Origin of the sequence: Eoetvoesiella caeni, assembly GCF_003315175.1 — a bacterium.
GTDB classification, from domain to species: Bacteria; Pseudomonadota; Gammaproteobacteria; order Burkholderiales; family Burkholderiaceae_B; genus Eoetvoesia; species Eoetvoesia caeni.
Map to the genome: position 1 here is coordinate 35,177 of NZ_QNRQ01000012.1, position 57,671 is coordinate 92,847.

At 58.1% G+C, this 57,671-nt stretch carries 51 protein-coding genes (1 of these 51 cut by a window edge); 7 read left to right on the forward strand and 44 right to left on the reverse strand.

What is annotated here, in order from left to right:
• From DFR37_RS23060 to DFR37_RS17800, 16 genes are all read right to left on the reverse strand, one after another.
• Positions 1 to 6,618, reverse strand: a 6,618-nt coding sequence (locus DFR37_RS23060) for a beta strand repeat-containing protein (protein ID WP_113934521.1), incomplete at its 3' end; no start/stop codon positions are given.
• A gap of 258 nt (positions 6,619 to 6,876) precedes the next feature.
• Positions 6,877 to 7,593, reverse strand: coding sequence for an ABC transporter ATP-binding protein (locus DFR37_RS17730; protein ID WP_113934522.1), 717 nt, complete (start codon positions 7,591 to 7,593; stop codon positions 6,877 to 6,879).
• A complete protein-coding gene (locus tag DFR37_RS17735) occupies positions 7,583 to 8,338 on the reverse strand; it encodes an ABC transporter ATP-binding protein (protein ID WP_113934523.1) in 756 nt (251 codons plus the stop codon). The genes DFR37_RS17730 and DFR37_RS17735 overlap by 11 nt, the downstream gene beginning before the upstream one ends.
• Positions 8,335 to 9,363 (reverse strand): branched-chain amino acid ABC transporter permease, encoded by a 1,029-nt coding sequence (locus DFR37_RS17740; protein ID WP_113934524.1) that lies wholly within the window; start codon positions 9,361 to 9,363, stop codon positions 8,335 to 8,337. The genes DFR37_RS17735 and DFR37_RS17740 overlap by 4 nt, the downstream gene beginning before the upstream one ends.
• Positions 9,360 to 10,226, reverse strand: coding sequence for a branched-chain amino acid ABC transporter permease (locus DFR37_RS17745; RefSeq protein WP_113934525.1), 867 nt, complete (start codon positions 10,224 to 10,226; stop codon positions 9,360 to 9,362). The genes DFR37_RS17740 and DFR37_RS17745 overlap by 4 nt, the downstream gene beginning before the upstream one ends.
• 228 nt (positions 10,227 to 10,454) lie before the next feature.
• On the reverse strand, positions 10,455 to 11,639 hold the full coding sequence (locus DFR37_RS17750; protein WP_113934526.1) for an ABC transporter substrate-binding protein: 1,185 nt from the start codon (positions 11,637 to 11,639) through the stop codon (positions 10,455 to 10,457).
• A gap of 104 nt (positions 11,640 to 11,743) precedes the next feature.
• The gene (locus DFR37_RS17755; RefSeq protein ID WP_113934527.1) at positions 11,744 to 12,703 is read right to left on the reverse strand and encodes a PDR/VanB family oxidoreductase; all 960 of its coding nucleotides are present in this window, start codon (positions 12,701 to 12,703) and stop codon (positions 11,744 to 11,746) included.
• Between the two features lie 84 nt (positions 12,704 to 12,787).
• The gene (locus DFR37_RS17760) at positions 12,788 to 13,840 is read right to left on the reverse strand and encodes an aromatic ring-hydroxylating dioxygenase subunit alpha (protein ID WP_113934528.1); all 1,053 of its coding nucleotides are present in this window, start codon (positions 13,838 to 13,840) and stop codon (positions 12,788 to 12,790) included.
• Positions 13,841 to 14,020: 180 nt separating this feature from the next.
• On the reverse strand, positions 14,021 to 14,530 hold the full coding sequence (locus DFR37_RS17765) for a MarR family winged helix-turn-helix transcriptional regulator (protein ID WP_113934529.1): 510 nt from the start codon (positions 14,528 to 14,530) through the stop codon (positions 14,021 to 14,023).
• 165 nt (positions 14,531 to 14,695) lie between these two features.
• Positions 14,696 to 15,628, reverse strand: a complete 933-nt coding sequence (locus DFR37_RS17770) for an AraC family transcriptional regulator (RefSeq protein ID WP_113934530.1) — start codon at positions 15,626 to 15,628, stop codon at positions 14,696 to 14,698.
• A gap of 22 nt (positions 15,629 to 15,650) precedes the next feature.
• Complete coding sequence (locus tag DFR37_RS17775) at positions 15,651 to 17,036, reverse strand: amidase (RefSeq protein WP_113934531.1); 1,386 nt, start codon at positions 17,034 to 17,036, stop codon at positions 15,651 to 15,653.
• A gap of 48 nt (positions 17,037 to 17,084) precedes the next feature.
• Positions 17,085 to 17,816: an ABC transporter ATP-binding protein gene (locus tag DFR37_RS17780; protein WP_180148064.1), complete on the reverse strand. Its 732-nt coding sequence runs from the start codon at positions 17,814 to 17,816 to the stop codon at positions 17,085 to 17,087.
• Positions 17,813 to 18,532, reverse strand: a complete 720-nt coding sequence (locus tag DFR37_RS17785) for an ATP-binding cassette domain-containing protein (protein WP_113934532.1) — start codon at positions 18,530 to 18,532, stop codon at positions 17,813 to 17,815. Before DFR37_RS17785 ends, DFR37_RS17780 begins: the two co-directional genes overlap by 4 nt.
• Positions 18,529 to 19,542: a branched-chain amino acid ABC transporter permease gene (locus tag DFR37_RS17790; protein ID WP_113934533.1), complete on the reverse strand. Its 1,014-nt coding sequence runs from the start codon at positions 19,540 to 19,542 to the stop codon at positions 18,529 to 18,531. Before DFR37_RS17790 ends, DFR37_RS17785 begins: the two co-directional genes overlap by 4 nt.
• Entirely contained in the window at positions 19,542 to 20,408 is an 867-nt protein-coding gene (locus DFR37_RS17795; RefSeq protein ID WP_113934534.1) for a branched-chain amino acid ABC transporter permease, read from the reverse strand. Before DFR37_RS17795 ends, DFR37_RS17790 begins: the two co-directional genes overlap by 1 nt.
• Positions 20,409 to 20,569: 161 nt before the next feature.
• Entirely contained in the window at positions 20,570 to 21,787 is a 1,218-nt protein-coding gene (locus DFR37_RS17800; RefSeq protein WP_113934535.1) for an ABC transporter substrate-binding protein, read from the reverse strand.
• 324 nt (positions 21,788 to 22,111) lie between these two features.
• On the opposite strand from DFR37_RS17800, the gene DFR37_RS17805 reads away from it, so the two are divergent.
• A complete protein-coding gene (locus tag DFR37_RS17805; protein WP_113934601.1) occupies positions 22,112 to 22,564 on the forward strand; it encodes a hemerythrin domain-containing protein in 453 nt (150 codons plus the stop codon).
• A gap of 37 nt (positions 22,565 to 22,601) precedes the next feature.
• On the opposite strand, the gene DFR37_RS17810 is transcribed toward DFR37_RS17805, so the two are convergent.
• The 9 genes from DFR37_RS17810 to DFR37_RS17850 all read right to left on the reverse strand — a co-directional run bounded on the left by DFR37_RS17810 (position 22,602) and on the right by DFR37_RS17850 (position 32,246).
• Positions 22,602 to 23,621 carry an SMP-30/gluconolactonase/LRE family protein gene (locus tag DFR37_RS17810; RefSeq protein ID WP_113934536.1) on the reverse strand — a complete coding sequence of 340 codons (1,020 nt, stop codon included), beginning with the start codon at positions 23,619 to 23,621 and terminating at the stop codon, positions 22,602 to 22,604.
• A gap of 57 nt (positions 23,622 to 23,678) precedes the next feature.
• Positions 23,679 to 24,644, reverse strand: a complete 966-nt coding sequence (gene kce, locus DFR37_RS17815) for a 3,5-dioxohexanoate:acetyl-CoA acetone transferase (protein ID WP_113934537.1) — start codon at positions 24,642 to 24,644, stop codon at positions 23,679 to 23,681.
• Positions 24,645 to 24,663: 19 nt separating this feature from the next.
• Positions 24,664 to 25,440, reverse strand: coding sequence for a cyclase family protein (locus DFR37_RS17820; RefSeq protein WP_113934538.1), 777 nt, complete (start codon positions 25,438 to 25,440; stop codon positions 24,664 to 24,666).
• A 16-nt stretch (positions 25,441 to 25,456) separates the two neighbouring features.
• On the reverse strand, positions 25,457 to 26,767 hold the full coding sequence (locus DFR37_RS17825) for a TRAP transporter large permease (RefSeq protein ID WP_113934539.1): 1,311 nt from the start codon (positions 26,765 to 26,767) through the stop codon (positions 25,457 to 25,459).
• Positions 26,764 to 27,375 (reverse strand): TRAP transporter small permease subunit, encoded by a 612-nt coding sequence (locus tag DFR37_RS17830; protein WP_113934540.1) that lies wholly within the window; start codon positions 27,373 to 27,375, stop codon positions 26,764 to 26,766. Before DFR37_RS17830 ends, DFR37_RS17825 begins: the two co-directional genes overlap by 4 nt.
• Positions 27,376 to 27,396: 21 nt before the next feature.
• The gene (locus tag DFR37_RS17835) at positions 27,397 to 28,455 is read right to left on the reverse strand and encodes a C4-dicarboxylate TRAP transporter substrate-binding protein (RefSeq protein WP_211317273.1); all 1,059 of its coding nucleotides are present in this window, start codon (positions 28,453 to 28,455) and stop codon (positions 27,397 to 27,399) included.
• Between the two features lie 60 nt (positions 28,456 to 28,515).
• Positions 28,516 to 29,214 (reverse strand): TetR/AcrR family transcriptional regulator, encoded by a 699-nt coding sequence (locus tag DFR37_RS17840; RefSeq protein ID WP_113934541.1) that lies wholly within the window; start codon positions 29,212 to 29,214, stop codon positions 28,516 to 28,518.
• Between the two features lie 266 nt (positions 29,215 to 29,480).
• Positions 29,481 to 30,554, reverse strand: coding sequence for an aromatic ring-hydroxylating dioxygenase subunit alpha (locus tag DFR37_RS17845; protein WP_113934542.1), 1,074 nt, complete (start codon positions 30,552 to 30,554; stop codon positions 29,481 to 29,483).
• Positions 30,555 to 30,581: 27 nt separating this feature from the next.
• Positions 30,582 to 32,246, reverse strand: a complete 1,665-nt coding sequence (locus DFR37_RS17850) for an FAD-dependent monooxygenase (RefSeq protein ID WP_113934543.1) — start codon at positions 32,244 to 32,246, stop codon at positions 30,582 to 30,584.
• 185 nt (positions 32,247 to 32,431) lie between these two features.
• On the opposite strand from DFR37_RS17850, the gene DFR37_RS17855 reads away from it, so the two are divergent.
• The 4 genes from DFR37_RS17855 (at position 32,432) to DFR37_RS17870 (ending at position 35,442) form a co-directional block, all read left to right on the forward strand.
• A complete protein-coding gene (locus DFR37_RS17855) occupies positions 32,432 to 33,352 on the forward strand; it encodes a LysR substrate-binding domain-containing protein (RefSeq protein ID WP_113934544.1) in 921 nt (306 codons plus the stop codon).
• 223 nt (positions 33,353 to 33,575) lie between these two features.
• A complete protein-coding gene (locus DFR37_RS17860) occupies positions 33,576 to 34,181 on the forward strand; it encodes a VOC family protein (protein WP_113934545.1) in 606 nt (201 codons plus the stop codon).
• A 33-nt stretch (positions 34,182 to 34,214) separates the two neighbouring features.
• Positions 34,215 to 35,090, forward strand: a complete 876-nt coding sequence (locus DFR37_RS17865) for an SDR family oxidoreductase (RefSeq protein WP_113934546.1) — start codon at positions 34,215 to 34,217, stop codon at positions 35,088 to 35,090.
• A gap of 16 nt (positions 35,091 to 35,106) precedes the next feature.
• A complete protein-coding gene (locus DFR37_RS17870) occupies positions 35,107 to 35,442 on the forward strand; it encodes an EthD domain-containing protein (RefSeq protein WP_147251637.1) in 336 nt (111 codons plus the stop codon).
• Between the two features lie 18 nt (positions 35,443 to 35,460).
• Here DFR37_RS17870 and DFR37_RS17875 read toward each other — a convergent pair whose 3' ends face one another.
• Positions 35,461 to 35,970 carry a MarR family winged helix-turn-helix transcriptional regulator gene (locus DFR37_RS17875; RefSeq protein ID WP_170139948.1) on the reverse strand — a complete coding sequence of 170 codons (510 nt, stop codon included), beginning with the start codon at positions 35,968 to 35,970 and terminating at the stop codon, positions 35,461 to 35,463.
• Positions 35,971 to 36,087: 117 nt separating this feature from the next.
• Entirely contained in the window at positions 36,088 to 37,224 is a 1,137-nt protein-coding gene (locus DFR37_RS17880; RefSeq protein ID WP_244960397.1) for an ABC transporter substrate-binding protein, read from the reverse strand.
• On the opposite strand from DFR37_RS17880, the gene DFR37_RS23350 reads away from it, so the two are divergent.
• Positions 37,109 to 37,531, forward strand: coding sequence for a hypothetical protein (locus DFR37_RS23350; protein WP_244960402.1), 423 nt, complete (start codon positions 37,109 to 37,111; stop codon positions 37,529 to 37,531). The two genes, DFR37_RS17880 and DFR37_RS23350, sit on opposite strands and share 116 nt — an antisense overlap.
• 62 nt (positions 37,532 to 37,593) lie before the next feature.
• Here the strand turns inward: DFR37_RS23350 and DFR37_RS17885 are convergent, their stop codons facing one another.
• Both DFR37_RS17885 and mdeB read right to left on the reverse strand, forming a co-directional pair.
• A complete protein-coding gene (locus tag DFR37_RS17885) occupies positions 37,594 to 39,000 on the reverse strand; it encodes a dihydrolipoyllysine-residue acetyltransferase (RefSeq protein ID WP_113934550.1) in 1,407 nt (468 codons plus the stop codon).
• Between the two features lie 17 nt (positions 39,001 to 39,017).
• Positions 39,018 to 41,696, reverse strand: coding sequence for an alpha-ketoglutarate dehydrogenase (gene mdeB, locus DFR37_RS17890; RefSeq protein ID WP_113934551.1), 2,679 nt, complete (start codon positions 41,694 to 41,696; stop codon positions 39,018 to 39,020).
• Between the two features lie 214 nt (positions 41,697 to 41,910).
• Between mdeB and DFR37_RS17895 the strand changes: the two genes are divergently transcribed.
• The gene (locus tag DFR37_RS17895) at positions 41,911 to 42,390 is read left to right on the forward strand and encodes an Lrp/AsnC family transcriptional regulator (protein ID WP_113934603.1); all 480 of its coding nucleotides are present in this window, start codon (positions 41,911 to 41,913) and stop codon (positions 42,388 to 42,390) included.
• Positions 42,391 to 42,448: 58 nt separating this feature from the next.
• On the opposite strand, the gene DFR37_RS17900 is transcribed toward DFR37_RS17895, so the two are convergent.
• The 15 genes from DFR37_RS17900 to DFR37_RS17970 all read right to left on the reverse strand — a co-directional run.
• On the reverse strand, positions 42,449 to 45,259 hold the full coding sequence (locus tag DFR37_RS17900; RefSeq protein WP_242341907.1) for an autotransporter serine protease: 2,811 nt from the start codon (positions 45,257 to 45,259) through the stop codon (positions 42,449 to 42,451).
• Between the two features lie 202 nt (positions 45,260 to 45,461).
• Positions 45,462 to 46,103 (reverse strand): glutathione S-transferase family protein, encoded by a 642-nt coding sequence (locus DFR37_RS17905; RefSeq protein WP_242341906.1) that lies wholly within the window; start codon positions 46,101 to 46,103, stop codon positions 45,462 to 45,464.
• A gap of 471 nt (positions 46,104 to 46,574) precedes the next feature.
• Positions 46,575 to 47,198, reverse strand: a complete 624-nt coding sequence (locus DFR37_RS17910) for a hypothetical protein (RefSeq protein WP_113934606.1) — start codon at positions 47,196 to 47,198, stop codon at positions 46,575 to 46,577.
• A 249-nt stretch (positions 47,199 to 47,447) separates the two neighbouring features.
• Entirely contained in the window at positions 47,448 to 47,708 is a 261-nt protein-coding gene (locus DFR37_RS17915; RefSeq protein WP_113934552.1) for a DUF2274 domain-containing protein, read from the reverse strand.
• Entirely contained in the window at positions 47,705 to 49,015 is a 1,311-nt protein-coding gene (locus DFR37_RS17920; RefSeq protein WP_113934553.1) for a TraB/TrbI/VirB10 family type IV secretion system protein, read from the reverse strand. The genes DFR37_RS17915 and DFR37_RS17920 overlap by 4 nt, the downstream gene beginning before the upstream one ends.
• A gap of 2 nt (positions 49,016 to 49,017) precedes the next feature.
• On the reverse strand, positions 49,018 to 50,010 hold the full coding sequence (gene trbG / locus DFR37_RS17925) for a P-type conjugative transfer protein TrbG (RefSeq protein WP_113934554.1): 993 nt from the start codon (positions 50,008 to 50,010) through the stop codon (positions 49,018 to 49,020).
• On the reverse strand, positions 50,007 to 50,711 hold the full coding sequence (gene trbF, locus DFR37_RS17930) for a conjugal transfer protein TrbF (protein ID WP_113934555.1): 705 nt from the start codon (positions 50,709 to 50,711) through the stop codon (positions 50,007 to 50,009). The genes trbG and trbF overlap by 4 nt, the downstream gene beginning before the upstream one ends.
• 11 nt (positions 50,712 to 50,722) lie before the next feature.
• A complete protein-coding gene (gene trbL / locus DFR37_RS17935; protein ID WP_113934556.1) occupies positions 50,723 to 51,973 on the reverse strand; it encodes a P-type conjugative transfer protein TrbL in 1,251 nt (416 codons plus the stop codon).
• Positions 51,974 to 51,989: 16 nt separating this feature from the next.
• The gene (trbJ, locus tag DFR37_RS17940; protein ID WP_113934557.1) at positions 51,990 to 52,730 is read right to left on the reverse strand and encodes a P-type conjugative transfer protein TrbJ; all 741 of its coding nucleotides are present in this window, start codon (positions 52,728 to 52,730) and stop codon (positions 51,990 to 51,992) included.
• Positions 52,727 to 55,186: a conjugal transfer protein TrbE gene (gene trbE, locus DFR37_RS17945; RefSeq protein WP_113934558.1), complete on the reverse strand. Its 2,460-nt coding sequence runs from the start codon at positions 55,184 to 55,186 to the stop codon at positions 52,727 to 52,729. The genes trbJ and trbE overlap by 4 nt, the downstream gene beginning before the upstream one ends.
• A 12-nt stretch (positions 55,187 to 55,198) precedes the next feature.
• The gene (locus DFR37_RS17950; RefSeq protein ID WP_113934559.1) at positions 55,199 to 55,483 is read right to left on the reverse strand and encodes a VirB3 family type IV secretion system protein; all 285 of its coding nucleotides are present in this window, start codon (positions 55,481 to 55,483) and stop codon (positions 55,199 to 55,201) included.
• Positions 55,480 to 55,857 (reverse strand): TrbC/VirB2 family type IV secretion system protein, encoded by a 378-nt coding sequence (locus DFR37_RS17955; RefSeq protein ID WP_113934560.1) that lies wholly within the window; start codon positions 55,855 to 55,857, stop codon positions 55,480 to 55,482. Before DFR37_RS17955 ends, DFR37_RS17950 begins: the two co-directional genes overlap by 4 nt.
• On the reverse strand, positions 55,854 to 56,882 hold the full coding sequence (gene trbB / locus DFR37_RS17960; protein ID WP_113934561.1) for a P-type conjugative transfer ATPase TrbB: 1,029 nt from the start codon (positions 56,880 to 56,882) through the stop codon (positions 55,854 to 55,856). The genes DFR37_RS17955 and trbB overlap by 4 nt, the downstream gene beginning before the upstream one ends.
• A complete protein-coding gene (locus DFR37_RS17965) occupies positions 56,879 to 57,343 on the reverse strand; it encodes a ribbon-helix-helix protein, CopG family (protein ID WP_113934562.1) in 465 nt (154 codons plus the stop codon). Before DFR37_RS17965 ends, trbB begins: the two co-directional genes overlap by 4 nt.
• Positions 57,340 to 57,671, reverse strand: partial view of a conjugal transfer protein TraG gene (locus DFR37_RS17970; RefSeq protein WP_113934563.1) — the end only. The gene runs 1,684 nt beyond the window's last position; 332 of the gene's 2,016 nt are visible here — the last part of the coding sequence; its start codon lies beyond the right edge, outside the window; its stop codon occupies positions 57,340 to 57,342. Before DFR37_RS17970 ends, DFR37_RS17965 begins: the two co-directional genes overlap by 4 nt.

The following is a 57,671-nucleotide window of genomic DNA, read 5'->3' on the forward strand; positions in this document are numbered from 1 at the left end:
CGTGTCCACACTGTAGCCATGCGTGGCTGTCGTCGTCGTGCTATTGCCAGCCACATCTGTCGTTGTCACTGAGACACTCAACGAACCAGCCGCAGCCAGATCGGACCCGGCAACCGCTATGCTCCAAACACCATCAATATCCACCGTGCCAGTGTGGTCAACACCATTCACGATCAACTTGACCGTGTCGCCCTCGTTAAATTCTCCCGCAACTTTACCGGTGACATTGATCGATAGACCCGCTTCAGCCGCGTTAATCACGTTATCGCCCGTGATCGAGTCCACAGAGACCGTCAGCTCAGGCGCCTCAATATCCACCGAGTAATTGTGTGTACTTGTGGCAGTCGTGCTATTGCCAGCTGCATCTGTCGAAGTGGCGCTAACCCCCACAGTCGTATCAGCGAGCAAATCGCTTGTTGCAACGTTGGCCGTCCAGGTGCCGTTCGCAGTATCTACCGTGGCAGTGTAGTTCTGACCATTGACGGTAATCGTCACCGCCGTAGCCGCACCGACCTCCGTCGCAATCGCACCGGTCACCGCTGTTGTTGATGCGCCAGACTCACTTAAGTTGATCACGTTATCGCCCGTGATCGAATCCACCGATACCGTCAGCTCCGGAGCTGCCGTGTCCACACTGTAGCCATGCGTAGCAGTCGTAGTCGTGCTGTTTCCAGCGGCATCGGTCGAGGTCGCGCTTACGGCGACAGATGTGCCTGCAACCAGATCGGCCGTTACAACGTCTGCCGTCCACGTGCCGTTCGCAGTATCTACTGTAGCGGTATAGTTCTGACCGTTGACCGTAATGGTTACCGTCGTAGCCGCACCGACCTCCGTCGCAATCGTACCTGTCACCGCTATCGTTGATGCGCCAGACTCACTTAAGTTGATCACGTTATCGCCCGTGATCGAATTCACAGACACCGTCAACTCAGGAGCTACCATATCCACACTGTAGTCATGCGTAGCCGTCGTTGTCGTACTGTTACCTGCCACATCGGTCGAGGTCGTGGTGACCGTGACAGTCGTATCAGCAACCAAATCGCTCGTTGCAACATCCACCGTCCAGGTGCCGTTCGCAGTATCTACCGTGGCAGTGTAGTTCTGACCATTGACCGTAATGGTTACGTTCGTAGACGTACCGGCCTCCGTCGCAATCGTACCGGTCACCGCTATCGTTTCCGCACCCGATTCGTCTGCGTTGATCACGTTATCGCTGGTGATCGAATCCACGGATACCGTCAGCTCAGGCGCAATCATGTCCACACTGTAGCCATGCGTGGCTGTCGTCGTCGTGCTATTGCCAGCCACATCTGTCGTTGTCACTGAGACACTCAACGAACCAGCCGCAGCCAGATCGGACCCGGCAACCGCTATGCTCCAAACACCATCAATATCCACCGTGCCGGTGTGGTCAACACCATTCACGATCAACGTAACCGTATCGCCTTCGTTAAATTCACCGGTAACTTGACCCGTGACAGCGATCGATGTACCCGCTTCCGCCGCATTGATCACGTTATCGCTCGTGATCGAGCCCACAGATACCGTCAGCTCAGGCGCCTCAATATCCACCGAATAATTGTGTGCACTTGTGGCAGTCGTGCTATTGCCGCCTGCATCCGTCGAAGTAGCACTAATCGCTATAGTCGTATCAGCAACCAGATCGCCCGTTGCAACGTTGGCCGTCCAGCTACCATTCTCAACATCTACCGTAGCAACGTAATCCTGGCCGTTGACGGTAATCGTCACCGTCGTGGCCGCACCGGCCTCTGTCGCAATCGTGCCGATCACGGCTATCGTTGGTGCGCCAGACTCGGCCAAGTTAATCACGTTATCGTTGGTGATCGAATCCACTGATACCGTCAGCTCCGGAGCTGCCGTGTCCACACTGTAGCCATGCGTAGCCGTCGTAGTCGTGCTGTTTCCAGCAGCATCGGTCAATGTCGCGCTTACGGCGACAGATGTGCCTGCAACCAAATCGCTCGTTGCAACGTCTGCCGTCCAGGTGCCGTTCGCTGCGTCTACTGTAGCGGTGTAGTTCTGACCATTGACCGTAACGGTTACGCTCGTGGCCGCACCGACTTCAGTGCCAATCGTACCGGTCACCGCTATCGTCTCCGCACCCGATTCGTCTGCGTTGATCACGTTATCGCTGGTGATCGTATCCACGGCTACCGTCAATTCAGGAGCTACCGTGTCCACACTGTAGCCATGCGTAGCCGTCGTTGTCGCGCTGTTCCCTGCCACATCCGTCGATGTCGCGCTTACGGCGACAGATGTGCCCGCAACCAGATCGGCCGTTGCAACGTTGGCCGTCCAGCTACCATTCTCAACATCTACCGTAGCAACGTAATCCTGACCATTGACGGTAATCGTCACCGTCGTAGCCGCACCGGCCTCTGTCGCAATCGTGCCGGTCACGGCTATCGTTGATGCGCCAGACTCGGCCAAGTTAATCACGTTATCGGAGGCAATGTCGTTGACAGATACTGTCAGATCAGGCGCCACTGTGTCTACGCCATAGCCATGCGTAGCCGTTGTAGTCGTACTGTTACCTGCCGCATCGGTCGATGTCGCGCTTACGGCGACAGATTTGCCTGTAACCAGATCAGCCGTTGCAACGTCTGCCGTCCAAGTGCCATTCTCAACATCTACCGTAGCAACGTAATCCTGGCCGTTGACGGTAATCGTCACCGTCGTAGCCGCACCGGCCTCCGTCGCAATCGTGCCGGTCACGGCTGTCGTTGGTGCGCCAGACTCGTTCAAATTGATCACGTTATCGCCCGTGATCGAATCCACCGATACCGTCAGCTCCGGAGAAACCGTGTCCACACTGTAGTTATGTGTGGCTATTGCCGTCGTACCGTTGCCCGCCGTATCGGCTGTCGTCACCGACACCGTCAACGAACCAGCGGCAGCCAGGTCGGATCCGGCAACTTCGATGCTCCACGTGCCATCGGCATTCACAGTGCCAGTATGCTCAGCACCATTCACTATCAGCGTGACCGTGTCGCCCTCGTTAAATTCACCGGCAACTTTACCCGTAACATCAATCGACGTACCGGCTTCAGCCGCATTGACGACGTTGCCATCAGTAATACCGTCAACCGTGATCGACACTTCGGGCGCAACCGTATCCACGCCATAGCCATGCGTAGCTGTCGCGGTCGTGCTATTACCCGCCGCATCGGTCGAAGTCGCGCTTACGGCGACAGATTTGCCTGTAACCAGATCAGCCGTTGCAACGTCTGCCGCCCAGGTGCCGTTCTCAACATCTACCGTAGCAACATAATCCTGACCATTGACTGTGATCGTCACCGTCGTGGCAGCACCGACCTCCGTCGCAATCGTACCGGTCACCGCCGTTGTTGGTACGCTAGACTCGCTTAAGTTGATCACGTTATCGCCCGTGATCGAATTCACAGATACCGTCAACTCTGGAGCTACCGTATCCACGCCATAGCCGTGAGTGACCGTCGTCGTGGTGCTATTCCCTGCCGCGTCGGTCGAGGTCGCGCTTACGGCGACAGATTTGCCTGCAACCAGATCAGCCGTTGCAACGTCTGCCGTCCAGGTGCCGTTCGCAGCGTCTACTGTAGCGGTGTAGTCCTGACCATTGACCGTAATGGTTACTGTCGTGGAGGTAGCTGCTTCAGTACCAAGCGTACCGGTCACGGCAATCGTCAGCGCGCCCGTCTCGGCTGCATTGATGACGTTGTCGCTTGTGATCGAGTCCACCGACGCTGTAAGTTCAGGGGCTACGGTATCTACCGTATACACCTGTGTAGCCGATGGCGTTACTGTGTTGCCGACGTCATCGGAGGCCAATACCGAGGCGCTGACCGATGTGCCAGCGGCCAACAGCGAGCCCGCAACGCTGACCGACCAAGTTGGGGGAAGGCCCGCTGCAACTGGGGGCTGGACGATTGCTGTATAGGTTTGGTCCCCAATGATGATGGTGACGGTATCGCCAGCCTTGGCATCGCCACCTACGGTGCCGCTGATGGTTATGTTACCTAAAGATTCGGCCGCATTCAGCACGTTATCGTTGGTAATCGGGTCGATCGTAATCGTGGCTTCGGCCACCACGTCCAGGGTGTCTGCGCCAATATTCAGGCTGGCGCTGGAAGTGGAGTCGGACCCCGCCAGCCCTTGCTCGGTGGAGGCCGCGCTGGCGGTAATACTGAACGGTTCGGTGCCGTTCGGAACCCGCATCACCAAATGCCCGTCCAGCGTCAGCACGCCCGACGCGTTCGAGACGAACCAATTGCCATTGGACAACAAGGTTGCGCCAACCAGCGTCACCCCCGCGGGAATACCGCTTAAGGTGATGCCCGACAACGATTCACTGCCATCGCGGTCGGTCAGCATGGCCGTGACATTGACCTCGACATCCACATAACCGCCCACTGCCTGCGTCTCCAGCCCGGCGATCGGCGCCGAGTCTTTGCCGCCCACGCTATCGCCGTCTCCAAACAGGATGCCGCGAATATTGTTCAGGGTGATGCTCAAGCCGCTGGCATTGTCCTTGATCGAGGCCGAGATGCTTGGAATGCCATTGTTGACGTTCACCGTCATCCAGTTAACGCTGTACTCGCCTGACGATTTGTTGAAGAAAACGTAGTCGCCCTGCCCGCTGATGCTTTGCAAATTGTCCCAGGGGCGCCCGTCCCGGCCCAGCACCACCTTATCAAAATTGCCGATCACCGCAATGATGTCAGTTGCGGGAGATTGGTCGCCGTAGTTGACGTTGCCGCTGGTTTCCTTCCCAAAGGGCGGCGCAAACACCTGGCCCGGCAAGCCCGAGGCGCTGACCGAACCATCGTTCAAGACCGTCAGCGTAATGCCGGCGAACGTAAATTGCGTGCCCGCGCCGGCTTCGCCACCGCCACCTGGAGTCACGTCGCCCAGCGACAACGTAACGACCGGCGCGTCCACCACCGCCACGATATCGACCTTCAAGACCGCCGTCTCGCCGACGTAATCGCCATCGAAAGGCTTGAAGCTGATCTGCGCGTAATCGGTTTGGCCGTTGCCCACACCGCTGCCATCCAGTCCATTCCAGCCCGACTCATTCAAACCCGGTACAAAGCGCAACTGCCCCGCCTCAAGCTCGGCGCGCGACACGCTAAAACCGCCCTCGGTCAGATCGACCCGCACCCAGACCGCATCGGCGACCCCCGGGTTGCTGGAGTACTCCAGTACGCCAGCGCCCGGCAAACCGGTGATCAGGACACCAAGCTCAGCGGAAGAGCCAGCCACATGGAAGCTATCCCAACCCAGCACCAGCGGCGTGTCCTCAACCCCTTGAACTTCGCCACCCTGCGCCGCAGGCGCCAGGTCAAGAAGATAGGGTTGGGTGAACGAGGCCGTTGTTGTATTGCCTGCCGCATCAGACGCCAGCACCGAAACACTGACAGAAGTATTCGCGGCCAGCAACGAACCGGACACGTTGACCGACCAAACTAGCGCCCCGCCTTCGTTGGTGTGAACAGTCGTTGTAAATGTCTGGTTCCCTACTATTACTGTAACGGCATCGCCCACCTTGGCGTCGCCACCCACCGAACCGGACACGACAACCGAACCACGGGATTCGGCCGCGTCAAGAATGTTGTTGCCCGCGATACTGTTGAGCGTAATTGTGGCGCTTGCTTCAAGGTCGACGGCATAGGCTTGCTGCGCGGTTCCCACCGCGCTTGAATTGGGCCCGTTGCCCGTAACGACTTGCGCTGACACGCTGGCATGGCCGGCCAGCAGTGAACCCGGAACATTGACCGACCATACGCCACTCCCTTGAACCTGGGTAATGTAATCGGTTCCGCCCACAGTTACCCTGACGACATCGCCCGCCTTGACATCGCCGCCAACGCCCCCGGAAATCAGGATGTTGCCGCGAGCCTCTATGGCGTTGATAATGCCGTCGCCAGCTATGGTATTGATGGAAATTTGGGCGGATGCGGGCTGTGCCGGTGTCAAGCTTGAATTACCGCCAGGCAGCGGGTTACTGTCGCCAAAAGATCGGCTATTGTTGAACAACGGACTTGCCCTGTTGCCAAATGAACCTAGATCGGCAACGCCGGAATCGGACTGACCCTGCAAGCCCCTGGTAAACAGGTCGGCCAGGGTTCCAACCAGGGGCGGTGTAGACCCCGTGGTCTGCTCGTTAAGAGGCAACGTGGTATTGGTCAAAGCCAGCAAGCGAACCAGGCCGCTTGCGTGCTCGACGCTACCCGCTTCCCCAAGATTAGACCTATGTATATAAAACGCCCGATCCGAATCGCGCACTGCCGCGGTGGACTCCAGAAGGTCGAAGGGGTCCCGCCCGGCATCCAGCAGGCTTGCCAAGGTATCGACGGCCGGGTCGTCTGCCAGCGCGGCCTCGTCGGAATCGACATCGGCTTGTACCACGTCGGCGCTAAAAACGAATTCCCGGTTGGCCCCTACGACAATGGGCAGCATGCCGTCGATCGCCAACTGTACACTGCCGCCATCCCCCGTAATAATGACCGTATCGAGTGGAATCTGCTGGCCTTTGCTCACCGCGACAAGCGAACCGTCTTCGGCCCGGATCCATGCCTGGCCGGTAACTTGGGTAACAACTGCGAATTCAGCGGCCATGAAAGGCAAACTCCATTATTTATGTCGGTGTGCCGGACGCAGTCCCGCACATTAATGACTCAATAATAAGAGAAGGCTTACCGCTGCGATATTGGCGCCGACGACAGGTTGGGCAAGGAAAATCGGCCCGAATACCGCCGCTCGGGCCCACTGCGACAATATAAAAAAAGCGCCGACTCTCACTTCCAGGGAAGCAGAATCGGCGCGATTTTCATCAGCGCCGGCTTTTGCCGCGCCTATAGCGCGGCATACCGTTGCTTAAGCCACAGCCACCAGACGATCGAGTTTCTCGCCGTCGTCCAGCAAAGCCTGGCTGTCGGAGTCATGCACGATTTGCCCCCGGTCCAGGACAATAGCCCTCTTGGTCAGGCCCAAGGCCATGCGGGCATGCTGCTCGACCACGATTACCGTCATGCCGCTGTCGGTAACCAGGCGCTTGATAACGCCCAAGAGCTCTTGCACGATGATGGGCGCAAGACCTTCCATGGGCTCGTCCAGCAGCAACAGCCGCGGGTTGATCATCAGGGCTCGCGCGATGGCCAGCATTTGCTGTTCGCCGCCCGACAGCTGATTGCCCATGTTGTTGCGCCGCTCTTGCAGCCGCGGAAATACCTCGTATATCTTTTTCAGGTCCCATTCGCCGGGACGCGCCACCACAGTCAAGTGTTCTTCGACCGACAGCGACGGATACATGAGACGCTCTTGGGGAACCCAGCCCAAACCGGCATGCGCGCGCCGATAGGTCGCGACCCGCGTAATGTCCTTGCCGCGCCACCGCACGGAACCTTGATGCTGGCGGGTCAAACCCATCATGGTCAACAACAGCGTGGACTTGCCCACCCCATTGCGCCCAAGCAGCGCCAAGCTGTCGCCTTCGTTCAGTGTCAGCGAAACATTTTCCAGCACGACGGACTCGCCATACCCCGCACTGACTCGTTCGAGCGCCAGCAACTCGTTTGCTCCATTACTCTTCATGCTCGGCCTCGCCCAAATATACTTCCTTGACCCGCTTGTCGGCGGCGATCTCGGCAGGTGTGCCTTCGGTGAATACCTTGCCGCCCACCATGACGGTGATGCGTTCGGCAAAACGGAAGACCAGGCCCATATCGTGTTCGATGAAAACGATGGTGACCTCGCGCGGCAATTGCGCAATAACCTCGAACAGCTCGGCGCTTTCGGCCGACGGAATGCCCGCAGCCGGCTCGTCCAGCAGCAGCACCTTGGGCTTGGTGGCCAGGGCCAGCGCAATTTCGACCAGGCGCTGTTTGCCGTACGGCAAATTGCGCGTGACCGTATTGGCGTCGGCGCTTAGCTTAAGCGTCGTCAGCAACTGCCCAGCCTCTTCGATAGCTGCGGTTTGTTGCTCTACGGTTTTGTACCATGCCGTTTGCAAGCCTTCGCGTTCGCTGATCGCCAGGATAATCGACTCGAGCACCGTCAGACCCGCAAAAAGCGTATTGATCTGGAAGGTTCGGGTCATGCCAAGCTTGACCCGCTGGTGCTGGGGCAGGCCGGTGATTTCGCGGTCGCCGAAAAACACCTTGCCCGCTGTTGCCGGCAGGGCGCCGGTCAGCAGATTGATGAAGGTGGTTTTGCCGGCTCCGTTTGGCCCGATCAGCGCATGGCGCGCCCCCGGAGCAAAAGTAAGCGAGACATCGCTATTAGCTTTGAAGGCTCCCCAAATCTTGGTCAGGCCTTCTGTGCGTAGGGTCGTATTCATGCGCGCCCCTCCTTTACCGAAGCGCGTACACGCCTATTTTCACGGAATTTTTCGATGAAGCCCAAAATACCTCCTCGTCCTGCCATCACGATGACGATCAACAACAGGCCGATCCAGAACTGCCAGTAAACCGGGTTGATGTTGGCGATCTGGTCTTTGGCGATCATGAAAACGACGGCGCCTATCAATGCTCCGTACAAGCGGCCTGTGCCGCCCAGCACCAGCACGATCAGCAGATCGGCCGAGCGGTCGAAGCCCAGCGAATCCAAGCCGACGAACTGTGTGGTTTGGGCCAACAGAGCCCCCGCAATGCCCGCAACCGCGGCGCTGAACGTATACACGACAATCAAGCGCCGCGTTACGTCCGTACCAATGGCCGGCATGCGTTTGCCGCCTTCGCGGATGCCGATCAGGCTTAGGCCGAAGGTTGAACTGGCGATCCGGCGGATAAGCAGGAACATGAGGAACAGTACGGCAAAGCTATAGAAGAACGCCGTTTTGCCAGCCAGGTCGAACTCGAATATGCCGAAGAGCTTCCACATACTGATGCCCCACAAGCCGTCGACGCCGCCGGTGATGAATGCGGCTTTGTTGGCGACCTCGTACAGCATCAGGCATATGCCAAGCGTAACCATCAGCCTGGTGAGATCGTGTCCGCGCACAACGAGGAAGCTGCTTAAGAACCCGAAAAAAGCCGCCACGATAGCGCCCAGCACAAGACCGCTGATGGGCTCGCCCCAGCCATGCACCGACAGCAGCCCGGCCGTGTAGGCGCCCAGCCCGAAGAATGCGGCATGGCCCAGCGACACGACGCCGGCATAGCCCAGCAGCAAATCGAGCGATAAGGCGAACAAACCGAGAATCATGATTTGCGCGGCCAGTACCAGATAGCCCTGGAACAGGAAAAACACCACAAACGGCAACAGCCAGAAAATGATTTCTATTTTGTGCCAGCGGTCGTTGGGCACGCGCGGCGGCGGCAACAGCTTGGCCACGGATAGGGAAGACAAGGATAGATTCTTCATGAGCGCCTCGAGATCAGTCCGGATGGGAACAGGATTAACAGCAACACCATCAACCCGTAGATGACGAAGGCCCCGACTACCGGCACGTAGTATTTGCCGGCAACGTCGAACACGCCCAGCAGCAAAGCGGCAAACAAGGGACCACGGATAGTTCCGGCGCCGCCCACGGCTACGACGATAAGGAAATACACCATGTATTTAAGCGGGAAGGTTGGGTCCAGGCCCAACACATCGATTCCCAGCCCGCCGCCCAAGCCGCCCAGGCCCGAGCCTAAGGCGAATGTCAGGCTGAACACCCGGCCCACATTGATGCCCATGCCGGCCGAAGCTTGCTGGTTATCGACCGAGGCACGAATTTGTGCGCCAAATCGGGTGCGCTCGATAAGCAACCCCAGGGCCAAGGTAATGACAATGACGATGCCAATAAGAAACAAGCGGTAGACGCCAACGGCAAGGCCGAAAAGAGAGACCTGCCCTTTCAGCCATTCGGGCAAATGCACCGGCTGCTGGGAAGGGCCCCACACATAGGTTGCCGCCGCCACCACCATAAAGGTCAGGCCAATGGAGAACAGCACCTGGTCCAGCGCATCGGCCTGGTACAGGCGTTGATACAAGGTGCGCTCCAGAATGAAGCCCACCAGCGCGCTGACCAGAAAGGCGATCGGCAGCGTCAGCAGGAACGGAACGCCCAGGCGGTTCATGAGCTCGACGCACACGTACCCGCCCACCATGGCAAAAGCGCCGTGAGCCAGATTGACGAAATTCATCAGGCCCATCGTGACGGACAAACCGACGCTTATCAGGAACAGCAAGCTGCCATAGGCAATGCCGTCGAACAATACCCCAACAAAATTTCCTAGCATGGCGGCCACCTTAGCGACGTGCTGGACGACAGTCGTATGTCGTCGGCTGCGTGTTCTAGCATGGTTAATTCACTCCTTGACGGATGTCCGAATGTATTTAAATAATGAAAAATGCAAACCACTGCAGGTAAAGGAACACATCCGAACCCTGCCAAAACAAGGCCAAGTTCGGATGCGTCGCCTACAAATTAGATGCCGTTCAATAGGCATCCGTTGCAGCAATACAGCTTATACGCCGGGGTCCTTGAATTGGGTGATCTTGTCGAACTCTACGTTCCACATCTGCCCATTGGCTTCCTCGGACTTGCGAATATAAACGTCCTGGATAATGTCGCGTGTGTCGGCATCAATGGTAATCGGCCCACGCACACTAGTCCAGGAAAGACCCTTCATGGCCGCAAGCAGCTTTTCGCCGTTGCTGTCGCCGCCAGTCTTCTTGAGTGCTTCGTAAATCAGGTGCATGCCATCATAACCGCCCACCGAATGGAAATTGGGACGGCGCCCGCCATTGTCGCGGGCAAAGCTTTCGACATACTCTTTGTTCTCGGGCGAGGGATGTGCAGCCGAATAATGATGGCTGCTGACCACGCCCTTGGATACCTGGCCGATACTGACCATGAGGTCATCGTCCAGCACGTCGCCAGTGCAAATCAGGCGGATGCCGTCAGCATCGAGGCCGCGCTCGTGAAATTGCTTGATGAGCGCCGCGCCTTCGCCCGAAGGTACAAAAACGAACAAGGCTTCAGGCTTGGAATCTTTGACACGCTTCAGGAACGGAGCATAGTCGGGGTTGAGCAAAGGAGTACGGATACTTTCGACGATGTTTCCACCGGCCGCCATAAAGCGCTTGACGAATACTTTCTCGGCGTCGATGCCGGGGCCGTAATCGGCAACGAATGTTATCACCGACTTGATATTGTTCTTGGCGGCCCAATCGGCCATGGGTGCCGTTACCTGGGGCAATGTAAAGCCAGTACGCACAATGAAAGGCGAACGCTTGACGATGACCGAGGTGGCTGCCGCCATGACGATCATGGGGGTCTTGGATTGCGTTGCAACCGGCGACGCGGCAAACGCCAGCGGTGTCAGGCCAAAGCCCGCCAAAACCTGCACGCCTTCGCGCGTGACCAACTCTTGGGCGAGCCGCTTGGTCATGTCAGGGGCTACACCGCCATCGTCCTTCAGGATGATTTCGACTTTGCGTCCAGCGACGCTATCGCCGTGTTTCTTTTGGTACAACTTAACAGCGGCTTCGATTTGCCGGCCTGTGGAAGCGAAGGGCCCCGACATGGGCACAATCAAGCCTACCTTTACCGGGTCGGCGGCAAAGCTGGTCATGGGCACAAGACTGGCTGTAGCTGCGGCGGCGCCACCTAAAACCAAATGGCGACGTTGCGCGTTTACATGTGTCATCTGTTTCTCTCTAGCTTATAAAAAAAATGTAGCGGCCCTCCCTCCGGGAGGACCTGGTTGATAGCAATATACGGATTTAAGGGTCGGGGAAAGACCGACAGCGCTTAGATATCAAGCACCAGCATGGGTGTCTTGGAACGCGAACAACATGGTGTGAATTGATCGTTGGCCGCATGTTCTGAGTCGGTAAGATACAGATCCCGGTGGTCGGGTGTGCCTTCGAGCACGCGCGTCAGGCAAGTACCGCAAACGCCCTCTTCGCATGAAACCGGCACGAAGACGCCGTTGTCGTCCAGTACTTTGGTAATTGGCGTATCGGCCGGCACCGCAAATACTTGGCCTGTACTGGCGATTTTTACTTCGAAAGCGAAGTCGCCGCTGGTGTCTTGCTCGACGGCGCCGAAATATTCGCGATGAACCTGTGCGTCGGGCCAGCCCAGTTTTTTAGCCGTGCCCAGCACATAGTCGATAAAGCCCGTGGGCCCGCAAACATAGATATGCGTATCGGCATCGGGTGTGGGGATGATGCTGTCGAGGTTCAGCTTCTGGTCGTCGGCGCCATTGTCAAAATGGAAGTGCACTTTGTCGGCAAATGGCGACTTGGTAATGGCGGCGTGAAAAGCCGTGCGCTCGAGCGAACGGGTGCAATAGTGCATTTCGAAGCCGCTGCCGACCTTGCTTAGCCGACGAGCCATGCACAGGATGGGCGTAACGCCAATACCGCCAGCCAGCAGCACGGTGCGCTTGGCCGGAACCAAGCCAAAATGATTGCGCGGTTCGCTGATGTTAAGAACGTCGCCGACGTTGATGTTGTCATGCACGGCCACCGAACCGCCGCGCGAAGCTGGGTCGCGCAAAACGCCTATCATGTAGCGGTCTTGCTCGGAGGGGTCGTTCAGGAGCGAGTATTGGCGGATCAAGCCGTCGGGCCGAACCTGGACATCAATATGGGAACCGGCGCTGAATGCGGGTAATGCTTGGCCATCGGCGCTGGCCAGCTCAAGGCTGACGATCTCTTCGGCTTCCTGGACCTTGTTAACTACTTTAACGGAAAGTTGTCTCATCGAGTTTACAGTATATAAGCGAATGTACCCGCATTGCTGCGGGTATGGAAATACTGGCACGCAAAGCTAATGTGCTGACGGACCTTAGGCGGGCTCAGTGGCGGGATTGTTCTGTTCTTCCTTGATCATGCGATCTAGAACACGACGTGATTGTACGCCACCTGCGTCGATATTCAACATCAACAAACGCCTGTCGGGGTAATCCAGAACATTGCGCTGCTGCGCTTCAAGGACCTCCAGGTCCTGGCTGAAGATATGGCCCTGGCCCTCGCGGATGGACTTTGTAAGCTCTTTGTCCTCGGGTTTGAAGTTGCGCGCCATGCCCCAGAAATACCAATGCGATGTCTCTGTTTCAGGGGTCATGAAATCGACCACAATGGCCGCTGCCTTATGCTCTTTAGGAGCGTCGATGCCGCCATGGCCTGCATGCGCAACGCCGACGTCGATCAGGACATGGCTGGGAGGCGAAAAACGCGAAACCTGCCAGCGGTCGACATGCACGGTATCGTCCAGGCCATTGGCCCGCAGCGCGGCAGCCCAGAATGGCGGCGCGATGATGTTGTCCATATAGCGGCTGGTGTATACGTGGTCGCCGTCCACCTTCGTGTTGACGGGGGATTCGTCGATCTCGTCCTGGCCGATGCTGCCATGATGGACATACGTTTCGTGCGTCAGGTCCATGAGATTGTCGATCATGAGACGGTAGTCGCAATTGATGTGATAGAGGCCGCCGCCGTAGGCCCATTCGGGGCTCACTGCCCATTCCAGGTGCGGAATGAGGCTATCGTCTGCCAATGCGGCGTCGCCGGGCCAGATCCAGATGAAGCCGTAGCGCTCGACCACCGGGTAGGTTTTGTTGCATGGGAAGCCGCCCACGCGCTGCATGGGCATGGACGCCGGCTTGCCGTCGCAGCCCATGGCCAAGCCATGGTAGCCGCAAACCAGGTTGCCATGCTCGACATAGCCTAGCGACAAGGCCGCGCCGCGGTGCGGACAAAAATCTTCAACAGCGGCAACCTTACCTTCCGGACCGCCGCGGAAAATTGCAACTTTTTCGCCGCAAATTTTCCGGCCCAATGGCTTGCCATCGATCTCGTCGGGGGTACAGGCGACGTACCAGGTATTTTTAGGAAACATAGTTGCCTCGCAAAAGTAGTGGGACTGGAAGCACAGCGTCTATTCGTACTGTAATCATATTCCAGGCCAAATTGTCGTGGGACGCATCGCATTGATATGCGGCCAGTTTCAACCGACCACATTCAGTGCACTGAATCTTATCTTATTTTCACTCTTGCGCTAGCCCACTGATATAAGTGTTTACCCTAATACAGAATCGACGCCAGTACTGCTTTTTTTCCCCGCCAACGGTGCCCGGCTTTGAAAATTATTGATATGCACCAGCTTCTGCAGCAATACCATGAAGGTTTCTTCTTCTTCGGCGCTGAACCCTTCGAACAAGCGGTCATGCAGACGGGCGATGCCGTCGGAAGCATGGGCCAGCAGGGCCCTGCCCGCATCGGTGAGGTAAAGTTCGCGCTGGCGGCGGTTGGCGGGGTCGGTGTGGCGCACCAACAGCTTTTTCTCTTCGAGCCGGATAGCCACGCTGGCCGCCGTCGAAGTGTCCATGGCCACCAATCCTGCCAACGAAACCTGGTCAATGCCGGGATGCTCCACAAGTATGCGCAAAATGGCGTATTGAATGGGAGTTACGAACTGCCCCAGTTCGTCGTGGAATATGGACGCGGAAATTTGCTGCGCACGGCGCAGTAAATGCCCCGGCTGTGTATAGAGATCGGCCAGTACTTTATCCGATGCTTCGTTCGTCATGCTTTGCCTCGTATTCTTTATATGTAGCGACTGCTCAAAGCCGATTTTATCAATGATTACGAAGGCGCGGCGTTTGGGAGGCGACTTGCGTCGCTGGGGCCGGCCTATCTGGCGGCAACTCTGTACCAGCGGACACCGCCGACCGGGGAAACACTGCGGAACTCATCACCCAAGCCGGGTACGGCGGAACACCTGAGGCGGCTCGCCGATATTTTCAACGAAAAACCGGCTAAAGTTGGAAGGGTCCCGAAACCCAAGATGGTAGGCAACCTCGCCGACCGTAAGGCTGGAATACAGCAAAAGCCGCTGCGCCTCCAGCCCTATCCGGCGATGCGCGATTTTCAAAGGCGACTCGCCGGCGACATCGCGGCACACGCGGTGCAAGGTTCTTTCGGTAACGGACATCATCGCCGCATAGCTTGCTATGGGTAGTTGCTCGCGAAAATGCTGCTCGATCAAGTCGCGAAAATCGGCATACAGCTGCCGCCTGCGCTGGGTTTCGGAGCCAGGCAAAGGCTCTTCCCGCACATACTGGGACAGCAGGCCCAGTATGCCCAGCACATTGGCCGAAAGATTTGCGCCCCGGCCTCGCCGCGTCGACGTCAGGTTATCGGAAATGGCCGCCAGTGCGGCCACGACATGGGCCAATTGCGCGGGCTCGCCCCGCAGGCCATGTACCAAGGGACTCATCAGCATCTGAGGCAATTGCGGTTCGCCCGAGAAGCGGGCCAGTTCATCGATATAGCTGTCGGATATGGTAAGGATCTGGCCGGCCAACTGCGGCTCGTAGCGAAAACTGTGCACGATCAACGGCGGCACCAGGACAAGCACCGGTGCCTCAAGGACATCCTCCGACAAGTCGTAGCTGAAATGCCCGCGCCCAGCCTCCAGCAAGACCATCTGGAACAGATCGCGATGCCGGTGCGGGAAAAGCTCCCAGTTGTATTTTCTGATCCGGGTTGAAATTTTTTCGACGTGCAGAAAGCGAAAATCGCTGCCCGGAAGGCGCTCGTCGTAGTGAATGAACGGCGGACCGCCGGCAGCCCCCTTCTTCGAGAAGGCGCTGGCGTTGTCTCCATTACCAGAAAGGGCGCTCACTAACGCAATGCGTGGCTGGGGCTTATAGCCGGGCCACGGAGGCAGTGCCGATCACGCGCTCCACCTGCGCGGCCGCCTCAAGGGCCTGCGCTTCCTGAAAACGGCGCCCCACGATCTGGATGCCGTTAGGCAATGCAACACTGGGAATGCCCAATAAGTTCACCCACGGAATATTGCGCATATGGTCGAATAAATTCAGGGTTTGCTCGCGATCGAGAAAGTGGTCGAAATCCAGGTCGGGGGTGGGCATGCCGGCAACAGGGCACAACACCAGCGGGTACTCCTCCATCCACAGCGCCGCTTCACGCATTATCTTGCGGCGCTCTTCGAACGCCTGAATGTATTTGCGCGATTCCGATCCAAGGTTATAAACGCCGAACAACGCCTCGATGTGCTGCCGGTTGCTTTCGCCAAGCTTGTCGCCAAACACCGGCATGCCCGCTTCCATGAGTTCGGTGCCTATCAATTCGGCCCAAACCTCTGGAGCGCGGCGGGCATTCGGAATGGCGGCATCCACGACTTCATAGCCGGCCTCGCGCAATATGCGCGCGGTCTCGTCAAGTTGTGCCAGAACCTCCGGCTGCACCTTGGCACCCGTCTGGTCGACCATGCGGGCAATACGCGGGCGCGCCGCACCCGCAACGGGACGCGTCACAGGTATAGGTATGCTTGCCGGATCGCCGGGATGCGCCCCGGCCACCGTTTCGTAGGCCAGCCAAAGGTCTTCGACACAACGTGCCAAAGGTCCGATGCACGACATCATATCCACGGTTGGAGGGCTGTCGAACGGCGGCAGCGTAGCGACTTTGGGAGTACGCCCCGCCGAGGGGCGCAGACCGTAGATACCGCAAAAAGTGGCCGGCACCCGTATGGAGCCGCCGTAATCCAGGCCCAGCCCGATAGGTGCCATGCCCGCGGCAACAGCCGCGGCATCGCCCCCGGAAGAGCCACCTGCCGTTTTCGTCAGGTCGCGCGGATTCTTGGTCGTACCATACAGATGGCTGACCGTGTTCCAGCGAATCTGCAGGTCGGGTTGATTGGTTTTGCCGATGATAATGGCTCCGGCCGCCTTGAGGCGCTGGATAACGACTTCGTCGGCGGGCGAGCGGACTTCGGCCAGCGCCGGCAGGCCTTCAGTATGTTTCATGCCAGCTACATCGTAGTGATCCTTGATGCTTAGCGGAATACCGTCTAGCGCAAGTCCGGATCGACTGCTGTGGTTCTCGTCGGCGGCGCTGGCCTCGGCCAAGGCCTGCTCGGCGCGCAGTTCGACCACCGCATTTATCTTGGAATTGGTTTTCTCGATACGATCCAGATGCGCCCGCACCAGCTCGACCCGGCTGACTTCTCGATTCTTGACCAACTGGCGCATTTGCTGCGCGGTCATACTCCACAAATCCCCTTCCATTATTTCAGTCTCCTTTATTTTAGATAAGCCGGCGGCAATGCCACCGGTTCAAACAGGTAGCCCTTCAAGGCCGGCGAACTCGTCGACAGCGTCGGGGTCGCGTAATTGCTCGGGCAGCATCTCTTTGATGATCTCGCCTTTTTGCAACAACAAGACGCGACTTGCCACGGCGCCGATAAAGCCAATGTCCTGCTCGACCACCAGCACGGACAAGGCCGTCTCGCGCGCCAGCCGCAGCAGATGGTCTTCGATTTCTTCTACGATGGAAGGCTGTATGCCTTCGGTGGGTTCGTCAAGCAACAGAATCCTGGGTTCGCCGCACAAAGCCCGCGCCAGCGCCAGGATTTGTTGCTCACCGCCGCTTAGCGCTCCGCCCCTGCGGTCCAGAAGGCGTTCCAGCACGGGAAAATCGTTGACGGCGCGCTCGATGGCGCGCTCGCGGTTAAGTCCCGCGGCCGCGGCGCCGATGGCCAGGTTCTCCCGCACGGTCAAAGAGCCGAATATATCGCGCCCTTGGGACACATAGCCTATACCCTGATGCGCCCTTAAGTGCGGAGCCGCTTTGATCATGTCTCGGCCGCCCAGCATCAACTGCCCTGCCGTTGCAGGAATAAGACCGACCAGCGCTTTCATCAGCGTAGTCTTGCCCATGCCGTTGTGCCCCAGGACCCCCACGATTTCACCTGCCTTCATCGCAAAGCCGACTTGGCGCAGGATGGGTATGGAACCGTATCCGGCGCACAGGCCCGATACTTGCATCAGGAACTCGTTGCTGCTCATCTTGCCTCCTTACCGTGCTGTCCAAGATACGCATCGCGTACTTCGGTATTGCGCACGACGGCTTCCATGGTGTCTTCGACCAGCACCCGCCCACGATGGAACACAGTGACTTTTTCGGCGATGCGCCGAATGAAATGCATATCGTGCTCGACGATAATGAAGGTGCGCTGTCCACGCAACTCGTTAAGCAGCGCAATAGTGCGCTCCACCTCGCCGGCTGTCATGCCGGCGGCGGGTTCGTCAAGCAGGACCAATTTGGGTTCGTTAACGAGTATCATTCCCAATTCAACCCATTGGCGATGCCCATGAGCCAGTTCTCCGGCCAATGTGTACGCCTGCTCTTTCATCCGTATAGTTTCCAGCATGGCGTCCGCGGCATTCGCAGCCGCTTGCTTGTCGAACACCCGTTGAGCAGCCAGAAACAAGTTTTCGCGCACGCTCAAGCCATTGAACAAATTGGGAACCTGGGTCTTTACGCCCACACCCTTGCGCGCAATGGCATACGAAGGCAAATTAGTGGCGTCTTCGCCGAACAGCGTAATACGGCCGGAGGTCGGCTTGATCTGCCCTGTCAGCATTTTGAAGAAGGTGCTTTTGCCTGCGCCGTTGGCGCCGATCAGGCAACGCAGCTCGCCCTCTTCCAGGTTGAAATTGACTCCGGCCACGGCAGCAACACCGCCAAACGTACGCCATAGATCGTGGGTTTGCAGTATCACTTTGCCTCCTTGCCGGCCAGGCGCAATGTTTTGCCCTTGCGCCGCACGAAGTTCTGGATCGACGGCACAATGCCGCTGGGCACAAGAAGGACGGCAACGATAAACAACAAGCCCAGCGCAATTTCCGGACTGACGGCGCTGGCGCTGCCAAGCCAGGTCGACAAAGCCTGGACAATAAAACAACCTACGATCGGGCCAAGCAATGTGCCCATCCCGCCAAACAGCACCCAAATAACGATTTGCGCCGAAAAAGATAGCGAAAAAGCGGTCGGGCCGACTGACGCTCCCCAGGCCGCATACAAGGCGCCGGCCAACCCCGCGATGGCGGCACCGATGCAGAACAACCCCAGCTTGTAGTAGCGTGCGTCGTAGCCCAACAATTCGGCCCGCAATTCGTTTTCGCGCACTGCCGCCACGACACGCCCAAACCGGCTTTGCACCAAAAGCCGCAGCCCCAAATAAATGGCAAGCAATATCAAGGCGACCGCATAATACATGCCGTCGAAGCCAAGCACCTGTGCCGGATCGAAAGGACTGTTCAAGGGAGGCACCCCCGGAATTCCGTTGTAGCCCCCCAAGTGCACTTTGCCGAACTGATAGGCCGGGCCCGAAGCGCTGTTGATCAGGCTAAGCAATATAAGCGGGATGGTCAGCGAAATTACGGCGAAGTACACATCGCTGATGCGTCCAAAGAATGTGAAGTAACCAAGCAGCGCCGCCACCACTACAGGAACTGCAATTGACACGGCCAATGCCCAGGTGCTGTCGCCCAGGTTGACCGCAACCAATGCGTAAGCATAAGCACCTATGCCGAAAAACGCCGATTGCCCCAAGGCAAGTATGCCGCCTATTCCCCACACGAGCCCAAGGCTCAAGGCCAGTATGGCCATAATGGCAAAAACCGTAAGGGTATACAGAGTATAGGTTTCTGAAAACAGGGGTATGCCAAAGACCAGCACCAGCGCCCCCACAGCGGCACACCAAAACCCCGGACTCAATGCCTCGCGCATCAGATACCCCGCTTGAAAAATTTTCCGGTAATGCCTGAAGGCAATACCCGCAACAACACAATGGCGGTCACCAGCAACATGACCTCGCCCAGCACTGAAGTACTGAGGACTGTCGTGACCTGGCTTACCGTACCCAGCAAGCCCGACGAAGTCAGCGCACCTGTCAAAGGCAAGGCGCCGCCCAGAATGACAGTAATGAACGCCTTGGCTATATAGGTTAGGCCGCTGATCGGCAAGACGCCGGTAAGCGGTGCAAAAATAGCGCCGGCCAAGCCTGAAAGCGCCGCGCCTATGCCGAACGTAACCGAATACACGCGCTTGACATTGACTCCCAGCGCCGAAGCCATATCCGCGCTTTGCATGGTGCCCCGCGCGATCAGCCCGAACGGCGTATGACGCAACAGCACATACATGCCGACCGCAACGGCTACCGCCGCCGCAATCACAAAGAATGTATAGCCGCCTTCCTGGTAAGCCCCGATCTGGACGCTGCCCAGGGGTGCGCTGACCCCCATCTGATAATAGCCAAACACCGACGACGCCAGGCCGATAAGCAACAAGCTAAGCCCCCAGGTCGCCAATATGGTTTCAACGATGCGTCCATACAAATGGCGGATAATAAGACGCTCTATCACGATACCGATCAGGGCGACGGCCAGCGGCGCAACCACAAACATCGCCACCCAGAAGTTCACGCCCAGGCGCACCGAGAAAATAAAGGCAAAACCTCCCAGCATCAGGAATTCGCCATGGGCGAAGTTGATGACCCCCATCATTCCGAAGATGATGGCCAGGCCGGCACTGATCAAAAAAAGGCTCGCGACGGCATACAGGATTTGCACGCCCACCAACATGGCCAGATCCATGGGTACTCCTTATCCGGGATAACTTTTCTTTGCCGCAAGGGCCGCGCCGCGCTGCAAATCCGCGCGATGGCCCCGGCTATCGCCGCGGTTTGCGTCTTGCCTGGCACGCCCGCGCATCCCGGTTCGAATGCACGGACCAAGCCAACGGCACGCCAGGTAACTTACAGCGACATCTTCAGAACATTGCAGGTTTGGTCGTTGGCATCCACCGGCGCCACCTGCTTCCAGGATTCCAGTACCTTGAATTTGCTGCTTTGGATTTCAGCAAGATACATGTCCATGACGCAGTAGTGCGTTTGCGGATGCGAAGACAGCTTGCCGCCGGGGCCTTCGACGGAAACGCCGGACTCGAACGCCTCGATGACCTTCTTGCGGTCTATCGAACCCGCCTTGCGAACTGTCTCGGCCCATAGCATCAACCCCCCGTAGTCGGCCATAGCCAGCGCCCCGACATAGCTGTAATCGCTGAAGCGCTTTTTGAAACGCTCAATGAACGCCTTGCTTTCGGGCGTATCGAGCTCGTCGAAATAATTCTTGACGGTGACGATGCCCTGGCTGACCTCGGGCGGCATGCGCATTTGCTCGCCGCCGTCGCCGATAGTGTGCGACGCCATGGGGATTTGCTTGTTCATGCCGGCCGAGGCCCACTGCCCGTAGAACGCGCCATGCGCTGGACCGACAAAAACGTTGAACACAAAGTCAGGCTTGGCCGCCTGGATCTTGCTGATGGTTGAGCCGAACTTGTCGACATCCAGAGGGAAAAGATCGACGCCAACCACCTCGCCGCCATGTTCCTTGGCAATACGCTCGGCCTGCTTGGCGGACAACTGGCCGAATATGTAGTCCGCGGCCAGTATGTATACCTTTTTTCCGTGCTTTTTCATCATGTACGGAATCAGGTTGTTCAGCAATTGCTGCGGCGTGGGTCCCGTCGTGAACATGTTACGGTCGCATGCGCCCTCTGGGCCTTCGTTGATCATATTCATGACGTACAAGGTCTTGGCCCGCGCCAGCACAGGCCGCACCACTTCGCGCGCGGCACTGGTAATTGCGCCATGCACCACGGCTACACGGTCCTTCAGCGCCAACTGCTGGGCGTACTGGCCATATAACTGGTTATTGGACTGCGTGTCGTACTTGACCAATTGAATCTGGCGTCCCAGCAAACCGCCCTTGGCGTTGATTTCCTCGGCGGCCAGTTCAAGGCACTGGGACTTGGGGTGGCCGAACATTTGCAACGGTCCCGAAGTATCCAGCAAAACGCCAACTTTGATAGTATCGGCCGCCAAACTGGCCGCGGGAAATCCCAGGCCGCCTGCCAACGTTCCCGCCGCACCGCCCAGGCCGTAGCCCAGGAATTCTCTTCTGTTGATTTGCATGTCTCACCTCTCCTGGCGATTGATCAATCGTGATCTCAAAATATCGGGACTAAGTCTCTGCGTACTTATTAAAAAAGCATCCTTCTACAACGAGCCGTATTAAAGCAATAGAGTCGACAAAAGAACATGCCGAAAACCGTCTGGCGATTGTCGATTTCGGACAGCGCGGGTTAACCCCTAACGCGTCGAGCACTAAGGGCAGGCAGCCGGGAAAGTCCTTTTCACTACAACGAATAGCAGCGTCCGCCCCAAGCTTTGCTATGATGTTATTTGCATCCTTTTTATCAAGCAGATACCGTCATGGCGCCTGCACACGAGACAATCATGACAGCTCCCCAAGACCTGACCTGGACCGACGCCTTTCTTGCAGGCTACGGCCCCATGGACGATACCCACCGCGAATTCGTCGATATAGTCGGCGCCATGCTGCGCGGCCCCGACGAGGCCTTGCTCGAACACTTGCAAAAGCTGATCGTTCACACAGAACATCACTTCTCGCAAGAAGAACACTGGATGAACACCACGGCCTTTCCCGCTACGGAATGCCATACCGACGAGCACGCCGCCGTCCTGAAATCCATGCGCGAAGTAGCAAGCTTTGTAACCGAGGGCGGCGAACCGGCTGAAGCCCGACGCCTGGCCACCGAGCTTGCCCGCTGGTTTCCCGGCCACACCGACTACCTGGACGCATCGCTGGCCCAGTGGGTAGCCAAGAAGCAGTTAGGCGCTGTTCCGATTGTGGTACGGCGCGGCGTGGCTTATCACGAAGCTGAATAAGACTGTCCAACGCACCTCGCCGACAAGTCAGCACTGTCTACCAATGCACCATCGGCAGCCCCGCCGCCTGGGCGCGAAAATACGGAATCCTAGTACCGCGCAGGCTGCCGATATAAACATTGCGAAGATCCGGCCCGCCAAAGGTCACGCTGGCGAACCAGGGCGCGATGCTGCCGCCGCAAGCCAGCATCAATTCAGGTGTTGCCTTGCCTTGTTCGAACGCGGCCATCAAGGCGCGACCGGCAGAACTATTTTGATCATCGTCCAGAATAATGCGCAGATCGCCCTGAGGAGTAATGGCGAATATTCGATCTGTCATTACGTGAGTTCCCCACAGGTTGCCGTAAGCATCGAAAGCAATGCCGTCGATGAATGCGCCGTGGTCGGTGGGGCCGAAAATCTCGCGCTCGGTCAGGCTGCCGTCGTCCAGCACGCGTAAGCGAGACACCCGTCGTGCGCAGGTTTCAACTGCGTAAAGCCATTGTTCATCGGCATCCAGGCGAATTTCATTAGTGAACTGAAAGCCGTCGGCCACGATGCGCAAGCGGCCCTGGTCGTAAAGGGCGATATAGCCGTCGGCCATGGAGGGACTCATGGCCTGCATCCAATTCTTGGTCCGGGTTGAAATAGTCAGCCACAACCTGTCGCGACTATCGCGCAAGACGAAATTGACCTTGCCGATGGCCGCGCCGTCTATGGTGTCGGCCAGCACGCGCGTGGTCCCATCGCGCGTCATGATTTCAAGGCGGTCGGTACCGAAGTTTGAAATGACGATGTCGCCGTTGGCGGCGAAGGCCAAGCCATTGGGCAAGGTTCCTTCGACGAAGCGCACTTCATCGTTGGAGGCCTGTGCAAACGTAGCCTCGGCCTGTTGCGACACAAGACGCTGGCTGCCGTCGGGACGAATGTGCATGACGCCGCCACGGGCATCGGCGGACCAGAGCGAACCATCCCGTTCCGCCAATATGCATTCGGGGCGCTGCAGGTCCTGGCCGATATACTTTATAGCGCCCGGGTCGACCTGAAAGCCGTCAATGGGATTGATACCCTTTGGCATACTGCTCCCTTTTCTGTCTACTTAGCTTGCCTTGCACGAGTAAGGTGAGTAGCTCCGTTAAAAGCCAACGTTTTCCGCGCCCTTCAGGCCCAGCATGGAGCGGGCCTCGTCGGGCGTGGCAATTTCAAGCCCGAGGCTTTCAACTATGCCGCGCACTTTGGTTACCTGCTCGGCGTTGGAAGCCGCCAGCGTGCCTCGGCCGATATACAAGCTGTCTTCCAGGCCAACGCGGACACTGCCGCCCAGCAACGCAGCTTGCGTTGCGAAATTCATCTGATGCCGCCCCGCCGCCAATACCGACCAACGGTAGTCGCTGCCGAACAGTTTGTCGGCGGTGCGCTTCATGAATAATAGATTGTCGAGCTCGGCGCCGATGCCGCCAAGAATGCCGAAAATCATCTGTACAAAAAACGGCGGTTTGAGCAAGCCGCGATCGACAAAGTGAGCCACGTTATAAAGATGGCCAACGTCGTAGCATTCGTGCTCGAAACGCGTGCCGTGTTCTTCGCCCAGCATTTTCAATATGCGTTCGATATCGCGAAAGGTATTGCGAAAAATGAAGTCGTCTGTATTGCGCAAATATGCTTCTTCCCAGTCGAACTTCCAGTCCTTGTAGCGGTCGGCCATGGGATAGATGCCAAAGTTCATCGAACCCATGTTCAGCGAACACATCTCGGGCTTGGCTATCAAGGGCGCGGCCAGCCGCTGTTCCACCGTCATGTTCAGGCCACCGCCGGTGGTGACATTGATGATTGCGTCGGTAGCTTCTTTAATACGCGGCAGGAACTGCATGAACACGGCAGGGTCGGGGGTGGGCCGCCCATCCTGCGGGTCGCGCGCATGCAAATGAAGAATGGCCGCGCCCGCCTGCGCCGCCGCAATGGCCTGGCTGGCGATATCCTCGGGCTTGTATGGAAGCGCATCGGACATGGTGGGCGTGTGAATGCCTCCGGTTACCGCGCAGGTAATGATGACTTTAGGTGCCGCGGGCTTTTTGGATTTTGATGCGGACAATTCGGACATGGCTGCTCCTATGAATGATTCAATCTTCGAATATGGCCACCGCGCGGGTGAACCCCGCCGAAGCGCCGCGAATCTTGTATGGAAAGCAAGAAATCATGAAGCCGTTCGGCGGCAAGCTGTGCAAATTGCCCAGCTTTTCCAGGTGGCAATAGGCGCGCTTCATGCTGGCCCGATGCCCTTCCCATATGATCGACGCATCGTGATTCTCGGCGAACTTCTTGGCCGTATGCACGAACGGCGCATCCCAGCTCCAGGCGTCGGTGCCAGTAACCCGCACACCGCGCTCGGTCAGATACAGCGTGGCCTCGTCGCCCATGCCGCAGCCGGCGGAGACGTAATCGGGCTGCCCGTAGCGGGCGCCCGCCGCGGTATTGACCACCACAATGTCGTAGGGCTTCAGCGTATGGCCAATGCGCGCAAGCTCGGCTTCCACTTCAGCGGCGGTTACTACATGACCATCGGGAAGATGTCGAAAATCCAGTTTCACGCCTGGGTTGAAACACCACTCCAGCGGCACTTCGTCGATTGTTATGGCCCGCTGGCCTCCGTCCATGGTGGAATGAAAATGATATGGCGCGTCCAGGTGCGTGCCGTTATGCGTGGACACATTCAAGCGCTCTATCGCCCAGCCTTCGCCACCGGGCAGATCCTCGACCTTGGCGCCGGGAAAAAACGATACGACATCAGCCGCAGTAGCTTGATGGTTGAAGTACTTGACTTCGGGCATGTGGCCGGGCGGATCCGAAGCGATGTCTGAATCCAGGGAAACCGAAATATCGACAATGCGACGCGTCATGATGAAATCTCCGAAATCAGCGTCCCAGGACGCCGACGGCAAGGGAAGGAAATACTAATATCAAGATAAGCACGGACGCCATAATGGCCGCAAAAGGCAAGGCCCCCAGGAAAATCTCGCCAAGCTTGAGCGTACGGTCGGGCGACGTGCTTTTTATTACATACACCGACAACCCGAAAGGCGGCGTCAACAAACCTATTTCCACGGCTATGACCGTGACAATACCGAACCAGATTGCATCGATGCCCAGCATCTTCATGATTGGAAAGAACAAGGGCACGACTATCAACAGTATCGAGGAGCTGTCCAAGATGGTTCCCATGGCGACAATCAGAACCACGTAGGCAATGATCACGCCCCAGTAGCCGATATCGCTGGCGGCAATGCCCATGCTGATGTATTCGGGCAGTCCGCTAAGCGACAACATGCGCGAATACATGCTGGCCGCAATGATCAAGAAGCAAATCGCCGCGGTAACCTGCCCTGTGTCGGCCAGCACTTTCCATATTTTTCCGGGCGGCAGGGCCCGGCGCGCAAAGCCGATAATCACGGCGCCCAGCGCTCCCACCCCGCCCGCCTCGGTGGGAGTAAAGAAGCCGCCGTAGATGCCGCCCAGCACCAGCGCTATCAGAATAACGATGGGCGCCGACTTGCCCAACATGGCGCCCAATGACATCGGCGCCACGTTCTCGGTAATGCCGTCGCCCGCGAAAGCCGGCCAGCGGCGCGCCATGACATATACGCCCAGGCCAAAGGCAATGGCCAGGATAATGCCGGGCACGACGCCGGCCAAAAACAGATCGCCAACCGACTGTTCGGTAAGAATGCCGTAAAGGATCAGCAATAGGCTGGGCGGTATCAGCATGCCCAGCACCGAACTGCCCGCCACAATGCCGTAAGCGAAGCGCTTGCTATAGCCGTGCCGAAGCATTTCGGGCACGGCGACGCGAGTGAAAACCGCGGCCGACGCTATGGAAATTCCTGTAATGGCCGCAAAGATGGCGTTCGCCCCCACTGTTGCAATACCAAGCCCGCCTTTGATTCGGCCCAGCGCGCGGTTCGCGACATCGAACGCATCGCGCCCGATGTCCGCTTGCGACACAACAAAGCCCATTAAAACGAACAATGGAACCACGCCGAAGATATAAGAATCGATGGATTCGGATGCCGCCAGTGCCAGCATTTTGCCCGCTATCAAGGTACTGCCCTTGATGGCAAACACACCCAGGAAAGAACATACGGCCAAAGCAATGGCCACATGCATGCCCGCATAGATAAACACCACCATGCCAAGCAGGGCCAGCGAGCCGATCATAAGGTCGCTCATGCCCGGCCCCCTTGCGACTTATGCACCGGCGCCAGCACAGGCTTGCGCATACCGGCCGCAACGTGCGCCGCGCGAATGGTACGCAATAGAAACTGCAATCCCAACGCCACGACACCTATCAGCATGATCAAGCGCACTGGCCAGATAGGCGCGCTGAAGTCGCCAATATTGCCGACGTATGTATTGCGCGACCAGGCCCGCAGGAAGATGGGCAGCAAGCCATGGAACAGAACCACGCAAAGCGCGGCTCCGGCACCACAGTAAAGCGTTTCGAGGGCTGCCTGCAGGCGCTGCGGCAAACGTTCTATCAGGACCTCGGCCCGCGTCAGGCCGCCCGAACGCAGCGTATGGGCGATTTGCAGGAAAACGATGGCGACAATCGACATGCTGACCAGCTCGGGCACGCCCGAGACGGGCTTGCCCAAGAGCGAGCGGCTAAGAACGTCGGCATTGATGATCAGCATCACCGCAACGATGATCAAGGTGCCGCTGGCATTCAAGATGGAAGTAAATCCGTCCAGCATACGTTGAATCCGACCGTTCGATGGGGGCAGGAAGTCCCCTTCGTCTTGATTGCCGACAGGAACATCGGCATGAATTTCAGCCATGGCTTGCTCCTATCCCGATCGTTATTCTTTGTCCCAACTGCGCAGCGGCTTGGCCCCGGCCGCACGGACCTCCTGCATATAAGAATCCAGAACTTGACGCGCGGGAAGCTTCTGGCCCTCAAGCTGAGCCACCCAGCCTTTGGCGGGGTTCTCCATGACCTTGGCGTACTCGGCTTGCAAAGCTTCCGACTGTGTATTGAGTTTTCCACCGTTGGCGACCAAAGTTTCCAGCGCTGCGGTGGTCGCCTTGCGCAGGTCGTCCAGGTACGCCACGCCGAATGCCTTGGCGCCCTCTACCAAGGCGGCCTTGAGCCTCTCGGGTTGTGCTTCGTACCAGTCCTTGTTGACTGCAATGCCGCCCGCATACTGGGCCCCATAGCCGACACGCGTTATGTACGGCGCTACTTCCTGGATCTTGGCAGGTACCGCTGCCGTGGCAAACGTCAACACACCGTCATAAAGCCCGGTTTGCAAGGAGTTGTAGTATTCGGTCAGGTTGCCGGCCACGCCGACGGCGCCCGTACCCTTGACCCAGTTGATGGACGGGCCGGGCGTGCCGATCTTGCGGCCTTTAAGATCGTCCAGGCTTTTCAGGGGGAACTTGGTGAACAGCAAATAGTCGTCCAGCGCGAACCCACCGCCAATATAGACAAGGTCATTATCGTCCCAGGACTTCATCATGGCGGGCGTCTTGCGCTGCACATCTTCCACCGCCGCCGTTACTACGCCGGGATCGGTCGACACAAAGGGCGTGTAATACGTAATGTTTTGCAGCGGCATCTTGGACAATTCGAAGATCGTCGGCACCAGCGCCACATCGGCAACCCCCTCTTGCGCCGCCTCCAGCTCTTCGCCTACCTTGGCGAGCGAACCGCCGTATTGCTGCTTCCATTCAACGGTAATATCCGAGCCCTTCAAGGACTTATCTACCGCCGGAACAAAGGTCTCCTGCAAATGCTTGACCCAGCGGAACACGGGCGGATGTCCGTTGACCAAAGTAACGGTAATTGTCTTGGCCTGCGCAGCCAGAGAGGCCGCTGTCAATACAGCCGCCAGCGCGGTAGCTTGCAAAATACGCATGTGATGTCTCCTCGTGGGAATTGCTCTCGGATCTGTCCGATGTAGATGGAAAAACGGCGATTAAGATGTTTCCTTGCGGCTTTTCTTGCGGGCCCGTGCCCCTGCCGCGGTTTGCCCGTTGTTGCCGCCGGCGGCCAGGGCTTCTATTCCCGCCGACACAAAAGGAATGATGCGCGCCATCATGGCGTCGACGTCACCATCGTTGCACTCGCCGCCCGACAACTGGCCGGCGCGCCCCGTTGCGGCCATCATGGTCATGCCCACGCCGATGGCGAACATATAGGCCCAGACCGCTTCGGAAGGCTCCAGGCCGGGAACGATTTGCTGAAACGCCTTGATGAATTTCTGCGCGGTGTTGTCGTAATAAGCGCCTACAAGGGCACGCGAACGTTCGTCGTCGGCATTGGCGGTTACTGCCAATACGCGCGAAAACATATTGCCCGCCTGGCCCTCGTGGCCGAATTCCACCGTAGGACGAAACAAGGCGTCGATCAGGTCCCCCAACGACGGACACCCCTGCCCTTCAGGCCCGAAAAGCCTTTCCAGCCTGACGATCCGTTCGGCATTGATGGCGCCCGAACGCCGCGAGAACATGGCCTCGAATAGTTTTTCCTTGGTGCCGAAGTGATAGTGCAGCAACGCCTGGGCCACACCCGCCTCGGTGGCGATCTGGCGCATGCTGGCGCCCTCGAAGCCATGCAGCGCAAAAATGCGCTCTGCGGCATCTAATATGGAATGACTGGAGTTCTGCTCGGACAACTCTGTCTCCTGCATTTGGATTGATTTTTATGGGCCAAGTATGGAACTGACTGATCGATCAGTCAAGAGTGAAAGCGAGCATTCAACCCCTCTCAGGGAAAACACTGACCGAAAAAAAACGTGACACGGAATGGAACCGGGAGGAATGCTGAAGCCGCGATCCAAAGTAAAAAGCGGCCGAATGGCATTGCCTCTCGGTCCGCTTTTTACTGTTGCTTCAAAATCATGAAGCCTTGTTCGAGAGCTTCAAAGGCGTGGATGCAGGCCTAGGCTCGGGTCTCTACTTGCGGCGCTTGCGCTGAAGCCAACGCTTTTTCCGCCTGTTCCTTCTCGATTCGCATTGCCAGCAGACGCCTCGCGCGCATGGCCGCAGCGTCGGTCGTCAGAAGCACCGGGTTCAGCGACATAAGATCGGCGCCTTCCATCCGGGTTTGACAGTCGACGATCATGGGTTCGTCTTCAAGACGAAATGCCGTGTCGATACCTTGCCAGATTTTTTTGCTTAGCTCGGCATCGTCCCGCATACTGTCGCGCGCGACGGCCCAGAAATAGTGCGTCGAGTTTTCTGTTTCCGGAGTCAGGATATGCGCGCTGGGCGCGGAGGGTCCTTCGGAGGTTGGACGGCCGCATTCGGTAAAACCAACGTCCAGCATCAGGTGGCACGGAGGATCCCACCGCATATGGGCACGCCTGTCTCCTATCGTGGTCGAGCTTCTCCACATTAGTTGAAACAGCTTGGTCAGGGGTTCGTTCGGCATGGTGTTGTAGGCCCAGACGGTATCGCCCTCTACCTTCATCTCGAAAATATTGCGTTCGTTGGAGTCGGTGTTGCCGATAAACTTATGGACATATTGCGCATGGCTAAGGTCCAGCAAGTTGTCGGTGATCAACTGATAGTTGGCCCCGACATGAAGATAGCCCTGCACAATCGCATAATTGTCGTGGTCGGCAATTATGCTGAAGTCGGGAAGCGTGGCGGGGTCGGCCGCCGCGGGATCACCCATCCAGATCCAGACCAGGCCGTATTTTTCAAGCAAGGGAAAAGCGCCGACCCTGGCGGCCTTGGGAATGGAGCCGTGCGGGTTGTGCACACAGGCGCCCGTCGGCCCAAACCGCAAGCCATGATAGGGGCATTGAATGGCACCGTCTATTATTTTGCCTTTGGACAGCGGCGCATACCGATGCGGACAGCGGTCGGACAGCGCGATCGGTTTGCCGGCCTCATCGCGATAAAAAACAATAGGCTGGCCAAGCAAGGTCCGGCCAAGCAGCTCGCCGGTAATCTCATTCTGCCATGCGGCTGCATACCACGCGTTACGTAGATAAGTCGTTTTTTGCATGCTTGTCTCCGTGAGCTTTATTGATCTTTACACACCCAACAACGAATGGGCCGTGCTTCGCAGGCCGGTAACGGTAGAAAGAATATCGCTGCCGGCCCGCCAGGCATCGCCTCTCCAGGCAACATGCTGATCGGGCCGGATCAATGTAAGGGCCTGCGGATACAGCATGCGTATCGCGCCCGCCCGAGGACGAATTACGGTCAGCGGTATATTCAACCGAGCGGCATCAGCCTCCACCGCGGCAACAGCCGCTACACCCGCTGGCGCCGAGACCAGCAAAGTCAAGCCCGAACCAAAATGATCGTACAGCGAGCTGCCATCATGCATCCAGAGGTGCGGTGCGCGATAGCCGGGCTCGGAACAGGGAACATAATTGAGAAAGTCGCGCGCCTCGTCGTCGGGACGCTCGTAATCGCTGCGATCAACGACCGGAGAGTCGGAATAGCAATCCCCCAGGATGGTTCCCAAAGTGTAGAACTCCGACAACTTACCGGCCTTGATTCTTTGGCTTGCATGACGGCGTATGGCTTCTCCTTCGGGTGTGTCCTCTTCAATGCCATCTTCCAACAACGCGTTGCTCATGAGACTGTGGTTGGTGGTTGCCTCGCCCATGACGTGCACATGCACCGGCCGGCGCTCGCGCTCGTAGCTGTCCAGCAGCGCGGCGCCGCCCCAGCCCTGCAGAACCGCCGCCAGCTTCCAGCCCAGATCGACGGCGTCGCCCACGCCCATATTCATGCCGAAGCCGCCAAAAGGCGGATGCATGTGCGCGGCGTCGCCGGCCAGGAATACCCGGCGGTCGCGATAATGCGTTGCCAGCAGCCGGCTTGCCGTCCACTGGTCGGCGCTGATAATTTCGTACGGCAGATCGATGCCGGTAGCCCTGCGGATAAGGTCGGGTGCCTCTTCCTTGGTGATATGGACATCCGGCGCCAGCCCCGTCGGCATGAAGAACCAGCGATCACCTGTGTCCATGGGGCCTATCAGGCTGGGCACCTCAGCATTCACCTGCCAGTACATGATGGCCGGGCCATGGTGATGCGCTTTTTCCAGCCCAGGCGCCCGGAAAACAAAGTTATAGTTTCTGGACAAGCCATACGTGCCTTCGAGCCTTGCGCCGATGGCTTCGCGCACCAAGCTTCGAGGGCCGTCGCATCCGATCATGTACTGTGCTTGCACCTGGATCGAGACGCCATTTTTCGTATCATTGAGGTGAGCGGTGACGAAGTCGTCGCCCTGTTCAAAACTTAGCAGCTCGCATTCCAGTTGCAACTGTACGGAAGGCAAGGTAGCCAAGCGGTCGCGCATGACCTGCTCGACGGTGTATTGGGGAATCCATTGCGCGTGCTCGGAAAAGAATGGGTTGCGACCGGTGCCGCAGTACAGGGCGTTATCGAACTTGGCCAACTGGTAGCCAGACAGGCGTGTGGTGAACACGACATTCGACGGATAATAAATCCCCAGGGGAGAGGCCTCACGCAAAGTATCGGCTATACCCCAGCGCCGGAAATGCTCGCGCGTACGGACATTAGTGGTCTTCGCCCGCGGCGCGGTGCCGACGCGGTCATTCTTGTCGATGATCAAACAATCAATGCCGCGCAACCCCAGCTCGATAGCCAGGCCTTGCCCGACCGGGCCCGCTCCCACTATAAGAACTTGTGTGTCAAGCCGCAAAGGCAAAGGGGCATCCACGTATTTGGCTCCGTATCTTGTTAAATTTTTTGATTCGTAAAAATATACCGCCGCCTCCAAGACCGCGTAAGATGGCAAATTGAGCTAAGCGATGCCAATAAGTAATCAGCTAAGATAAAACGCATCGACAACGCCGGGCATAAGACCGACCGCGCAACTCAGGCAGATACGATACGGGCATCATTATGAAACTTATACAGCTTCGCAATTTACTGGCCATCGCCGAGCAAGGCAGCATACGCGCGGCCGCCCGCCACCTGGGTGTTGCACAATCCGCACTGACGCGAAGCATGCAGGAGCTGGAGCAAGAACTGGATGTCTCTTTATTCGACCGCGAGGCAAAAGGCATCAGTCTGACGCCGACAGGGCAGCGCTTTCTTACGAGGGCCCAAACCATTCAAAGCGAAGTGCGGCGCGCGCAGGAAGAAATCGAGCAATTACGCGGCAGCGCCACAGGCTCGATCTATATCGGCCTTTCAACCGTCGCGCAGATAGCCTTGTTCCCCTATGCAATCAAAGCATTTCGCGCCCGCTATCCAGACGTAGCCCTGAACATACGCGAAGGCCTCTTCCCCACTATAGAGCCTTTGCTGAAAAGCGGGACCCTGGACTGCTACGTCGGCCCCTTCCTGACGCCAGCGCCAGCGTCCGACCTGCTTGTTGAAAAGCTGATCGACAACTCGCGCGTCATTATTTGCCGCAAAGGACATCCGCTGGCAAATGCTCGTTCGCTTAGCGAGCTTGGTGATGCCGAATGGATAACGACATCCGTCACATATAAACCCGAGGAAGAACTGGGCCCCTTGTTCGCTCAATACGGACTGCCTAAGCCCCGCCTTGTCTTGCGCGCCCACTCGGCGCTGATGTTCGTTACGTCACTGGCAACGTCGGACCTGTTGGCCGCGTTGCCCGTACAATTCACAGAGCTGTCCATGACCGGCACCGCGCTGCAAGTCATCAAGATCAAAGAACCGCTGCCCGAGCCCCCTATCTGCCTGGTACGGCGAACGGGGCTTTTACCAACCCCCGCTGTCGAGTATTTCTGCGACATGATACGGCGCGCGGGCGTGCATCAAGAGCGCGAACGTAGCAATCTTGCGCGTTGAACGCGGCGTGCGAAGCTGTCCCATAAAAAAATTGACAAGCACAAATAGTACTGTCACCATACTAATCATGATTTGCGCCGCAGCGCCTGGCTATATATTGGCCAAATGGCCACAGCCGCAAAAAAGCTGATTCGTGACCTTGATATCATCAATTCAAATAACAACAGGCCGCGCCTTGCCGCCCATAAATTGCTTACGTCAATAAATGTAAATGGAGACAACCATGAACGCTGCAACCGAGCACAACAACGCCCCCAACCTGAAGTTCAGCCATATGGGACTTAGCGTAAAAGAACTGGAACCCATGGAAGCCTTTTACACCAACGTTCTGGGCTTTACCGTTACCGACCGCGGCACCGCGGGTGGAATGCAGTTGGTATTTCTTTCACGCGACCCGCTTGATCATCATCAAATCGTACTTGCCAGCGGCCGCCCGCCACGGTTGCCGCCCAATACGGCCAATCCGCAGTTCGGCCCCAGCATCAATCAAATTTCCTTCAAGGTCGGTTCGCTGGACGACTTGCGGGACATCCTGAAGCGCCTGAATGAGGCCGGGGGGGAAAGCATTTTCCCCGCCAACCACGGCGTTGCCTGGAGCATCTATGCGCACGACCCGGAAGGCAATAATCTTGAATTCTTCGTTGATACCGAGTGGTACATCACCCAGCCCTTTCTTATCCCGCTGGACTTCAGCAAAAGCAATCAAGAAATCTTCGAGCTGACCAAGTCAATGTGCGAATCCAGCGAGGGATATCAACCTTACGAACAATGGCGCGGTGCAATTGCTCCCAAAATGACGCCCTATGTAGAGCGCACCAGCTCGCACTAACCAACGGCAAGCCTCAAGGTCGGAACGAACAAGATGATTCTAGTCACAGCCGCCAACGGCAACCAGGGCAAGCTGCTGATCCCCAAACTGCTTGCCCTTAAGCTGCCAGTGCGTGCCTGCGTGCTGACGCAAGCATCCGCGCATGCCTTGCACGCCGCGGGAATCAAAGACGTGATCGTCGGCAACATCAGCGACCCCGGCATCTTGGCCAAAGCCATTCAAGGGGTCGAAAAGGTCTACCATGTGGGCCCCACCATGAATCCCCAAGAACGTGAAATGGGCATTGCCCTGATCGATGCCGCACGCGGCGAGGGCATAAAGCATTTCGTTTTCAGCTCTGTCCTGCATGCAATCACCTCCGACATCGTCCAGCACGAAGTCAAGCGGGACGTCGAAGAGCATCTACTTTCTTCCGACCTTCAATACACGATTTTGCAGCCATCCAATTACATGCTGCCGCTTAAGTTAAAGCCGGCGTTCGAGCAAGGTGTGTTCAGGCTGTCGTGGTCTCTTGAGCGCCTGCAGTCGCTTGTGGCACTGGAGGACGTCACGGACGTTGCCGCAGCCGTGCTGCAAAACAGCGAACCTCATGCCTACGCCACTTATGAGCTGGTTGCACCGGGAAGGTACAACGCGCACCAGCTTGGCGATACTATTTCACGCGTTGTGGGCCGAAAAATACAGGTAGAGGAAATCGACGCCGACACATACCTGAAAGCCTGGCTGGGCGATGCCGACCAAAGTCAGTTCCCCTACCAGGTCCGCATGCTGCGCTCGATCACCAAGCGGTATAGCAACCATGACTTCCTGGGCAATCCGAACGTCCTTACCTGGTTGCTGAACCGCCCACCCACTAGTTTCGAACAATTCGTTCAGTCTCAATACGCGGCATTCAAGGCCGGATCCTGACTTGGGGATAAACACCATGTACGTACGATGCGGCTATTTTATCGGGCAACCCGTTCAGGGCAAAAAGAAAGAACTGGATGAGCAACTGCATGCTGTCGTGGAGATGTACCGGCGCTTTCCCGGCATTCGCTGGGCCAGCATGCTGGTGGCCGACGAAGCCGACGTCGGAGCACCCGCAATTTACGCTACGATTCAATTTTGCTTCGATAGCAAGGCTGCTCTCGAAGCCGCTCTTGCCACTCCGCACCGGCAAGAACTTAGAGCGCATTATGCAAATGCCGTAATGCCGCTTTTTGAAGGTTCCGTGCAGCATGCCAACCAGGCAGTCAGCAATATAGTTTTCTCTATTTAGTCTTGGATCGGTAGCCGGCTATCTATGCACACTGATGCGCGGCGCCTGAACGCTTTCGTCGTCGGTAAAGCGGCTGCGTAGCAGGCGCAGTGCACGCAGCATCACGGCCATATCTTCGGCACCCGTAATTTCGGTCATTTCGTTCTGGACGTCGATCATGGCGTTGCGGATGACTTCCATCAGCTCCATGCCCAGCTTATCGAACGAGACGACCTTTGCCCGGCCATCGCGCGGGTCGACTTGCAGCTTCACCAGGCCAAGCAACTCGCACTCCCTGACGATCTGGCCCATGGAGCCCTTGGTTATTCCAGCCCTGGCGGCCAGCTCTACGATTCTGGTTCCATCGAAATCCAGGTGGCGCAGGACGTTGAAATGCACGTGGCGGACCATGGAAAAACCTGCGGCGTGAACCTTGCGCATAAGCGCCGCCTCGAAATATCCCCACCCGCCAAGCAGCATGCGACCCACGTTATCATGCCGCCAGCTGCGATTCGAATCGACGTCCAAGCCTGCGCTACGTTGTGTCACGGTCATCCTTTCGCTACTTTAATCCCAAATATTACCTGATGATCGCTCCCCCCAAATTGAACAGCGGCCCAAAGGGCCGCCGAAAATCCAATACCGCTAAAGCCGCTAGCCGGCCTCTTACGTCATTGGGCACAGATTATGATAAGCGTCCTGATGGTCCTTCATGGGAGTAGCTACCGTACGAACGGTGTAACGCCCTTTCGCATCCTTAATAACCTCATACATGGACATATCCAGGATGGGAAAATGATTGTTATTAAACTTGAAGCTACCCCGCACCGACTTGAAGTCCGCCTGTTTCAGTGCCGCCCGGAACGCGTCTTTGTCCGCAAGGTTTCCCTTTACCTTGGCAATCGCCGAATCCAGCAATAGCGCGCCATCGTAGCCCTGGGCGGCCCAGGTCGACGGAATATGCTTGTACTTGCTTTCGAACTGCTCTACGAATTTTCTGTTTACCGGGTTATCGGTATCCGGCCCCCAGAAGGACCCGCCAAAAGCACCCAATGCGCTATCTTTCAAAGCCGCGATAGTCGGAATTTCCAAAATGCCGCTGGACAACAAAGGAGTTGTCTTTAGCAGACCCGCCAATTGATACTGGCGTACAAAAGTAATAGCCAGCGAACCGGGATAAAACGCAAACACCGCATCGGGCTTTTTGGAGGTCAGTTGCGTCAGTTCTGCCGAAAAATCGAGCTGATTAAGCGGAGTATAGATTTCGTCCAATATCTTGCCCTTGTAATACCGCTTGAAACCACCCAGTACGTCTTTGCCGCCCTGGAAGTTTGCGGTCATAAGCACAACATTCTTATACCCTTTATCGTTGGCGTACTGTCCCACCACCTCGGAAATATTATCGTTCTGCCACGAAGCCACGAACAGGTTCGGAGAACAACTGGCGCCGGCCAGTGGCGATGGGCCGGAATTAAGGCCAACTAAGAATACGCCTTTATCCGTAATTGGCTTGGCAACAGCCATCATTACATTGGAGCCGACAACACCGGCAATGACCGGTACGTTTTCGCGTTCAATCAGCTTTGTCACGATCTGCGACGCAACCTCCGGCTTGAATTGGTCGTCCTCTTTGAGAATTTCCACCGGCACGCCGCCAAGCTTGCCGCCGCGCTCTTCCACGGCCAACATGAACCCGTCGTACATCTCTTGGCCCGGCACGCTGACCGGGCCCGAAAAAGTAGCCATGAACCCGATTTTTATCGGCTGTTGCGCTTGTGCAAAAGCTGCCGAGGCCGCAAGCAAGGCAGAGCCTGCAAGCAGATACCGCACTGATCTTTTCAGCATTGTGTTGTCTCCTGATGTGGATATTTCATTGTTATATTTTGTTCATTCACTGTACCGACATAGTCGAACGTCTGGAAGACATCAAGAAGACGAAACCGATATCCGAATAGCATCACTCAGATGGCGCCGATGCCGCTGCGCCCCATTTGAAGAAACACGGCGTCAAGAACGGGTCGGCCACAATCGCCAGATGACTTGCGTCGTTCACTGTATCCGCAAGACACTCAACCTGGAAGATCTCAATAAATTTCAGTTGATGCTGTAATCACATCGACACGGATGCGCTATGCCTTGCCCCGATTGCACGGTTCAATGGAGCCATAGCAGCTATAGAAGGATTTTGCGCAAATCCGTCAACGCCGAACTTAGATACACGCTGAATCGCGCACCAAGTGCGCCATCCACAACGCGATGGTCGTAGGACAGGGACATAGGCATCATCAGGCGCGGCACGAACTGTGCTCCATCCCATACGGGCTGGAACCTGGTTTTCGACAATCCCAGTATCGCCACTTCGGGCGCATTGATAATCGGCGTAAAGCCCAATCCGCCAATGCCGCCCAGCGACGATATCGTAAAGCTTGCGCCTTGCATGTCGGCCGGCTTGAGCTTGCCTTCGCGAGCCTGGGCTGAAAGCTCCGCCATTTCCAATGCGACCTGGCTGACGCCTTTTTTATCGGCCTCTTTGATTACAGGCACGACAAGGCCATTGGGCGTGTCGGCGGCGAAGCCAATGTTGTAGTACTGCTTGAGAATGAGGTTTTGGCCTGTGCTGTCGAGCGAAGAGTTGAAGGCGGGGAACTTCTTCAAGGCGGCAACGCTTGCCTTGATGGCAAACGCAAGCAGGGTCAGCTTGGCGCCTGAACCGGTCGCGGCGTTCACACTTTTACGGAATTCCTCCAGCTCGGTCACATCGGCTTCGTCGTATTGGGTAATGTGCGGAATCATGACCCAGTTGCGATGCAAGTTCGGGCCGCTGATCTTCTTGATGCGCGACAAGGGCTGCAATTCGGTTGAGCCGAATTTCGAGAAATCCAGGGATGGCCATGGCAATATGTTCAGCCCCGTCCCGCCCGCCAGGACAGACCCCGCCGAACTTGCCGAGGAATCGGCCACCGCCGATTTTATATAGCTTTGCACGTCGCTGCGCTGGATACGGCCCTTGGGGCCGGTACCTGCAGAGCGCGCCAGATCCACGCCAAGCTCGCGCGCATACTTGCGTACCGACGGCGAGCCATGAGCTATGCCCCCAGTGAGCGCCGACGGCGCAGACGAGGCTTGCACAGCAGTCGCTATCGCTGCAGAAGCTGGGGCAGGGATTGCTGCCGCAACGGCGGGTTCGACCTTAGACTGCTCCGTCTCGCCATCCGTCCGCCGTCCAGCCACATCGGCCCAAGCCGATGCCTGCGCATGCTCGGAAATGGCAGCCGGCTCCGAAACAAAAGCTTGCATCGGCGAAGCAGAGTGCGCAGTGGGCTCGATCGCTCTCTGTTCGCTTTGCACCGCTACTATCGCCAACAGAGATCCTTCGGCTATTTTGTCGCCGACCTGTACTTTCAATTCTTTCAGCACGCCCGCATGGCTCGCCGGGATTTCCATGCTGGCTTTATCGGACTCCACCGTAATCAAGGACTGGTCCACCTTGATGCTGTCGCCTGGCCCGACCAGCACCTCGATGACTTCCACCTCTTTAAAGTCGCCGATATCCGGAACTTTGATTTCAATCGTGCTCATAATGGGGTATCCGTTGCCTATACGGTCGTCGACAAAGGCTGGCTCAAATCCAATCCCAAGGATTGAGCAAATCCCTTCAGCTTTTCAGGATCCTTCCCGGCGCCAAGCTCGCTGAGAGCCGTATAGGCTATCCATTTCGCATCCACCTCGAAGAAGTCGCGCAAGTTGGCACGCGTATCGCTGCGCCCAAAGCCGTCGGTGCCCAGGGCAACATAGGACGCCGGAACAAAGGCGCGAATGCCTTCGGCCACAGCGCGCACGTAGTCGCTGACGCCGATTACCGGTGCGGTGCTGTCTCCCAATTGCTGCGTGACGAAAGCCTTCCTGGAATCTACACCCAGCCGCTCGTCGCGCTGGGCGGCAATACCGTCGCGCGATAGCTCGGTGTAGCTGGTTACGCTCCACACTTCGGCGGTGATATTGAGCTTTTCTTTCAGCAAGGCAGCCGCGCCTATGGCTTCCTTCAGAACCGGGCCCGACGCCAGCAAACGCACGGCGGCATTGTCTTGCGGCTGCAAACAGTACATACCGCGTTTGATGCCTTCTTCAGCGCCTTGCGGCATGCTGGGCTGGGCATCGTTCTCGTTCGTGACGGTGATGTAATAGAAGACATCTTCGTCGTCGACCAGCATGCGTTGCATGCCGTCCTGCACGATCACGGCAATTTCATAGGCATAAGCCGGGTCGTAAGACACACAATTGGGTACGGTAGAGGCAATTAAATGGCTGTTGCCGTCCTGGTGCTGCAGGCCTTCCCCCGCCAGTGTCGTGCGGCCCGATGTGGCCCCGATTAGAAAGCCACGCGCCCGCTGATCGGCCGCCGCCCAGATAAGATCTCCAATGCGCTGAAAGCCGAACATCGAATAATAAATATAGAACGGCAACATGGGGATGCCGTGCACCGAATAGCTCGTGGCCGCGGCTGTCCACGATGAAATCGCACCCGCCTCGGTAATGCCCTCCTCCAGTATCTGTCCATCGATCACTTCACGATAAGCCAGTATGGAGCCGATATCTTCGGGCTCGTACAACTGCCCTTGAGAAGAATAAATGCCCACCTGCCTGAACAAGTTCGCCATCCCGAAGGTGCGGGCCTCGTCCGCCACGATAGGCACAATATTCTTGCCCAGCCCCGCGTCCTTCAACAGGTTGCCCAGCATGCGCACCAGCGCCATGGTGCTGGACATGTCCTTGCCGCCCGCCTCCAGGGCGAACTTGGCATACGACTCTACGGCAGGCACGGGCAACTGTGTGTGCTTTACGCTGCGGCGCGGCATAAAGCCGCCGAGCTCGGCTCTCCGTTTCAGGAAATGCTTCATCTCCGCGCTGCCTTCGGCCGGCTTGTAAAAAGCCAGTGCCTCGCAATCCGCATCGGAAATTGGCAGGCGGAAACGATCGCGGAACTCGAGCAGGGTGCTGGCGTCAAGTTTCTTCTGCTGGTGTGTAGTCATTTTTCCCTGGCCTGCGGACCCCATGCCAAAGCCCTTCTTCGTCAGTGCAAGAATGACCGTGGGCCGGCCGCGATGATTGGCCGCCGCATGATAAGCCGCGTAGATTTTCTTCATGTCATGGCCGCCGCGGCGCAGACGGTCGATCTCGTCGTCCGTCAGCATATCCGCTATGGCACGCAGGCCAGGTGTTTGCCCAAAGAAATGCTCGCGATTGTAGGCACCGTCATTCGCTGCAAAAGTCTGCAACTGGCCATCGACAGTGCGGCCCAGCACGTCTTCCAGTTCGCCGCTGGCATCGCGCGCGAAGAGCGGGTCCCAATCGGCGCCCCACAATAATTTGATGACATTCCAGCCAGCGCCGCCGAATGTAGTTTCCAGCTCGTCCACAATGCGGCCATTGCCGCGCACGGGGCCGTCGAGCCGCTGTAGATTGCAATTGACGACGAAAACCAGGTTGTCAAGGTTTTCGCGCGAGGCAAGGCTAAGTGCGGCCAGAGACTCGGGCTCGTCCATCTCGCCGTCGCCGAACACGCCCCACACCTTGCGGTCCTGCGGCGCCATCAAGCCGCGGTTTTCCATATAGCGCATGAAGCGAGCATGATAGATAGCACTGATCGGTCCAAGCCCCATGGAGCCAGTGGGAAACTGCCAGAAGTTTTCCATCAGCCAGGGGTGGGGATAAGACGAAAGGCCATGCTTGCCATGTTTTTTTGCTTCGATTTCGCGCCGGAACAAAGACAGTTCCTCTTCGCACAAAGTCCCTTCCAGAAAAGCACGGGCATAAATTCCGGGCGCCGAATGAGCCTGAAAGTACACCAGGTCGCCGCCGAAGGTGTCCGAACGCGCACGGAAGAAATGATTGAAGCCGACTTCAAACAGATCGGCAGCCGAAGCATAGCTGGCTATATGCCCGCCCAGTTCGCCGAAAGCACGATTGGCGCGCACCACCATCGCCAACGCATTCCAACGGATAAGGCTTCCAAGGTGCAGTTCCATCTCCAGAGCATCCGACCCGCCGGGAAAGGGAGGCTCGTCCGGAACACGGATGGTATTTACATACGGCGTCGTACGAGACTGCCGCCAATCGAGGCCCATTTTCTGGGCAACCGTGCTTAGCTGCGTCAAAAGATAGCGGGCCCGCTCCGGGCCTGCCGCCTCTATGACGCCGCGCAGGGCGTCAACCCACTCTGCAGTTTCAAGCGCGTCCGCGTCAGTATTCAAGTAGTTTGCCGATGACATTTCCATGACCTTATTCCTAGTCGCATGCGCTGCCTAGACTGCCCGCACATTCAAATTCGGCCCGACGCCAAGTAGTCAAATCTGCGAAAACAGCACACTAAATAACAAGAAATAGAATAAGGCGGATGGCGCCGCATTTGGAGCCAAATATAGCTTTCGAATGCTTTTAATTCAGCATAAAATACTTCAATTAAATTGAATTAAAGTGGAAAATATCGACATGGAACTAGATGCGACTGATTTGCGTATCCTGAAGATATTACAGAACGACTCCAAGATCAGTAATATCGAACTCGCGAAAAAAATCAATCTCTCGCCCTCGCCCACCTTGGCCAGGGTCAAGAATCTGGAAACACAAAAAGTAATTTCCCGCTATGTTGGGCTGGTCGATCCGGCTGCGTTGGGCCTGAAAATGACGGTGTTCATCCAGGTCAGCCTGGACAGGCAAGAGGCAGCCACGCTGAACCGCTTCGAGAAAGAAGTCATCCAATTCAGCCAGGTCATGGAGGTGTACTTGATGACCGGCGACGAAGATTATCTGCTGCGGATAGTCGTGCCGGACATCCAGGCGCTAGAGCGCTTCATTCTGGATCATCTGACGACAATCCCCGGCATAAAAAAAATACGCTCAAGCTTTGCACTCAAGCAAGTGAAATACAAGACGGCGCTGCCTATCGACAGCAACGCCCCACTAGGTTAGTTCACCTGCGCAATTTGACGTATGGGCTCTGAAGAGCATTACGATTTCTGCCCCTGCCTTAGAAACGCACTCTTAAAAACAGCGAGCCCGAGTTGTCGACACTGCCCTTGCCGAACTGGGCGCTGTAGCTAAGCCCCAGCGCTGCCTGCTTGCCAAGCGCCACTTGCGCGCCCAGGTCCACCACGGCGGCATCCTTGGCTATCGGCGCGCCCGTCACGGTAAACGCCACATTGCTGGCTTGCACGAATGACATGCGGCGGCTTGGGTCGAGATCGCCGTTTGCGTGGCGCCATCCCAGTCCCGCGGTCAGTGTGGTTTGTTTGTCGGCAATGTCCAGCGTCGTTTTTCCACGCAGGCCCAGGGTCAGTGTCGTGAGGCGGTCGGTATGGCTGCCTGCCTGCAAAGCGGCTATACCGCCCTCTTCAGTAAAACCCTTGCTGCGCTGGTTCAGCCATGCCAGGCCTGCATAGGGCTCGATCACGCTGGACTGCCCCACCGGCATGGCATAGCCCAACTCTGAAAACAATTGAACTGCCTGAGCAGCGTAGCTGGCCTTGAGCGTCTGGCTACCGCCAAAAGTGAGGTTGCGGCGGCTGTCGATTGCGTGGTGCGTATAAGCTGTGCCTGCCAACAGGTTCAAACTGCTGCCTGTGCTAAGGGCCCAACTGCGGGCGCCGTACAAGGCGCCGGTATAGCTCTTGACATTCGATCTGGACGAACGATCATCGACATTGATTCGGCCCTCGGTGTAGCCCAGCGCCGCGCCCAGCCGCCACCCCTTGCCCATGGCGGCATCGCCGCCCAGGAACAACCCGGCCGTATCGGTCTTGACCTGCGCCGCGTTACCGTTGTCTTTGAGCGTATTCCAGTTGCCTACCACGCTGGCCCATAAGGGATAAGCCAATGATGTGGGCATGGCGCCCGCCGGCATCGCGCCGGAGGCTTGCGCAATCGGTGCGCCGGCCACCAGGCCCGCGCCCAGATTGCCGCGCATGCGCTGGCCCAGCGTACGCTGCACCAGGCTGCCGGTGTTGAGCAGGGCCGACTGGGTGCTGGCGTGCAATTCGCCTGATAGCTGGTCCATATTGGACGGCAGGGTATCGAACGTGCCATTGAGAATCAAGTCGTACAGCGGTTTCAAGCCCGCGGGAGGAGTGCCAGAGACCGCGTCCATGGCGTTGCCGACCGCCTTCTGGTTTGGCGTGGCCAGGTACTGCGCAAAGGTGGCATCGCTGCGCGCAATGGCCAGTTGCAGCGTACCGGGCAATGAATAATTCAGCGCAGGTTTCAGGAACACCAGGCCCTGCTGCGTGCGGGCCTCATCGTATTGGCCCTCGATGCCGCCCGCAGCGGTCACTATGGGATAAAGGCTGCCAACGGAGAACAATTCGTTCGCTCTTATTTCGACCGTGCCCCCATTGAGCGTAGCCTTCCCGCTGACACGGATTTGGTCGTTGCCGCCGGCATTCGCCTCGACTTGATACAAAGATCCTGGGCGCGAGACGTAATCGCCATCTACGGTCAAGACACCCACCGAGTTGCCCGGCGTAACCGTACCGGCGTTGTCCAGCCCGCCCACGCGGCCCGAGCCGCCCAGCGTACCTGCCGCTGCAACCTGCACCGCAGAGACCTGTGATCCGTTGACCACCAGCTTGCCGCCCTGGACCTGGCTGGGACCCGTATAGGTGTTCACGCCCACCAGCGTAAGCTGGCCGGCACCGCGCTTGACCAGGCTACCGCTACCGCTGATATCGTTGTAGAAGGTGGAGCTATAGCCTTGAGTGTCGACATCGAACGTATCCACAAACTGCGCCGGCCCGCGCACGGCCTTGCCGACGTTCAACAGGCCCCAACCGTACACAGTGGGATCTCCCAGGGGAGTGGCCGTAGTCAAGATGGTTTGCTGCAAATTGTGCGCAGTGAAATATGGGTAGGCTTGCTTGACCAAAGCGGCTGCGCCCGCCACATGGGGTGAAGCCATCGAGGTGCCCGAAAAACGGACGTAGCCGCCCTGGGCATTCACCGAGTAAATGCCGAATTTGTCTTGGTCGTCGCCGCCCCCCGGCGCGGACAAGCACCACGCCTGCGCCACGCCGCAACGGTTGGAGTAATTGGTGATCCGGTTATCAGGCCCTACGGCGGCCACCGCAAGCCAGCTGTCCTTGAGCTCTGGAAAAAGATAGGGTGCGCCACCAAGAAGGTCGGGGTTCGGTTGCGATTCATTGCCGGTTGCAAAGACCATGAGGGCGCCCGAATCGGCCACATTGCGCATGGCGCCTATTGTCTTAGGAAACGCCGCCAGCGCACTCGTCGATGTATATTCGCCCACATTGCAGGGCCCCGGCTTGTCAGGGCAATCATTTACGCCCAGGCTATTGTTGATGATGGCCAGCTTCTGAGCCGCCAGTAAGTTCCAGCCTGGGGCGAAGTCGTCATCGTCGTTCTCCGTATCCTTCATTCTGACCGAGAACAGCCTGGCATCGAACGCTACACCGTGCATTCCTACGTTATCCCGGCGCGCGGCAATAATGCCGCTGACATGCGAACCATGGCCCTCTTCATCAAAACCTATCCCGGGCCCGACAGGCGCGTTCAAGATGAAGTCATAGCCACCGGTCAACTGCCCAAGGAATTCGGGATGCAAGGCCGCAATGCCACTATCAAGCAACCCGACGGTAACGCCGCTTCCGGTATAGCCCAACGCATATGCCTGCGCGGCATTGATCTGTTGCAAGCCTTCCTGGCTGTAATATTCGGGGGTCTGGAAATTGAGGACGGTCTGGGCGCCAGCAGACGGGCTTGCAGCCCATAGCGCAGCGCAAACCACGGCCATGCTGGGGCCGGCGGATAGGCGGCGGAATATTGTCAAAGGACCTCCTGGCGCTGTATAGGGAAACCGCTGGCTGGGCGGTGTCATTATCGATATACGGCCGTCAGGCGGCCGTGGAAGGCCGTCATGCTAACGCAAACACTTACATAACGCAGCAATTGTTACATTTGTCGCTATGCCTCTGACGCCAACCTCAACACAAACCTTGCTTCGGCAGGGAGTATTCCGTTGTTTTAGTGGGCTAGGCGACGCTTTGAAGAAACGCCGGTCGCTCGCTGATTCGTCGATGCCATTGCATCAATGACGGGTAAATGGGCGCCGCACCTAATTGTTCCTGGTAATCGTTGCCAAGCATTATCCAGCGGTGCACGGCAACGCCCAGCGGTAGGTCGCCCACCGTCAAATCGGGGCCGACACAGAACAAGCGGTCCTTCAGAACCTCGTCCAGAATGGCCAAGTGACGGCAGCTTTGCTGGAAAGCATGCTTGATGGCCGCCACGTCCTGTTTTTCTTTAGGTGTACGGGTCAAGCCGATAAAGGCGATTGCCAGAGCAGGCGACAGCGTGCCCAGCATCCAGTCCATCCAGCGCTCGCTGTCGGCGCGTACGCGCAAGTCGGCCGGCATAAGCGTCCCCATACCGTACTGCGAAGCCAGCAATCTGACGATGCTGTGTGACTCCCACAGCACGTAGTCGCCGTCCACCAGGGTGGGGACCAAGCCGTTGGGATTCATCGCCAAATATTCGGGCGTCGTGTTCACCCCGAAGGCAAGCCCCGCGTCGATACGTTCGTAGTCCTTTCCTTCTGCAAGCCCCAGTTCGCCAAGACACCAAATTACTTTTTGAACATTCAGCGAGCTTAGTCTTCCGTATATTTTCATCATTCGATTGACCCTTTGCCTATTTCGGAAATCAGCGTCCGAGAATATTCAGACACGACGCTGCGCAATGACCTAAAATTGCCTTCAAGACCGCGGAAGCAATCATCCAACAAATTGATTTTAATGACAGAAATAGATTTATCCAGCCACACTCCCATGGTGGATCAAGAGTTGCCGTACTATGGGACAAAAATGCAGAATATTTCTTTAAAATCAACAAGCTAAAGTTAAATACGCCTCATCCTTCTCTGACTTGCTATGGGCATGGATTGGCATATTCTGGCGACTAAATTGTCCCAAATTTGTCCCAAGAACTTGACCGTCAACTTATGGCATATCCTGGCGTGTGCAGGCATACTTCGCCCACACATTCCTCACTGCGCTGCTGTGCCCTATGACACCTATTTTGGCTGCGTTTTAACCAGGGAACAGCACCTTACGCCTCCCCTACGACTCCCCTACAGTCACCAATACTCACGTCGTCGGTCGATCGCGCAGGAGCTGAGTCACCTGCTGATAGCGAAGCATCCAGTTGGCAGTTTCACCAGAGCGGCATCCAATGACTTGAGTTATCCGGGAGAAATCCGCTTGCAAATTTCGCGATAGGATAGGCTCATGATGGGCAATGCGATTACGTAATACCCTTAGCGCTTCCAAGTCGTCATATAGATTTTTCCTCAACTGCTGATATGGTTGCGTCAAGTCGAGATGCGGTAAAACCGTTGTGAGCTTGTGAGACCACAGTCGTTGATCATGGCGGCTGGTGAACATTCGTTGCCAAAAGACGAATTTCAGTTCGGCGATGACTTTACCTGTCTGTCCCACAACGGGTGCTTTTTGTCGGGCGTCAAACAAGTCTCTACGCGCGTTGTAACCAACAGGTGGTGAAGGCAAGCTCATTTCAAACGCAGATGACCATGGCCAATTGGCACCATATTTCCAGGCCAATGCATCAGAAATCGCATTGCGAATTACGACCTCGCAGATATGAAGCGGCGCAAGAAACGCGCCCGAAATCTGTGCATTCCAGATATAAAGACCAAGCGCAGAGGTATCATCGTCTCCGTTGACGCCAGTAATTGCTTCATAGGTGCTCATACGGGCCGCGGACAAAGCAGCTCTTATTTCTTGGATTGCCTCTTTGGTTGACACCACTGCGCACTTGCCTTATAGTGAACCCACTAGCCCCGGGCCTTGTTGACGAAAGTCTCCCCCCAGGGACAGACGATAGTAGTAAGTAGCCCCGCCTTGTGCGGGGCTTTCTTCATTGTAACCATCTTGACATCCAATAACCAATGTGGCGACGTTTGACGCTCAGGTAGTGCATCACCATAAGAAGAACTGACATCAAGCCGTTCGCGACGATGGCCCAGCCGAAGACACCACCCTGCCCCTATCGCCCCTCCTAAACCCTCGATCCCCGGCCATGAACGCTTCCAGCATATGCGGAATCAATGTCACGGCATCAACTGCCTCCCCATACGTCTGCGCATGCTGCGCAGCGTAGCGCTCCAGCTCCGCTTTCAGACTGGCCGGACATGTAAAGGTCACCTTAACGGTTTCAGTCTTGGGCAGCGGCCCCAGCCGCAGCTTTCGGGTGGTGCTCATTGTGATACTCCCTTGTTGAAGAACAATGGCTGGTATGGCCGCAGCACCAGGTCCCGGTTGACGATGATTCGCACGGGCATTCCTGCGCGAATGGTCAGGGTCGGCTGGATGTTCATATTGCGTCGGGTCATTTCCTGGCCGACCTGATTGATGCTGTCCTGGGCGCTGTCGCGCCCGGCGATGATGATGCGGTCGCCGTCCTGGCGGTTTTCCGGGGCGGCCAGCTCGGCGCCAACACCCAGCAGCGTTGTCAGTACCGCACCGCCAACGATGCGGCCCCAGTGCCAGTCCACGTCATCTTCCAAGCCGGCATAGCCCGCCGGGTCGGTGCCGATCAGGTTATCCAGTGTGAGCGAGGACGTGTCAGGCAGGATGACCCGATGCCACACGACCTGTACCCGGCTTTGGCCGTAGCTGACCTGGCTGTTGTAACGGCCCAGGATGCGCGAGCCTTGCGGAATCAACAGATACTTGCCGGTCGCGGAGTCATAGACGGGTTCTGTGACAGTACCGATGACATCACCCGGAAGATCTGACTTGATGCCTGTCACCAAGGCGGCTGCGATCACCGTACCGGCCATGACCTGATATGGCGACGCGGGCATTTGCAGGTTGCCAGAATTACGGGTTTCCGCTGAGCCGGATTGCAAGAACGCCTCTTTCTGGTCTTGCCGGTTCTGTGCAGCAGTGGGATCGGATGATTGTGCTGCCGTCGAAGCTGGGCCTGCCGCCAGCGGATCAAAGGCGGCCAATGTGTTGTCCATGCCAGGAGCCACAGGCATAGCGTGTGCAGTCGTCGCCGCAGGTTGTCCAGACTGCCCCTGGCCGGTGCGGAAGAACACCGACGAAGCAGCAGCCGCTTCTGCCTCTTTTCGCCGCGCTTCCCGTTCGGCAGCTTCAGCATCAACGCCCGGCGGCGCGTACGTGGCGACCGCTGGTTGCTGGCTATTCACAATGGCCGGCCCCAAGTCGCCGGGCAAAGGCGGGCCAAGTTCCGGCACATCGGGTGGCACTTCTGGTGTTGGCAGCATAGAGTAGTCCGCAGGCAAGGCGTCAAGCCCTTCAGACTTCGATACCCGGTCCACGTTGTAAAGCTCGGTCTGTGTACCTGCACCGCGTCGCTGGGGTTGCAGCGACCAGATTGTGGCACCCAGCACCGCCACCGACAGCCCACCCACCAGCAAGGCCAAGGTGCGCCGGTTCAATCGCGTCACAGGCCGGGGCTGGGCGCGCAGCGCCACGGTTTCAGGGAGCACTTTATCGGCCGCTTGTGGCGTGGCTGGATCGGGTGCGCGTTCCTCACTCATGTTCAGTTCCTCCGCGTCACACCATCAGTGCGTTCAATGCGCACCACGTCACCCCGATCACCGCCCAGGCGCAGTTCAGCCGCACCAAAGAGCCGATCCACGATGTAGTACGGTGAGCGGAAGCGGTAATTCACCAGTTGGCCGTCGCCTTCAGCGCCGATCACAAAGAGCGGAGGCAACTCTCCTTGCTCGATGCCAGCCGGAAACTGGATATAGACCTTCTGCCCATCATCAAAGGCCCGCAGCGGCTTCCAAGGTGGATTACTGCCGCTGACGGCATAGCGGAAACGCAGATGTTCCAGCGCCACCCCACTATCAACAGGCGCACCGGCGTGCGCTGCCTGATTCTGGCGCTGCAAGGCCAGCATCTGATCCTTTGGATACTCCCAAGATACCGACGCCATCCACGTCTTTTCGGTGGAAGTCAGTTCCAGCAGATAGGTGCGGCGGCTGGTGGTGATGACCAGGTTCGTCTTCAGACCTGACCGAATCGGCTTGACCAGCACGTTCACGCGCAAGTCAGCGCCGCTGCCGCTGGAGGTGTCCCCAACAATCCAGCGCACGGTGTCACCGGCGGCAACCGTGACCAGTTCCTCCCCTGGCTGCAGCGCGATCACCGTCACGCGGCCCACGCCGGTATAGACCTGATAGAGTGCTCCGTCGCTATAGGGCCAGACCTGAATGGCATTGACGTAACCCTCGCGGGTCGGCGCAACGCGAGCCTCGGCATTGGCGCGAGATACCCGCACGGTTTCATCGGCGGGTTCAGGCGTGGACGTGCCGCCCTCCGTACCCGGCAAGGGTTTCAATTGCGCCGGCAGTGCCAGGGGTTCAGGCACAGCGATCACTTCGACCGGGCTAGGCGGCTCGGGCAGCAGTTCAGCCTGTACCGGCTCATCGAGCGAGATGGCCGGTGGCGGCTTGCCCTGTGTGGCGCAGCCCGCCAGGGCAAGCAGGGCCAACGGAAAAGCGTAAAAGCGCAAAGACGGCATCATCGCTGTGCTCCTTCAGAAGAATCAAGTTCACGGCTCCACGACAGGCCATTGACGTAAAGCCCCAGGGGGTTCTTGCGCAAACGCGCTTCGGTGCGCGGCGGCTGATGCACGATGGACACCACCGCTGTCCAACGCTCCAGACCTGCGGATGCGCCATTGACGTAGCGGCGTTCTGTCCAGCGCACGTTGAAGGACGTGTCGCTCGCCCGCACGACACTCGTGATCTGCACCGTCACGGACTCTTTGCCAATGCGGGTAAAGGGATCATTCACCCGTGCGTAGTCATTCAGCACAGCGGCCCCCTTGTCCGTGGTGTAGTCGTAGGCGTCCAGCCAGTTCTGGCGCACCACGACGGGGTCGATGGAGAGCGAGCGCACCAACGTGATGAAGCGGGCAATATGGTGGGCGGTTTGTGCATCGTTGGGCCGGTACGGCGAAGCCGCCTCCCCAACGGCCCGCACCTGGCCGGCGTTATCCACCTCCACGACATAGGGCGTGACGATGGACTGCATCGAGCGCCACACCAGACCGCTGGCCATGAGCAGCGCCAACAACAGGCAGCCAAAGGCCATCAACCGCCAGTTCCTGGCCTGCACCCGCGCCGAGCCGATACGGTCGTCCCAGACCTGGGCGGCGGATTGGTAAGGTGTGGCGGGTTGCGGAGATTCGGCATAACGCACCAGCGGTCGTTTGAAACGCATGAGGGTTCCCCTTATGAATCGGAATCACGCAGGCTTGGGCCTTGGCCCGCGCCGCCGCCATCCCCACCGCGCAGCGCGTGGGCAGTGGTCGTGGCGGCTTGCGTCAGTTGTTGTCGGCGGTGCAGGCGCTTAGCCCATGCCGGTTGGGCAGGGGCGCTGGCTGTCTCGGTGGACGCTCCACCGGATGCGCTTGCCTCGGCACCAGAAGCAGGGGTTGCCCCCGCCGCTCCTTTAAGGCCACCACCCGCCGCTGCACCCGTCTGAAAAGCAGACCGGATGCTGCCCGCGCTCGAACCGATGGATCGAGCCGCGCCGGAAGCCATGCGGGCGGCGCCCGGAACCATGCGTGCCCCCGCCGCCACCGCCCCACCCACTCCCGTGGCGGCTGCACCGATGGCAACAGCAGTTCCAACCGCACCCACGGCGGCACCGGCCATGGAGCCTGCGCCCAACTGCGGGCCGCCGGAAACGAGCCCCGTCGCGATGCCCGGCCCGAAGATCCCCAACGCCAACAAAGAGAGCGACGCCAGCATGATGACCAGCGCATAGTCGACGGACGGCTCTTCGGGATGTACCTGGAACTCAGAAAACAAGCCGCTACCAATACCGACAATCACAGCCAGCACCAGCACCTTGACGCCGGAGGACACCACATTGCCCAGTACCTTCTCGGCAAGAAATGAGGTCTTATTCCAGAGTGCAAAAGGCACCAGCACGAAGCCGGCAAGCGTGGTCAGCTTGAACTCGATCAAGGTCACGAAAAGCTGAATCGCCAGCACGAAGAAACTCAGCACCACCACCATCCAGGCGAGAAACATCACCACGATTGGGTCGATATTGGTGAACACCTCGGGAAATCCTGCCATGTCGCCGATTTGTTCCAAAATGGGCGCGGCGGCATCAATACCAGTTTTCGCCAGCCGTCCCGGCTGCAAGAAGTTGCCCATCGTGAGCGACGAGCCTGAAGCGATCAGGCCCAGCCCAGCGAAAGAACGGAACAGGATGCCAGCCAGCACATTGAAGTTGCCGATGATGTAGGCAAATGCCCCGACATAAAGTACCTTGCGCAGCAGCTTGGCGATCACGTCGTCGCCCTGGCCACTGGCATGATTCATCGCCCAGAACAGGCCGGCCAGCGTCATGTCGATCACGATGAGCGTAGCAGTGAGAAACGCCACATCGCCTTGCAGCAGCCCGAACCCCGAGTCGATGTACTGCGCAAAGGTAGCGAGAAAACGGTCGATCACCGCCACGTCATTCATGGTTCAAGCGCTCCGATCAGTTGCCGTAGAAATTCACGGCTTGCGGCGTATACGGCGTGCCGCTGCCCTGAAAGCGCTGGCGCACTTCACGGGCGCGCTCGGTCGCCGCCGCCTGGCGTGCCAGCTCCAATGAGGCGGCGCGGTCCTGGGTGATCTGAAGCTGTTGCGCCTGGATGTCCTGCTTGGCCTGCAAGGCCAGAAGCTGGTTGGTCGCTTGCATAGCCTGCAACGCGCCTTGCGCCGACTGGCTTTGATTCACCAGATCGGCCAGCGTGCTTTCATCGTCGCGCAGGTTCTGCGAGGCTTGGGCCTGCACCCGCATGGCGGTATGCAGGCCATTCAACGTATTCTTCCAGCGCTCACGGGCATCCTGAGCCATGCTGTCGCCGCTCACAGTGGCGGCATACTGGTCGGGATACAAGCGCGCAAACTCCTGATCCATATTCGCCACCTCGTAACTGAGCCCTTGCGCCTCGCCGATCAGGCGCTCGGTGGCGGCAAGCGTGGTGCGCAGACGGTTGACGACATTGAAATCCAGGCTCGCCAGATTGCGGGCCTGATTCATCAACATCTGGGCCTCGTTCTGAAGCTGGTTGATCTGGTTGTTGATCTGCTGCAGTGTACGAACGGCGGTCAGCGTGTTCTGCGTATAGTTGGATGGGTCAAAGACCGTTTTCCAGGCCCAAGCGGGCGAAGCGGTGAGTAATGACGCCGAAAGAACGGCAGCAAGCGATACAGATAGCATGCGAGTTTTCATAGCAGATTCTCCTGTAGGTGAGAAGCAACGGCAGTGACTGAAGGTGCGAAGCCGGGAAACTCGGGCAACAGGTTGGCGGCCCAGTCCAGACCGCGATGGCGCAACCAGGCATCCGCAAAGCCAGGTACGCCGGCGTCCAGCAGGATGCGGTCGATGTCGCGCTGATCCTGCGGGGTGGATGCCCCCGCAAAGGCCAGCGTGGCCGGCCCGAGGTCAAGATCGAACAGGCGGTTGCCCAGACGCGACTGGTAGTAGTAGTCGCGCTTGGGTTGGGCGGTGGCCACAATCTCGATCTGTCGGGTGTTCAGGCCGAAGCCTTCATAGATCGTGCGAATCTGCGGCTCCGTTGCCTGCGGGTTGGGCAAGAAGATGCGGCTCGCGCAGCTTTCGATAATCGCTGGCGCAATGCTCGAATCCTTGATGTCGGCCAGCGACTGCGTAGCAAAGATCACCGAGACATTTTTCTTGCGCAGGGTCTTCAACCACTGACGGATACGGGCGGCAAAAGACGGTTCATCCAAAAACAGCCATGCCTCATCCAGAATCAGAAGGGTTGGCGCGCCATCAAAGCGTTCGTCAAACCTTGCGAACAGATAGCGCAGCACCGCCTGCACGGCGGCGGGGCTGTGCATCAGCTCTTCCATCTCGAAGCCCTGCACGTCAGCCATACCCAGCCGGTCATGGTCAGCGTCCAGCAACTTGCCGTGCGCACCGCCCAGCACATAGGGCGCAAGCGCCTGGCGCAGCGTGTTCGATTGCAGCAGTACGGAAAAGCCCGTCAACGTGCGCTGCTCCACCGGCGCACCCGCCAGACTCCCCAGCGCCGACCAGATGGCAGCCTTGTCGTCGGGGCTGACGGCCATACCCTCGTGCAGCAAGCGGCCCTCAATCCATTCCGCCGCCCAGGTGCGGTAGCCTTCATGGTCGATGCGTGCCAGCGGCTGAAAGGCGATCTCGCCATCATTGCCAAGGTCATAGTGCTCGCCCGCCAGACCTAAAATGGTGGCGCGCATCGAGCGGCCCATGTCAAAAGCGAAGATGCGCGAACCGGGATACCGGCGAAATTGCTTGGCCAGGACGGCCAGCAATACCGACTTGCCCATGCCAGTCGGCCCGGCAACCAGGGTATGGCCCACATCGCCAATATGCGTCACCAGCCGGAATGGCGTCGCGCCTTCTGTGCGCGTGACAATGAGCGGCGGCCCATCCAGATGCTCATTTTTCTGTGGCCCGGCCCACACCGCAGACACTGGCATCATATGGGCCAGATTCAATGTAGACACAATGGGTTGCCGCACGTTGGCATAGGCATTGCCGGGAATGGAGGACAACCAGGCATCCACAGCGTTCAAGGTCTCGGGAATCGTCACAAAGCCCCTGCCCTGAATGACGCGCTCAATCATGCGCAGTTTTTCATCGGCCACGGCGGGGTCGGTGTCCAGCACCGCCACGGTGGTAGTGACATACCCGAAGGCAACTTGGTCGCTGCCCAACTCCTGCAAGGCGGCGTCCGCATCGGCGGCCTTGTTGCTGGCATCGGTATCAACCAGCGGTGACTCCTGCTGGAAAATCGTTTCCCGGAGCAGCGCCACAACGTTCTTGCGCTTGGCGAACCATTGACGGCGTAGGCGGCGCAGCTCCTTTTCCGCCTCGGCTTTGTCCATACAGATAAAGCGCGTACTCCAGCGATAAGCAAAGCCAAGCCGGTTCAGGTCATCCAAAATGCCCGGCCAGGTGGAAGTCGGAAAGCCTCGCACCGACACCACCCGCAGATGCGCATCACCCAGCGTCGGAGCCAGCCCACCCACCAACGCGGAGTCAGTCAGTAGTGCATCAAGGTGAAACGGAACTTCCGGTACGCCGATGCGGTAACGCCGTGTCGAGATGGTGGAATGCAGGTAGGTCAGCGTCTGGCCGTCACCCAGCCAGGAAATTTCCGGCATCACACCATCGAGCAGATCAAAGACGCGATCCGTTTCCGCTACGAAGGCAGCCAGCCGTTCGCGCCAGTCCACCCCTTCTGCCGGACGATTCTCATAGAGCATTCCCGCTGCGCGGGCGCGGGATTCCTCGGGCGGGAGAAACACGAGCGTCAGGTGATAGGCGCTCTCGAAGTGATGCCCGGCCTCTTCGAAGGCAGCACGGCGCTCCTGATCGACCAGCCAGGACAGGCTTTCAGGAAAGTCCGAATGGGGATAGTCTGCCGCTGGACGACGCTCGGCCTCGATAAAAAGCGCCCAGCCCGACCCCAGACGGCGCAACGCATTATTCAAGCGGGCAGAAGTCGCGATCAGCTCACCTTGGATGGCGCTATCCAGATCCGGCCCGCGAAAGCATGACGTGCGCTGAAATGATCCATCCTTGTTCAGCACCACACCGGGCGCGATCAATCCGGCCCAGGGCAGCCAGTCGGCGAGCAATGCGGGGCGCTGACGATATTCGGCAAGGTTCAGCATGGCATCATCTCCTCACACATCCAACAGCGTTTTATGTTTGATGTGGCGGGCAAAAACCTGCATGAACTGCGGGTCAACACGCGCGCCCCATACCGCCAGGGAATGGCCAACGATCCAGAGCACCACACCTGGAATCCATAGTTGCAAGCCCAGCCCCACGGCAGCGGCCAGCGTGCCGTTTGCAATCGCCACGGTACGCGGTGCGCCGCCCATCAAAATCGGTTCAGTCAGCGAACGATGCAGCGGCACCTCAAACCCAGCGGCGAAGCTGGGAGCGCCTTCGATGTCCGTATTCATACGACGGCCCCGCCGGAGAATGAAAAGAACGACAAAAAGAACGACGATGCGGCAAACGCGATGGACAGGCCGAAGACGATTTGAATCAGCTTGCGAAAGCCGCCGCTGGTGTCACCAAAGGCGAGTGCCAGACCCGTGGCGATAATGATGATGACAGCCACGATGCGCGCCACCGGCCCCTGTATGGACTCCAGAATGGATTGCAGTGGCCCCTCCCAGGGCATGGAGGAACCAGCAGCCTGCGCTGCACCAGCCGCCGACATCAGCAGTACGGCCAGCAGCAGCCCTTGCACCACAGGGTGGGCAAGGCGACGCCACCGCGTCACAGCGACAAGGGGAACAATGCACATACGGAAGGCATTAACAGACGTCATAACGAGTCTCCAGGCAGATCAGAGGATGGAAAAGAAGCAAGCGATGGCTCGGACAATGGCGTTTCCAGCGCATCGACCAGTTGGTAGCCCGTGCCGTCAAAGCCGGCCACGCGGGCGATACTTTCGATACGGCGCTTGCGTCCGCGACCAGCGATGTAGATGACGACATTGACCGCCTCGGCGATCAGAGCGCGCGGTGGGTTCACCGCCACTTCCAGAATCAGTTGCTCCAGGCGTAAGAGCGCACCCACGGCAGAACCCGCGTGGATGGTGGCGATACCGCCGGGGTGACCCGTACCCCAGACCTTGATGAGATCCAGCGCTTCACCGCCACGCACCTCACCGACCACCACACGGTCGGGGCGTAGCCGCATCGTGGCGCGCACGAGTTCCTGCATCGTGATCACACCCATGCGTGTGCGCAGCGGCACATGATCGTTTGCCGTGCATTGCAGCTCCACCGTGTCTTCGAGCACCAGCACACGGTCGCCCGTAGCGGCGATTTCAGCGAGCAAAGCATTGGCAAGTGTGGTCTTACCCGTGCTGGTGCCACCCGCGATCAGGATATTCAGCCGCCCACGGACCGCTCTCACCAGAAAGTCGGCTTGCGCCGTGCTCATCATGCCGTCGGCGATGTAACGGTCCAGCGGAATCACGCCCACGGCGCGCTTGCGCAGCGCGAAGGCCGGGCCGGGCGCGGCGGGCGGCAAGATACCCTCGAAGCGTTCGCCGGTTTCGGGCAGTTCGGCGGTCAGAAGCGGCTGGCCGCGATGCACTTCCGCGCCAACATGCGCAGCGACCAGGCGGATAATCCGCTCGCCATCCGCTTCAGACAGTTCCAGGCCCAGCGGCGCCCGGCCGGTGGAGAGACGATCCACCCAGAGCGAGCGGTCGGGGTTAAGCATGATTTCCACTACGTCGGGGTCTTCCAGCGCCTCGGCGATCACCGGCCCCATCGCGGTGCGCAACATCTGAATGCGGCGATTCAGCGCGACGGCAATTGATGATTTCGGAACGGCACTCATGACACGCGCTCCTGCTGCTCGAACGCGGTCGTAGTGTCATCCAGGCGCACAGGGTCGGGGTGCAGTTCCTCCACTACATCGCGCACCAGACTGCGACCGCGCATCAGGTGGCGGCCAAGCTGTTCGACGAATTGCTCAAAGCGCGCCTTGCCCTGGGCGCGAGCCGCATCCTGATGGGCTTCGGGAACCGGCGTGCTGACGGTCAGGTAGTAACGCACGAACAGCGCCAGTGTTTCGATCTGGATGTTTTGGTCACGCTCCAGCCGCTCAAACTGGCGAGATAGCCGATCCAGTCGCTTGGCCATCGCCGCTTCGCGCTGGTCGCCGGCATCGGGCGAAAGCCAGGACGCCAGCGCCGCCGCCACGATGGATGACTTGGATACGCCTTTCTTGGCGGCCAGCTCATCCAGGCGCTTGGCGTGTTCGGGATGGATAAAGAGGTTCAGGCGGTAGCGGCTCATAGCTGAATTCCGTCATCAGGATCAAGGGAGGCCATGCGCGCCACGCGTTGCATGGCGGGGTCAAGCTGGCTGGGCAGCATAGTGGGACGCTCATCGTCATCAAGCAGCGACAAGTCGCTGACCGGGTATTCGGGTTCGGGGCTGTAGGCAATAACGTCCTCAAGCTCAGGCTGGTGACGTGGGCCGCCATCGTCCGCCGTGCCGGTCATGTCATGGTTTTCCATCGCCTCGACAGTGGCGGAAACAGTCGGAATCGCCAGTCCGTCCCAGTCGTCAGGACGGGCTGGCGGCGCATCCGCATAGCGCCCAGCAGCCAGCGCGGGCGGCT

Excerpts from the sequence above, each read along its gene's own strand:
- DFR37_RS17915 (WP_113934552.1), bottom strand. The coding sequence starts at position 47,708 with ATGAGCACCACCCGAAAGCTGCGGCTGGGGCCGCTGCCCAAGACTGAA.
- DFR37_RS17920 (WP_113934553.1), bottom strand. The coding sequence starts at position 49,015 with ATGAGTGAGGAACGCGCACCCGATCCAGCCACGCCACAAGCGGCCGAT.
- DFR37_RS17805 (WP_113934601.1), top strand. The coding sequence starts at position 22,112 with ATGACAGCTCCCCAAGACCTGACCTGGACCGACGCCTTTCTTGCAGGC.
- DFR37_RS17735 (WP_113934523.1), bottom strand. The coding sequence starts at position 8,338 with ATGAATACGACCCTACGCACAGAAGGCCTGACCAAGATTTGGGGAGCC.
- DFR37_RS17775 (WP_113934531.1), bottom strand. The coding sequence starts at position 17,036 with ATGGAAGGGGATTTGTGGAGTATGACCGCGCAGCAAATGCGCCAGTTG.
- DFR37_RS17740 (WP_113934524.1), bottom strand. The coding sequence starts at position 9,363 with ATGAAGAATCTATCCTTGTCTTCCCTATCCGTGGCCAAGCTGTTGCCG.
- DFR37_RS17820 (WP_113934538.1), bottom strand. The coding sequence starts at position 25,440 with ATGACGCGTCGCATTGTCGATATTTCGGTTTCCCTGGATTCAGACATC.
- DFR37_RS17745 (WP_113934525.1), bottom strand. The coding sequence starts at position 10,226 with ATGCTAGGAAATTTTGTTGGGGTATTGTTCGACGGCATTGCCTATGGC.
- DFR37_RS17800 (WP_113934535.1), bottom strand. The coding sequence starts at position 21,787 with ATGCAAATCAACAGAAGAGAATTCCTGGGCTACGGCCTGGGCGGTGCG.
- DFR37_RS17860 (WP_113934545.1), top strand. The coding sequence starts at position 33,576 with ATGAACGCTGCAACCGAGCACAACAACGCCCCCAACCTGAAGTTCAGC.
- DFR37_RS17865 (WP_113934546.1), top strand. The coding sequence starts at position 34,215 with ATGATTCTAGTCACAGCCGCCAACGGCAACCAGGGCAAGCTGCTGATC.
- DFR37_RS17870 (WP_147251637.1), top strand. The coding sequence starts at position 35,107 with ATGTACGTACGATGCGGCTATTTTATCGGGCAACCCGTTCAGGGCAAA.
- mdeB (WP_113934551.1), bottom strand. The coding sequence starts at position 41,696 with ATGGAAATGTCATCGGCAAACTACTTGAATACTGACGCGGACGCGCTT.
- DFR37_RS17795 (WP_113934534.1), bottom strand. The coding sequence starts at position 20,408 with ATGGATCTGGCCATGTTGGTGGGCGTGCAAATCCTGTATGCCGTCGCG.
- DFR37_RS17825 (WP_113934539.1), bottom strand. The coding sequence starts at position 26,767 with ATGAGCGACCTTATGATCGGCTCGCTGGCCCTGCTTGGCATGGTGGTG.
- DFR37_RS17765 (WP_113934529.1), bottom strand. The coding sequence starts at position 14,530 with ATGACGAACGAAGCATCGGATAAAGTACTGGCCGATCTCTATACACAG.
- trbG (WP_113934554.1), bottom strand. The coding sequence starts at position 50,010 with ATGATGCCGTCTTTGCGCTTTTACGCTTTTCCGTTGGCCCTGCTTGCC.
- trbB (WP_113934561.1), bottom strand. The coding sequence starts at position 56,882 with ATGAGTGCCGTTCCGAAATCATCAATTGCCGTCGCGCTGAATCGCCGC.
- DFR37_RS17730 (WP_113934522.1), bottom strand. The coding sequence starts at position 7,593 with ATGAAGAGTAATGGAGCAAACGAGTTGCTGGCGCTCGAACGAGTCAGT.
- DFR37_RS17810 (WP_113934536.1), bottom strand. The coding sequence starts at position 23,621 with ATGCCAAAGGGTATCAATCCCATTGACGGCTTTCAGGTCGACCCGGGC.
- DFR37_RS17835 (WP_211317273.1), bottom strand. The coding sequence starts at position 28,455 with ATGCGTATTTTGCAAGCTACCGCGCTGGCGGCTGTATTGACAGCGGCC.
- trbJ (WP_113934557.1), bottom strand. The coding sequence starts at position 52,730 with ATGAAAACTCGCATGCTATCTGTATCGCTTGCTGCCGTTCTTTCGGCG.
- trbE (WP_113934558.1), bottom strand. The coding sequence starts at position 55,186 with ATGCTGAACCTTGCCGAATATCGTCAGCGCCCCGCATTGCTCGCCGAC.
- DFR37_RS17855 (WP_113934544.1), top strand. The coding sequence starts at position 32,432 with ATGAAACTTATACAGCTTCGCAATTTACTGGCCATCGCCGAGCAAGGC.
- DFR37_RS17955 (WP_113934560.1), bottom strand. The coding sequence starts at position 55,857 with ATGACGTCTGTTAATGCCTTCCGTATGTGCATTGTTCCCCTTGTCGCT.
- kce (WP_113934537.1), bottom strand. The coding sequence starts at position 24,644 with ATGTCCGAATTGTCCGCATCAAAATCCAAAAAGCCCGCGGCACCTAAA.
- DFR37_RS17885 (WP_113934550.1), bottom strand. The coding sequence starts at position 39,000 with ATGAGCACGATTGAAATCAAAGTTCCGGATATCGGCGACTTTAAAGAG.
- DFR37_RS17845 (WP_113934542.1), bottom strand. The coding sequence starts at position 30,554 with ATGCAAAAAACGACTTATCTACGTAACGCGTGGTATGCAGCCGCATGG.
- DFR37_RS17905 (WP_242341906.1), bottom strand. The coding sequence starts at position 46,103 with ATGATGAAAATATACGGAAGACTAAGCTCGCTGAATGTTCAAAAAGTA.
- DFR37_RS17790 (WP_113934533.1), bottom strand. The coding sequence starts at position 19,542 with ATGCGCGAGGCATTGAGTCCGGGGTTTTGGTGTGCCGCTGTGGGGGCG.
- trbF (WP_113934555.1), bottom strand. The coding sequence starts at position 50,711 with ATGCGTTTCAAACGACCGCTGGTGCGTTATGCCGAATCTCCGCAACCC.
- DFR37_RS17755 (WP_113934527.1), bottom strand. The coding sequence starts at position 12,703 with ATGAGACAACTTTCCGTTAAAGTAGTTAACAAGGTCCAGGAAGCCGAA.
- trbL (WP_113934556.1), bottom strand. The coding sequence starts at position 51,973 with ATGAATGACGTGGCGGTGATCGACCGTTTTCTCGCTACCTTTGCGCAG.
- DFR37_RS17780 (WP_180148064.1), bottom strand. The coding sequence starts at position 17,816 with ATGAGCAGCAACGAGTTCCTGATGCAAGTATCGGGCCTGTGCGCCGGA.
- DFR37_RS17760 (WP_113934528.1), bottom strand. The coding sequence starts at position 13,840 with ATGTTTCCTAAAAATACCTGGTACGTCGCCTGTACCCCCGACGAGATC.
- DFR37_RS23350 (WP_244960402.1), top strand. The coding sequence starts at position 37,109 with ATGAACCCGTCGTACATCTCTTGGCCCGGCACGCTGACCGGGCCCGAA.
- DFR37_RS17950 (WP_113934559.1), bottom strand. The coding sequence starts at position 55,483 with ATGAATACGGACATCGAAGGCGCTCCCAGCTTCGCCGCTGGGTTTGAG.
- DFR37_RS17910 (WP_113934606.1), bottom strand. The coding sequence starts at position 47,198 with ATGAGCACCTATGAAGCAATTACTGGCGTCAACGGAGACGATGATACC.
- DFR37_RS17830 (WP_113934540.1), bottom strand. The coding sequence starts at position 27,375 with ATGGCTGAAATTCATGCCGATGTTCCTGTCGGCAATCAAGACGAAGGG.
- DFR37_RS17965 (WP_113934562.1), bottom strand. The coding sequence starts at position 57,343 with ATGAGCCGCTACCGCCTGAACCTCTTTATCCATCCCGAACACGCCAAG.
- DFR37_RS17750 (WP_113934526.1), bottom strand. The coding sequence starts at position 11,639 with ATGACACATGTAAACGCGCAACGTCGCCATTTGGTTTTAGGTGGCGCC.
- DFR37_RS17895 (WP_113934603.1), top strand. The coding sequence starts at position 41,911 with ATGGAACTAGATGCGACTGATTTGCGTATCCTGAAGATATTACAGAAC.